Source organism: Vibrio chagasii (assembly GCF_002954585.1).
In the GTDB taxonomy this organism is placed as follows: domain Bacteria; phylum Pseudomonadota; class Gammaproteobacteria; order Enterobacterales; family Vibrionaceae; genus Vibrio; species Vibrio chagasii_A.
Genome location: NZ_MSCI01000002.1, coordinates 531,170 through 588,840, shown reverse-complemented (window position 1 = coordinate 588,840; position 57,671 = coordinate 531,170). Strand labels below are relative to the sequence as shown.

The 57,671-nt window shown below is 45.7% G+C and carries 57 protein-coding genes (1 of these 57 cut by a window edge); all 57 read right to left on the bottom strand.

Features of this window, described 5'->3' with window-relative positions; all coding sequences use genetic code 11:
- Window positions 1-297: the 5' portion of a c-type cytochrome biogenesis protein CcmI gene (gene ccmI, locus BTO10_RS10830; protein WP_105024525.1), read on the bottom strand. Its footprint begins 924 nt before the window's first position; only the first 297 of its 1,221 coding nucleotides appear in the window; it begins with the start codon at window positions 295-297; the stop codon falls past the left edge of the window.
- Window positions 297-788 (bottom strand): cytochrome c-type biogenesis protein, encoded by a 492-nt coding sequence (locus BTO10_RS10825; protein ID WP_105024524.1) that lies wholly within the window; start codon window positions 786-788, stop codon window positions 297-299. Before BTO10_RS10825 ends, ccmI begins: the two co-directional genes overlap by 1 nt.
- Window positions 785-1,336, bottom strand: coding sequence for a DsbE family thiol:disulfide interchange protein (locus tag BTO10_RS10820; RefSeq protein WP_063523599.1), 552 nt, complete (start codon window positions 1,334-1,336; stop codon window positions 785-787). Before BTO10_RS10820 ends, BTO10_RS10825 begins: the two co-directional genes overlap by 4 nt.
- A 5-nt stretch (window positions 1,337-1,341) precedes the next feature.
- Window positions 1,342-3,312, bottom strand: coding sequence for a heme lyase CcmF/NrfE family subunit (locus BTO10_RS10815; protein ID WP_105024523.1), 1,971 nt, complete (start codon window positions 3,310-3,312; stop codon window positions 1,342-1,344).
- The gene (gene ccmE, locus BTO10_RS10810) at window positions 3,309-3,791 is read right to left on the bottom strand and encodes a cytochrome c maturation protein CcmE (RefSeq protein ID WP_004739883.1); all 483 of its coding nucleotides are present in this window, start codon (window positions 3,789-3,791) and stop codon (window positions 3,309-3,311) included. Before ccmE ends, BTO10_RS10815 begins: the two co-directional genes overlap by 4 nt.
- Complete coding sequence (gene ccmD / locus BTO10_RS10805) at window positions 3,788-3,994, bottom strand: heme exporter protein CcmD (protein WP_105024522.1); 207 nt, start codon at window positions 3,992-3,994, stop codon at window positions 3,788-3,790. Before ccmD ends, ccmE begins: the two co-directional genes overlap by 4 nt.
- Before the next feature lie 14 nt (window positions 3,995-4,008).
- Window positions 4,009-4,749, bottom strand: coding sequence for a heme ABC transporter permease (locus tag BTO10_RS10800; protein ID WP_004739880.1), 741 nt, complete (start codon window positions 4,747-4,749; stop codon window positions 4,009-4,011).
- Between the two features lie 147 nt (window positions 4,750-4,896).
- Entirely contained in the window at window positions 4,897-5,565 is a 669-nt protein-coding gene (gene ccmB, locus BTO10_RS10795) for a heme exporter protein CcmB (protein ID WP_105024521.1), read from the bottom strand.
- Window position 5,566: 1 nt separating this feature from the next.
- Window positions 5,567-6,184, bottom strand: coding sequence for a cytochrome c biogenesis heme-transporting ATPase CcmA (gene ccmA, locus BTO10_RS10790; RefSeq protein WP_004739877.1), 618 nt, complete (start codon window positions 6,182-6,184; stop codon window positions 5,567-5,569).
- 276 nt (window positions 6,185-6,460) lie between these two features.
- Window positions 6,461-6,973: a DUF2802 domain-containing protein gene (locus BTO10_RS10785; RefSeq protein ID WP_105024520.1), complete on the bottom strand. Its 513-nt coding sequence runs from the start codon at window positions 6,971-6,973 to the stop codon at window positions 6,461-6,463.
- Window positions 6,973-7,467 carry a chemotaxis protein CheW gene (locus tag BTO10_RS10780; protein ID WP_004739873.1) on the bottom strand — a complete coding sequence of 165 codons (495 nt, stop codon included), beginning with the start codon at window positions 7,465-7,467 and terminating at the stop codon, window positions 6,973-6,975. Before BTO10_RS10780 ends, BTO10_RS10785 begins: the two co-directional genes overlap by 1 nt.
- Window positions 7,468-7,537: 70 nt before the next feature.
- Window positions 7,538-8,665, bottom strand: a complete 1,128-nt coding sequence (locus BTO10_RS10775; RefSeq protein WP_105024519.1) for a chemotaxis protein CheW — start codon at window positions 8,663-8,665, stop codon at window positions 7,538-7,540.
- Complete coding sequence (locus tag BTO10_RS10770) at window positions 8,652-9,434, bottom strand: ParA family protein (protein ID WP_004739870.1); 783 nt, start codon at window positions 9,432-9,434, stop codon at window positions 8,652-8,654. Before BTO10_RS10770 ends, BTO10_RS10775 begins: the two co-directional genes overlap by 14 nt.
- Window positions 9,435-9,444: 10 nt before the next feature.
- Window positions 9,445-10,563, bottom strand: a complete 1,119-nt coding sequence (locus BTO10_RS10765) for a protein-glutamate methylesterase/protein-glutamine glutaminase (RefSeq protein WP_105024518.1) — start codon at window positions 10,561-10,563, stop codon at window positions 9,445-9,447.
- 13 nt (window positions 10,564-10,576) lie between these two features.
- The gene (locus tag BTO10_RS10760) at window positions 10,577-12,757 is read right to left on the bottom strand and encodes a chemotaxis protein CheA (protein ID WP_105024517.1); all 2,181 of its coding nucleotides are present in this window, start codon (window positions 12,755-12,757) and stop codon (window positions 10,577-10,579) included.
- 9 nt (window positions 12,758-12,766) lie between these two features.
- Complete coding sequence (locus tag BTO10_RS10755; protein ID WP_004739865.1) at window positions 12,767-13,498, bottom strand: protein phosphatase CheZ; 732 nt, start codon at window positions 13,496-13,498, stop codon at window positions 12,767-12,769.
- 111 nt (window positions 13,499-13,609) lie between these two features.
- Window positions 13,610-13,978: a chemotaxis response regulator CheY gene (gene cheY, locus BTO10_RS10750; protein WP_008218307.1), complete on the bottom strand. Its 369-nt coding sequence runs from the start codon at window positions 13,976-13,978 to the stop codon at window positions 13,610-13,612.
- Window positions 13,979-14,021: 43 nt separating this feature from the next.
- Window positions 14,022-14,756 (bottom strand): RNA polymerase sigma factor FliA, encoded by a 735-nt coding sequence (locus BTO10_RS10745; protein WP_004739861.1) that lies wholly within the window; start codon window positions 14,754-14,756, stop codon window positions 14,022-14,024.
- On the bottom strand, window positions 14,749-15,636 hold the full coding sequence (locus BTO10_RS10740) for a MinD/ParA family protein (protein ID WP_008218303.1): 888 nt from the start codon (window positions 15,634-15,636) through the stop codon (window positions 14,749-14,751). Before BTO10_RS10740 ends, BTO10_RS10745 begins: the two co-directional genes overlap by 8 nt.
- A 13-nt stretch (window positions 15,637-15,649) precedes the next feature.
- On the bottom strand, window positions 15,650-17,161 hold the full coding sequence (gene flhF / locus BTO10_RS10735) for a flagellar biosynthesis protein FlhF (protein WP_105024516.1): 1,512 nt from the start codon (window positions 17,159-17,161) through the stop codon (window positions 15,650-15,652).
- Between the two features lie 27 nt (window positions 17,162-17,188).
- Window positions 17,189-19,288 carry a flagellar biosynthesis protein FlhA gene (flhA, locus tag BTO10_RS10730; RefSeq protein WP_004739857.1) on the bottom strand — a complete coding sequence of 700 codons (2,100 nt, stop codon included), beginning with the start codon at window positions 19,286-19,288 and terminating at the stop codon, window positions 17,189-17,191.
- 253 nt (window positions 19,289-19,541) lie between these two features.
- Window positions 19,542-20,672 carry a flagellar biosynthesis protein FlhB gene (flhB, locus tag BTO10_RS10725; protein WP_008218297.1) on the bottom strand — a complete coding sequence of 377 codons (1,131 nt, stop codon included), beginning with the start codon at window positions 20,670-20,672 and terminating at the stop codon, window positions 19,542-19,544.
- 9 nt (window positions 20,673-20,681) lie between these two features.
- The gene (gene fliR / locus BTO10_RS10720; protein WP_004739855.1) at window positions 20,682-21,464 is read right to left on the bottom strand and encodes a flagellar biosynthetic protein FliR; all 783 of its coding nucleotides are present in this window, start codon (window positions 21,462-21,464) and stop codon (window positions 20,682-20,684) included.
- Between the two features lie 6 nt (window positions 21,465-21,470).
- Window positions 21,471-21,740, bottom strand: coding sequence for a flagellar biosynthesis protein FliQ (gene fliQ / locus BTO10_RS10715; RefSeq protein ID WP_004739854.1), 270 nt, complete (start codon window positions 21,738-21,740; stop codon window positions 21,471-21,473).
- A gap of 12 nt (window positions 21,741-21,752) precedes the next feature.
- Window positions 21,753-22,682 carry a flagellar type III secretion system pore protein FliP gene (fliP, locus tag BTO10_RS10710; protein WP_181143976.1) on the bottom strand — a complete coding sequence of 310 codons (930 nt, stop codon included), beginning with the start codon at window positions 22,680-22,682 and terminating at the stop codon, window positions 21,753-21,755.
- Entirely contained in the window at window positions 22,669-23,109 is a 441-nt protein-coding gene (gene fliO / locus BTO10_RS10705; RefSeq protein WP_105024515.1) for a flagellar biosynthetic protein FliO, read from the bottom strand. The genes fliP and fliO overlap by 14 nt, the downstream gene beginning before the upstream one ends.
- Window positions 23,109-23,519: a flagellar motor switch protein FliN gene (gene fliN / locus BTO10_RS10700; RefSeq protein ID WP_004739851.1), complete on the bottom strand. Its 411-nt coding sequence runs from the start codon at window positions 23,517-23,519 to the stop codon at window positions 23,109-23,111. Before fliN ends, fliO begins: the two co-directional genes overlap by 1 nt.
- Before the next feature lie 29 nt (window positions 23,520-23,548).
- A complete protein-coding gene (gene fliM, locus BTO10_RS10695; RefSeq protein WP_105024514.1) occupies window positions 23,549-24,592 on the bottom strand; it encodes a flagellar motor switch protein FliM in 1,044 nt (347 codons plus the stop codon).
- A gap of 7 nt (window positions 24,593-24,599) precedes the next feature.
- The gene (gene fliL, locus BTO10_RS10690) at window positions 24,600-25,088 is read right to left on the bottom strand and encodes a flagellar basal body-associated protein FliL (RefSeq protein WP_102423456.1); all 489 of its coding nucleotides are present in this window, start codon (window positions 25,086-25,088) and stop codon (window positions 24,600-24,602) included.
- Window positions 25,089-25,178: 90 nt separating this feature from the next.
- On the bottom strand, window positions 25,179-27,326 hold the full coding sequence (locus BTO10_RS10685; protein ID WP_105024513.1) for a flagellar hook-length control protein FliK: 2,148 nt from the start codon (window positions 27,324-27,326) through the stop codon (window positions 25,179-25,181).
- Between the two features lie 180 nt (window positions 27,327-27,506).
- On the bottom strand, window positions 27,507-27,944 hold the full coding sequence (fliJ, locus tag BTO10_RS10680; protein ID WP_008218280.1) for a flagellar export protein FliJ: 438 nt from the start codon (window positions 27,942-27,944) through the stop codon (window positions 27,507-27,509).
- 19 nt (window positions 27,945-27,963) lie between these two features.
- The gene (fliI, locus tag BTO10_RS10675) at window positions 27,964-29,283 is read right to left on the bottom strand and encodes a flagellar protein export ATPase FliI (protein ID WP_105024512.1); all 1,320 of its coding nucleotides are present in this window, start codon (window positions 29,281-29,283) and stop codon (window positions 27,964-27,966) included.
- Window positions 29,283-30,083: a flagellar assembly protein FliH gene (gene fliH / locus BTO10_RS10670; protein ID WP_004739840.1), complete on the bottom strand. Its 801-nt coding sequence runs from the start codon at window positions 30,081-30,083 to the stop codon at window positions 29,283-29,285. Before fliH ends, fliI begins: the two co-directional genes overlap by 1 nt.
- Window positions 30,084-30,207: 124 nt before the next feature.
- Complete coding sequence (fliG, locus tag BTO10_RS10665; RefSeq protein WP_105024511.1) at window positions 30,208-31,269, bottom strand: flagellar motor switch protein FliG; 1,062 nt, start codon at window positions 31,267-31,269, stop codon at window positions 30,208-30,210.
- Window positions 31,262-33,004, bottom strand: coding sequence for a flagellar basal-body MS-ring/collar protein FliF (gene fliF / locus BTO10_RS10660; protein ID WP_004739837.1), 1,743 nt, complete (start codon window positions 33,002-33,004; stop codon window positions 31,262-31,264). Before fliF ends, fliG begins: the two co-directional genes overlap by 8 nt.
- 16 nt (window positions 33,005-33,020) lie before the next feature.
- Window positions 33,021-33,332 (bottom strand): flagellar hook-basal body complex protein FliE, encoded by a 312-nt coding sequence (fliE, locus tag BTO10_RS10655; RefSeq protein WP_004739835.1) that lies wholly within the window; start codon window positions 33,330-33,332, stop codon window positions 33,021-33,023.
- Between the two features lie 133 nt (window positions 33,333-33,465).
- Entirely contained in the window at window positions 33,466-34,875 is a 1,410-nt protein-coding gene (locus tag BTO10_RS10650; RefSeq protein ID WP_105024510.1) for a sigma-54-dependent transcriptional regulator, read from the bottom strand.
- A 33-nt stretch (window positions 34,876-34,908) separates the two neighbouring features.
- Window positions 34,909-35,949, bottom strand: coding sequence for a sensor histidine kinase (locus BTO10_RS10645; protein WP_004739832.1), 1,041 nt, complete (start codon window positions 35,947-35,949; stop codon window positions 34,909-34,911).
- A gap of 182 nt (window positions 35,950-36,131) precedes the next feature.
- Window positions 36,132-37,598 (bottom strand): sigma-54 dependent transcriptional regulator, encoded by a 1,467-nt coding sequence (locus BTO10_RS10640; protein WP_105024509.1) that lies wholly within the window; start codon window positions 37,596-37,598, stop codon window positions 36,132-36,134.
- 228 nt (window positions 37,599-37,826) lie between these two features.
- Entirely contained in the window at window positions 37,827-38,237 is a 411-nt protein-coding gene (fliS, locus tag BTO10_RS10635) for a flagellar export chaperone FliS (protein WP_004739829.1), read from the bottom strand.
- A gap of 12 nt (window positions 38,238-38,249) precedes the next feature.
- Entirely contained in the window at window positions 38,250-38,555 is a 306-nt protein-coding gene (locus tag BTO10_RS10630; RefSeq protein WP_004739828.1) for a flagellar protein FliT, read from the bottom strand.
- Window positions 38,556-38,558: 3 nt separating this feature from the next.
- Window positions 38,559-40,586 (bottom strand): flagellar filament capping protein FliD, encoded by a 2,028-nt coding sequence (gene fliD / locus BTO10_RS10625; protein WP_105024508.1) that lies wholly within the window; start codon window positions 40,584-40,586, stop codon window positions 38,559-38,561.
- A 22-nt stretch (window positions 40,587-40,608) separates the two neighbouring features.
- Window positions 40,609-41,034 carry a flagellar protein FlaG gene (gene flaG, locus BTO10_RS10620; protein ID WP_063523632.1) on the bottom strand — a complete coding sequence of 142 codons (426 nt, stop codon included), beginning with the start codon at window positions 41,032-41,034 and terminating at the stop codon, window positions 40,609-40,611.
- Window positions 41,035-41,114: 80 nt separating this feature from the next.
- Window positions 41,115-42,245, bottom strand: a complete 1,131-nt coding sequence (locus BTO10_RS10615) for a flagellin (RefSeq protein WP_105024507.1) — start codon at window positions 42,243-42,245, stop codon at window positions 41,115-41,117.
- A gap of 898 nt (window positions 42,246-43,143) precedes the next feature.
- Window positions 43,144-44,277 (bottom strand): flagellin, encoded by a 1,134-nt coding sequence (locus BTO10_RS10610; RefSeq protein ID WP_063523634.1) that lies wholly within the window; start codon window positions 44,275-44,277, stop codon window positions 43,144-43,146.
- Window positions 44,278-44,912: 635 nt separating this feature from the next.
- The gene (locus tag BTO10_RS10595) at window positions 44,913-46,049 is read right to left on the bottom strand and encodes a flagellin (protein WP_004739699.1); all 1,137 of its coding nucleotides are present in this window, start codon (window positions 46,047-46,049) and stop codon (window positions 44,913-44,915) included.
- Between the two features lie 419 nt (window positions 46,050-46,468).
- Complete coding sequence (gene flgL, locus BTO10_RS10590) at window positions 46,469-47,659, bottom strand: flagellar hook-associated protein FlgL (protein WP_004739701.1); 1,191 nt, start codon at window positions 47,657-47,659, stop codon at window positions 46,469-46,471.
- 8 nt (window positions 47,660-47,667) lie between these two features.
- Window positions 47,668-49,548, bottom strand: a complete 1,881-nt coding sequence (gene flgK / locus BTO10_RS10585) for a flagellar hook-associated protein FlgK (protein WP_004739702.1) — start codon at window positions 49,546-49,548, stop codon at window positions 47,668-47,670.
- Between the two features lie 211 nt (window positions 49,549-49,759).
- Window positions 49,760-50,677, bottom strand: a complete 918-nt coding sequence (gene flgJ / locus BTO10_RS10580) for a flagellar assembly peptidoglycan hydrolase FlgJ (RefSeq protein WP_105024505.1) — start codon at window positions 50,675-50,677, stop codon at window positions 49,760-49,762.
- Between the two features lie 10 nt (window positions 50,678-50,687).
- The gene (locus BTO10_RS10575; RefSeq protein ID WP_004739708.1) at window positions 50,688-51,779 is read right to left on the bottom strand and encodes a flagellar basal body P-ring protein FlgI; all 1,092 of its coding nucleotides are present in this window, start codon (window positions 51,777-51,779) and stop codon (window positions 50,688-50,690) included.
- 94 nt (window positions 51,780-51,873) lie between these two features.
- A complete protein-coding gene (flgH, locus tag BTO10_RS10570; protein WP_105024504.1) occupies window positions 51,874-52,650 on the bottom strand; it encodes a flagellar basal body L-ring protein FlgH in 777 nt (258 codons plus the stop codon).
- A gap of 89 nt (window positions 52,651-52,739) precedes the next feature.
- The gene (flgG, locus tag BTO10_RS10565; RefSeq protein ID WP_004739713.1) at window positions 52,740-53,528 is read right to left on the bottom strand and encodes a flagellar basal-body rod protein FlgG; all 789 of its coding nucleotides are present in this window, start codon (window positions 53,526-53,528) and stop codon (window positions 52,740-52,742) included.
- Window positions 53,529-53,549: 21 nt separating this feature from the next.
- Complete coding sequence (locus BTO10_RS10560; protein WP_004739714.1) at window positions 53,550-54,299, bottom strand: flagellar basal body rod protein FlgF; 750 nt, start codon at window positions 54,297-54,299, stop codon at window positions 53,550-53,552.
- 251 nt (window positions 54,300-54,550) lie between these two features.
- A complete protein-coding gene (gene flgE / locus BTO10_RS10555) occupies window positions 54,551-55,855 on the bottom strand; it encodes a flagellar hook protein FlgE (protein WP_105024503.1) in 1,305 nt (434 codons plus the stop codon).
- Window positions 55,856-55,904: 49 nt separating this feature from the next.
- Complete coding sequence (flgD, locus tag BTO10_RS10550; protein ID WP_004739717.1) at window positions 55,905-56,618, bottom strand: flagellar hook assembly protein FlgD; 714 nt, start codon at window positions 56,616-56,618, stop codon at window positions 55,905-55,907.
- 17 nt (window positions 56,619-56,635) lie between these two features.
- Window positions 56,636-57,049 carry a flagellar basal body rod protein FlgC gene (gene flgC, locus BTO10_RS10545; RefSeq protein ID WP_004739718.1) on the bottom strand — a complete coding sequence of 138 codons (414 nt, stop codon included), beginning with the start codon at window positions 57,047-57,049 and terminating at the stop codon, window positions 56,636-56,638.
- Between the two features lie 4 nt (window positions 57,050-57,053).
- Window positions 57,054-57,449, bottom strand: a complete 396-nt coding sequence (gene flgB / locus BTO10_RS10540) for a flagellar basal body rod protein FlgB (RefSeq protein ID WP_004739719.1) — start codon at window positions 57,447-57,449, stop codon at window positions 57,054-57,056.
- Window positions 57,450-57,671 lie beyond the last annotated feature (222 nt).

Genomic DNA, 57,671 nt, shown 5'->3' with positions numbered 1-57,671 from the left:
GATAATTGACGGAACAACCACGCCGAGTGTTGAGATATGAGTCTTTTTAATTTCTTGTTTAACAGGGACATCGTCAAGCAGAGATTGTTTCAAATCAGCGATCAGCTCCTGTTGGTTATCAACAAGACCTTCTTCTGCTTCGACTTCTAACTCATCAAGACGGTCTTTGTAGAATGCTTTGTTCAATTCATCGCGAAGCACATCATCGTTGTTTGCCTTTTTATTAATAAAAGGCAGAACAATCATCAAGATTGCTGCTAGCGAAAGAATAATGGTCGAAACCCAAAATAGAGTCATTACTGTTTATCTCCGTCGTTCTCTTCATCGAGTAACGCTTTTAAACGTGCTTCTTTGTCTGCATCCCAGTCTTTATCTGACTCTGTTGCCGCTTGTGATTTTGACTTTCTGCTTCGTACAATGATCAAGCCAAATCCAAACACAACCACTGCAAATGGACCGATCCATAGGATCGACGTCGCAAGTGTTAGTGGCGGATTGTAAGTCACGAAGTTACCGTAACGGGCAATCATGTAATCAATGATGTCTTGCTTCGACTTACCTTCTTTTGTCATCTCGTACACTTTTTGGCGCAAGTCGACCGCTAATTCAGCATTCGAGTCACCAATTGTGTTGTTCTGACATTTAGGACAACGCAGCGTGTTGCTCAGCTCTTTAAACTGCTGTTCTTGGTCAACGTTATCGAATTCATGAAATTCGATAGGCGCTGCAGACACAGTCGCTGAAATCGCCAACGTAGCAAATAAAGTAATCAGAGCCTTCTTAATCATTTCGCTTCCTCCAACAACTCGTTATACATCGGCTCAAGCGTCGATGCCCAGTTCGTTGGGTTCACATCCCCCACATGGCGATAACGAACAACGCCATTGGCGTCGATTAGGAAAGTCTCCGGAGCACCATAAACGCCAAGATCTAGGCCTAACATGCCGTTACCATCGAATAGGCTTATCAGATATGGGTTCCCCAACTCTTTTAACCACCCTACAGCCTTATTACGTTCGTCTTTATAGTTTAAACCAATAATCTTAACGCCCTTGTCAGCAAGCTGATTTAAGTAAGAATGCTCTGCATAACAAGTGGGACACCAAGTTGCCCAAACATTTAGTAACAGCGGTTCGCCTTTAAAGATAGCTTGGTCATGAAGCTTGCCTGGTTGCTCTAAGTCTTCTAAATCAAATTTGGGTACAGGCTTACCAATTAACACTGATTCAAGTTTAGTCGGGTCATCACCCGACTGGTTGCGCATCAATTGTGTTGCAAATATTCCAGCTAGAACCATGAATGCAATTAATGGAATGAATAAAATCTTTTTGCTCATTCGAGTTAAATCTCCTGCTCTTTAGCCGACTTTTTGGATGGTTTACGGAAGCGGTAACGACGATCACTGATAGCAACAATACCACCTATTGCCATGATCAAAGAGCCCGCCCAAATCCAGCGCACAAATGGTTTGTAGTAAATACGAACAGCCCAAGATTTGTTATCGTCTAAACGTTCACCCATTGCGATGTAAAGGTCACGAGTTACCCCGCGGTCAATTGCTGCCTCAGTCATCATAGACTTGGCAGTGCTATAAAAGCGTTTTTCTGCATGAAGTGTGTTGACGTACTTACCTTGTTTTGTGATTTCAAAGTCAGCAATGTAGCCATCGTAGTTTGGACCGTCTTTATCTCGAACACCCGTGAATAAGAAATCATATCCTTCAAGCTGATAACTCTGCCCGGGCGCTAGACGAACATCACGTTCGATACTGTAATTCTGTACCATCGCGATACCAATTACAGTGACCGCTAAACCAATGTGACCACACACCATCGCCCAATGGCTGCGTGGTAGCTTGGTCAGCCCCTTCATGAACGTGTGACGGTGAGTCGCACGCTCGTGCAGTTCGAAGCCATGCATGAAGATGATCCAGAATGCCATCACCCAGCCGGCAAACGCAGTACCACTGAAACGATCGGCCAGTACCATCACCAAAAGCGCACTCAAGCCCAACGAGAATACACCTGAAATAACCATCGGCTTAACGAGCTTAGATAGGTTGTCACGCTTCCAACGAATAAGAGGACCGATACCCAGTAGGAACGAGAACGGAATCATTAACCAGAAAAACAACATGTCGAAGAATGGCGCCCCGATAGATACCGAGCCCAAACCTAGCTGTTTGTGAACGAGTGGTAATAGAGTTCCTACTAACACCACCACTAAAGCAGCAATCAACAGGATGTTGTTACCTAGTAGTGCGTTTTCACGTGAGACTAGATCGAAGTTACCGCGAACACGTACTGACGCACCTTTCACTGCGAACAGCAATAGTGAACCACCGATAACGAAGACCAAGAAGCCTAGGATGAACATACCACGAGCCGGATCCGACGCGAACGCGTGAACCGATACCAAGATACCCGAACGCACTAAGAAAGTACCTAGTAAGCTCAACGAGAATGCAGAGATTGCAAGTAGTACTGTCCAAGCTTTAAAAGTACCGCGCTTTTCTGTAACCGCAAGCGAGTGCATTAGCGCTGTACCTGCCAACCAAGGCATGAAAGATGCGTTTTCTACTGGATCCCAAAACCACCAGCCACCCCAGCCAAGTTCGTAGTAAGCCCACCAAGAACCTAGAGCGATACCAATTGTTAGGAATAGCCAAGCCGCAATTGTCCAAGGACGAGACCAACGAGCCCAAGCCGTATCCAAACGACCACTCATTAGAGAAGCGATAGCAAAAGAGAACGCTACTGAGAACCCTACATACCCCATGTAAAGCATTGGTGGATGAATAATCAAACCCGGATCTTGCAGCAGTGGGTTCAAGTCTCGACCATCAACAGGGAAGAAAGGCAGTGTACGTAGGAATGGGTTAGACGTTACGATAATGAACAGCAAGAAGCCGACACTGATCAAGCCCATGATAGCCAATACGCGAGCCACAGACTCTTGAGGCATACCACGGCTGAATGTCGCTACTGCTACCGTCCAACCTGCTTGGATAAGTACCCAAAGCAACAATGAACCTTCGTGTGCACCCCAAACAGCCGTAATTCGATAGTACCAAGGTAGTTGGCTGTTTGAGTTACTTGCAACGTATTGAATCGTAAAATCATTTGTGTAAAACGCGTAACACAAGATAAAGAACGAAATCGCTAAGAATCCGAACATACCCCACGACAAAGGTCGTGCGCTGTTCATCAGTAATGTGTTATTTCGAGCGGCTCCATACAGTGGGAGCACGCTTAGCAGCAATGCAAGTCCCAAGGACAGGATCATCGCAAAATGGCCGATCTCGGCTATCATTGAGCTTTTCCTTCTTTTTGTTCAGTCGTGTATTGCAAAGGCTCATGTGTTTTCTTCATTGCTTCCGCAACTTCAGAAGGCATGTACTCTTCATCGTGCTTTGCCAACACCTCAAACGCTTCGATTGTCGTTGCGTCTTTTAAGACACCTTGAGCAACAATACCTTGACCTTCACGGAAAAGATCAGGAAGGATACCATCGTATAAGATTGTTACTTTAGGGCCGACATCAGCTAAATCGAAGCTAACTCGCAATGACTCGTTATCACGGCTCACAGAACCAACGACAACCATGCCACCAATGCGTAGGCGTTGACCAACTTCAGGTTTCTTACCATCTTTACCATTAACAAGTTCAGTTGGTGTGTAGAACAGATCCATGTTCTGGTTAAGTGCATAAACAATCAATCCAACAGTTGCACTGATACCAAAAAAGATCGCTAAGACAATGCCCAGCCTCTTTTTGCGTCTTGGGTTCATAGAGTGTTCTCCATATTTTTTGCTGCATCGATACGAGCTTGGCGATCAACCTTAGCTTGTACTTCAGTTAGTAATTGCTTACCACGACGAACGCTTACCACCAGTAAAATGATCATCAAGAGAAATGTGATTCCAAATGCACTCCATACGTATGACGCGTAACCGCCCATGGCAAAGAAATCACTCAAAGATTCAAAATACATAAATACCTACCCTACTACGCTTTATCAGCCGCAAGCTTGCGAACCCATGGACGATGACTTTCTTTGCTGATGATTTCGTTGCGGAAGCGAATCATGGTCAAAGCGCCAAAGAAAAAAGCGAAACCGAAGATGTTGAGAAGAAGCGGCCATAGCATGTCACTTGAAATCGAAGGTTTTGCGAACTTGGTGATCGTTGCGCCTTGATGAAGTGTGTTCCACCACTCTACCGAGAAGTGAATAATAGGGAGGTTAATCACGCCGACGATAGCCAAAATACCCGCCGCTTTTGCTGCTGTTTTTTGGTCATCAAACGCGTGGTGCAGTGCAATTACACCTAGATATAAGAATAGAAGAATCAGCTCTGAGGTTAGGCGTGCATCCCAAACCCACCAAGCGCCCCACATTGGCTTACCCCAAACGGCACCAGTCAGTAGTGCGATAAAGGTAAATACCGCTCCAATCGGTGCCATCGCCAACGCCGCCATGTCAGACAGTCTTACCTGCCATACCAATCCAATGAACGCTGCGATCGCCATCGACATGTATACGCCCATCGACCAAATGGCAGAAGGAACGTGAATGTAGATAATTCGGAAACTATCACCCTGTTGATAATCAGAAGGGGCAAACGCAAGGCCCCACACCGTACCGACGGATAGACACAATAGCGCTAGGATTGAGAACCACGGCAGAAGTTTACCAGCAAGCTGGTATGACGTTTCTGCTTTGGCATAGGGATGGAGCCATTTCCACATGTTGTAATCTCACTCTTACTTCATATTGCTTACAGCTACTAAAGCTATAATTATAATAATATCTTTGTTCTGCTATCTGTTTTGCTGACTCTATGAGTCTCATCGAACACTTTGGTTATCTATAGCTATACGATACTGGTACCGTTATCAGTTCACACTCACACGAAGTGCGGCACTAATCGCAAAAGGAGTTAGCGTCATCGCACCCATCAACATTGCGCCGAGAATCGCTAATTGACCATTGTATGCAACGCCCAACGCCGCAGCGTCAATCGCTGAGGTCGCGAAAATCAAAATAGGGATGTACAGCGGTAAAATTAGCAGGCTCAGTAACACCCCGCCCTTTTGCAACCCAACCGTCAATGCAACACCAATCGCCCCAATAAAGCTCAAGGCAGGTGTTCCAACAAGCAGAGTCATTACGACAGATAGCCAAGTGTCAAAATCTAATGACAACAAGACAGCCAACAATGGGCTAATTAAAATTAATGGTAACCCGGTCAATAACCAGTGTGCTATGACCTTGGACAATATTACTAACTGCAACGGGATGGGCATCAGCATCATTTGTTCAAGTGCGCCATCTTGAAAATCATCACGGAAAAGACGCTCAAGAGAAAGCAATGTAGAGAGCAACGCGGCAACCCAAACAATACCCGGAGCAATACGTGCAAGTAAATTTGGCTCTGGGCCAATACTCAAAGGAAAAAGTGTAATCACAATAATGAAGAACCATAGCGGGTTAAAGATATCCGCTTGGCGTCGAAAAGCGATAAGCAGCTCACGTCGGATAATCGTGGTCATTGAAGAGATCATATTACTCACCCAACTTTATTTTTCTTAGTTTCGGGCTATCAGCAAACATATCTTGGTGAGTAGTGAGTAACACAATCCCACCGTTATCCGCATGCTGAGAAAAAAGCGATTCTAGAACCTTAACGCCCTGCTTATCAATCGCAGTCAACGGCTCATCGAGAATCCACAACATCTGCTTACTTAACCAAAGGCGAGCTAAAGCAACGCGACGTTGTTGACCAGCAGACAATTGACCCGCAGGCACATCTTCTCGTCCGGCAAGCCCTACCTGAGCAAGCGCTTGGTAAAGCTCTTCCTTGTTCGTTTCGCCACAATGAATTGACTGGTAGAAACTGAGGTTCTCATAAGCGCTAAGCTCACGTTTTACGCCAGTTTGATGGCCAAGAAAAAGCAGATTTTGATGATACACATCTCGACTTGATTCGATTGGCTCGCCATCCCAAGAGATAGTGCCTTCGTCACGATCACCTAAACCAGTGATAATCCTAAGGAGTGTCGTTTTTCCTGTACCGTTTCGACCTTCAACTTGAACCAGTTCTCCTGGCTTCAATTGAAAAGACAACGATTCAAACAGAACCCTTTCGTCACGAATAGCAGTTAAATTTGAGACTTCTAGCATAGGTAAATTTAGTCGAGTAATGAGAGGGGTATAGTAGCACACCAATATGGTGACAAAACAGGACTAGGCGTTTTCAGTAGAACAAAGTCGGTAAGAAACTGTTACTACTGCATCACAATTTACACATTTTGACCAAAAATGAGATATTGCAATACTAACAAGCACTTATAAATATCGTTCTATAAACAGTTACTCAGGCATAAAAAAAGAAGCCGAAGCTTCTTTTTAGAGGAGTGTGTAACAAACAGAATTTGTTTATCACGAGTAGCGCTCAATTTAACGGCGTCGAGGTGGATCCCTGCGATCACGAGAGGCGGTGGGATGCCCATCAAACGAGGAAGGGTCGCTTCTTAATGAAGGAATTTTCTCTTTACCAGCAAGCTTATTCTGCAGAGACATCATAAGCTCAGCTTCAGCTTTAGGTAATTCACATTCTTCAATTAACTCGTTAATCCCAGCGCCAAGCTGAACCATTTTCGTTGCACGAGTGTACAAACGTCCATCGGTATCCGCATGTTCCAGTTCGACAATACGTTCATTCAGGTGTTTGATTAGATCTTGTTGTTCAGTCACTTTCTGGCCAAGGCCAACCACAACAGAGCGAACTTCTAGCAACTGCTTACTCGACTTTTGTAGCTCTTTGTCTAAGTTTCGGACTTGCAGACGTGACTGATCCAATTGCCTTTGAATCGCACTTTTTACTTTGCTAATCAAAATCACAATGAATAACGTAAAAACCCCAACTCCAGCAATCAGTGCAGCAGGGCTTAAAGGAAGCGCTTCAAACATTATAGGTGAGCCATCTCATCCCATTCGTCTTCGCTTAGTAGTTTGTTCAAATCTACTAAGATAAGCAGCTTGCCATCGCGGTTGCTTACGCCCTGGATGAACTTCGCGCTTTCATCAGTACCAACACTTGGTGTTGTATCGATTTCAGAAGAACGTAGGTAAACCACTTCAGCAACGCTATCAACCAGGATGCCAATAACTTGACGCTCAGATTCAATAACGATGATACGAGTGTTATCCGTGATTTCACCTTGCATCAAACCAAAGCGAGAGCGAGTGTCGATAACAGTAACAACGTTACCACGTAGGTTAATAATACCTAGCACGTAGTCAGGAGCACCTGGTACCGGAGCAATCTCACTGTAACGCAGTACTTCACGAACTTGCATTACATTGATGCCGTAAGTTTCTTCTTCTAGCTGGAATGTTACCCATTGAAGTACTTCGTCATTCGTTTGATCTTTTCTTACTTCAACTTCACTCATTTGAGACATAGATAATCCTCTTGCCGTCGTTACCGACCACTATTATTAACTTGATGCTTTTGTTGTACCAGTCTTGGTACTAGCTCAATGCCTTTACATCTAGCCCTGCATTTAGCATGGCGATTAATGCTTCGACATGGATCAAAGCACACATTTTTTCTTTTACCATACCAGCGAGCCATGGGCGTTTTCCTGCCATTTCTCGCCAACGTACTTTGTCAGTATTCAGCAGCTCGGTGCCTTTAAGCTCAGTGCTCGCAAGCCCCCACAAGCTTTCTCCAAGCATCACTATATATTGATAGTTTCCTTTGTATTCGTCACTGGCTAACTTTTCGGCCATCACCCATTTTGCGGTGTCGACCACATCTAACTGGCTATCTCGGCTGGTTTGTAACCCCAAGTACCAAGATGGTTTGCCAATAATGTGATTGACCTCTTCGAGGCGATGGATACCACCCAGTTCATCTAGCGGTACCGCGAAGGTCACGCCATTGACATCGAAATACAAAACTTGGAAGTCTTCTGTTCGAGCCGTACTTTCCCAAGAAGTAAACTGCCCTGCACCGCCCGCTTGTGTTTCAGGCTCAGTCGCGGACTCAATGTCAGGAGCATCGGCTTCGATTTCAGAGACTTGCTGCTCAACGACTAGAAGCTCAGCTTCTGTTGTTGGTTCTTCGATTGGCTGCAGTTCCACTTGAGGTTCTGCCGCTATCGATAAATCTGGTTCCGGAAGATTCCAGTCTTGAATCTCTGGCTCTAATGAGACTTGAACCGACTCGACCGCTGCATCAAACATTTGCATGTCTACTTGCTGAGCGATTTTTTGCGTGTTCTGGTCCATCAACTCGTCAAGATTCAGATCCTCAACAACATTGGTTGCCTCTAGCCGACTAAGTAGCTTCTGAACGTCCTCTAAATTAGGTACTTCAAACTCAGCTGCACGTATCTCGGCGTAGCTTGAGTGATGACTCGCTAATTGACGCTCTGGCTCTGGCTCTGGCTCTGGCTCTGGCTCTGGCTCTGGCTCTGGCTCTGGCTCTGGCTCTGGCTCTGGCTCTTCAGAGTGTGACTCATCATCAGACTCGTCAACTAAAAACTCTTCAGTTTCAAAGCTTTCATCACCTAATAGCGCAGTAAAATAATCATCCAGTGCTTGTTCACTCGATAGACCTGGTCGCGCTATTGTTGAATCTTTATTCTCGCTCATTTATCGCCAACCTTTCGAGATAAATAAGCAGCTGTTTATAAGCAAATACACCTCGGCTACCCGACGCAAAGTGAGAGGCAGGCAAGCGCTTTAAGCTCGCATCTCTAAACTTGGTATCAATCGGTACAGCTGATGTCCAAACTTGATTTGGATAATCATCTTTCAGCTGCGTAAGAGTTTGTAGTGATGCCTTGGTTCGTTTGTCGTACATAGTAGGTACAATCGTCACCTTAAACGGCGTTTTACGAGACTTCTGCATAATGGTTAGCGTGCGAATCATGCGCTCTAAACCTTTCATTGCCAGAAACTCGGTCTGTACCGGAATCAAAATACGATCACTCGCCGCTAAGGCATTCACCATCATCACACCAAGAATTGGCGGACAGTCGATCAACACATAGTCGTAATCGTCTTTCAACGCAGCTAAAGCACGCTTCAAGATTAACCCCATGCCACTTCGATTTCCCATCACACGATCAAGTGTTGCAAGTGACATGTGTGCTGGAATGATATCGATGCCTTCAACTTCGGTTTGTAACGTCAGTGGTCTAACCGTCTGCGCAGAAAACTCACTAAGCTGAAACAGATCGAACAAGCTAGACTCCACCGTATCTGAGTCGTAGCCCAGATAGGTGGTCAGTGATGCATGTGGGTCGGTATCAACCAGCAACACACGGTGCCCTTTTAGAGCAAGCAAGCCTGCCATGGTCACTGTCGTGGTTGTTTTACCAACACCACCTTTTTGGTTTGCAACACTCCAAACAATCATCGCGATTTACCTAAGCTAACCCAACTTCAACCAAGATCCGTTCCGCGATGCGGTCCAGAGGTAGGTCTTCAGTAGAAATGCCAGCTTTTGCTACAGCTTGAGGCATACCATATACAACACAGCTATCTTCATCTTGCGCCCAGACGGTCGAGCCCGCAGTTTTCAACATGCGTGAACCTTCACGACCATCTGCGCCCATGCCAGTCAGTATCATAGACAACACTTTGTCGCCGTAGATCTTAGCTGCAGAGCCGAAAGTCACATCGACACATGGTTTGTAGTTCATGCGATCGCCACCATCAATAATTCTTAGGCGAGCTGAGCCTGCACGACCATCAACCATCATCTGCTTACCACCTGGAGCAAGGTAAGCAACACCAGGCTTCAATACGTCTCCGTCTTGAGCTTCGCGAACTTCGATCTTACACAAGGTGTTCAAGCGACTAGCAAAAGCCGCAGTGAAAGTCGCAGGCATATGCTGAACTAGCACAATAGGATGCGGGTAGTTCGCAGGGATACGCGTTAAAATCTTCTGTAGCGCAACAGGACCGCCAGTCGATGTGCCAATGGCGGTTAGTTGATACTTTTTGCCCGAAGCTCTGAACTTCGCAGTGGTTGCTGCAGCAGGTTTAGCGGCTGGACCAGCATTAGAAACCGGTTGACGCAATGGCGTTGATGTTGACGCAATTGCTGCCACTCTCGGTGCAATTGGCGCACGGCGCATGAAAGCACGTTTAGCCGCAATCTGGATTACACGCTGTTGAAGTAACGCAACGGCATCATCGCGGTTACGTGCGATGTCTTCGAACTTCTTAGGTAGGAAGTCTAAAGCACCTGCATCTAGAGCATCTAATGTCGCTTTAGCACCATCATGCGTTAGCGATGAAAACATCAAAATAGGCGTTGGAGACGCCGCCATAATTTCACGAACGGCAGTGATACCGTCCATGACAGGCATTTCGATGTCCATGGTAATTACGTCAGGTCTTAGCTGTTTCGCTTTCTCTACCGCTTCCTTACCATTTACCGCAACATCGATGACTTCTAGGCGAGCCTCTGAATTGATGATCTCGCTTACTCGACGACGAAAAAAGCTCGAATCATCAACGACTAATACTTTAATCGCCATATTTATCCTTAAATTAAATTCTTGACGCAGCTGCGTACTGCTTCAACAAGTCCGGCACATCTAGAATCAATGCAATGTGACCATCACTTGTAATTGTTGCACCTGCCATGCCTGGCGTACCTTGCAACAGTTTATCAAGCGGCTTGATAACCACTTCTTCTTGACCGATAAGCGTATCAACAACAAAACCAACACGCTGGCTACCTAGTTGCACGATAACCACATGACCATGTCCTTTACGTAGCTCAACATCGCCGGCTTTAGGTGCAAGCCAGTTCTGCAAGTAGAACAGTGGAATCGATTTGTCGCGAACAATGATGGTCAACTGGCCATCAACCACGTTAGTGCGGCTTAAATCTAGATGGAAAATCTCGTTAACCGAAGCCAAAGGCAGCGCAAATGGGTGACCAGAAACACCAACCATCAAGGTAGGTAGAATCGCTAGTGTCAGTGGAACCTTGATCGTAATCTTGGTGCCTTGCCCCATTTCAGAATCGATATCAATTGAGCCATTCAGTGTGTTGATCGCTGTTTTCACAACGTCCATACCTACACCACGACCAGAGATATCAGAGATCTGCTCTTTACTAGAGAAGCCTGGTGCGAAGATTAGGTTGAAACACTCTTTATTTGATAAACGAGAAGCAGCATCTTCATCCATCAGACCACGCTTGACCGCGATAGCACGAAGCTTATCTGGGTCCATACCGCCACCGTCATCAACGATAGCCAGTTCAATGTGGTCACCCTCTTGAGAGGCAGACAGAATCACTTTACCGGTTCTTGATTTACCCGCCATCACTCGGTCTTCCGGCATTTCAATGCCGTGGTCAACTGAGTTTCTCACCAAGTGAATCAGTGGATCCGCTAGCGCTTCTACTAGGTTTTTGTCTAGGTCCGTTTCTTCACCGCGCATCTCAAGAACGATGTCTTTTTTCAGGCTACGAGCAAGGTCACGGACAACTCGAGGGAAACGACCAAATACTTTCTTGATCGGTTGCATACGAGTCTTCATTACCGCACCTTGTAGGTCTGCAGTAACAACATCTAGATTAGAAACAGCTTTCGACATTTCTTCGTCGTTGCTGTTTAAACCAAGGCTAACCAATCGGTTACGAACCAATACCAATTCGCCAACCATGTTCATAATGGTATCCAGCGTAGAAGTATCAACACGAACGGTCGCTTCGGCTTGTTGCTTTTTAGCAGGCGCTTTTACTTCCGCTTTCGCGGGTGCACTTGGTGTAGGTTCAGCTTTAACTGCTACTGGTGCGGCAGGTTGCGGCTTAGGTGCAGATTGTGGTGCCACTGGTTTCGCTTCTGCTGGCTTAGTTGCCGCATCAAGTTCTTCCGCCGATGGACCGTTACCTGAACCATGTAATTGGTCAAGTAACTTCTCAAACTCTTCGTCTGTCATCAGGTCATCGCCTTCAGACATCGCCGAAACTGGAGCAACAGGAGGAGCTGGCGGTGGAGGAGGCGTCGAACCCGCACTTGTCGGGCTGTTACCCGCACCATGCAGTTCGTCCAATAACTTTTCGAATTCGTCGTCAGTGATATCACCACTATCAACCACAGGTTGTGGTGCAGCTGGTGCTGGCGGTGGTGTTGGAGCCGCAGATGACGTTGGTGAACCACCTTTACCATGAAGTTCATCAAGCAGACGCTCAAATTCATCTTCAGAGATATCGTCTACTGAAGAGGCGCTGATGCTCGGACTTTCGACAACCGGTTCAGGCTCAACAGCGATAGGCTCAGGGATAACAGGTGCAGGCGCTTCTACTGGTGCAACTTCATCCGCTGACTCTGGCTTACAGAGACGGTGAAGCTCATCCAGTAATGCTTGATCTGCTGGCACTAAAGGTTCCTGATCTTGCACGGCTTGGAACTGTGTATTAACAGTATCTAGAGCCTGCAGCATAGTATCCATCAAACCTGATGTTACGCTGCGTTGGCCGTTGCGTAGAATGTCGAACACATTCTCGGCACCATGACAAGTATCCACCAGCTCAGTTAATGCTAGGAAACCAGCACCACCTTTTACTGTATGGAAACCACGGAAAATAGCATTTAATAGGTCTTTGTCGTCAGGGTTATTCTCAAGTTCTACCAGCTGCTCTGATAGAAGCTCAAGGATCTCTCCTGCTTCGACTAAAAAGTCCTGAAGAATATCTTCGTCTAAATCGTAGCTCATACGTTACCTTTAAAATCCAAGACTGGATAACAAATCGTCGACTTCATCTTGAGAAGCAACAGCGTCTTCGCGCTCTTCTGGATTCATGATTGGTCCTTCTGGAGCAATCGATGCTTTCTTCTCTGATTTCGGAGTTGGCTCAATCTGATTCGCACCAAATACGGTGAGAATCTCAACCAAGCGCCCTTCAACCTCATTCACCAAGGTAATAACTTTGCTAATAATCTGCCCAGTTAAATCTTGGAAATCCTGAGCCATCAAGATTTCAGTCAGTTGCCCACGTAGTTCGGTACTATCGCCCTCTACTTGGACAAGCAATCCATCAATGCAGTGACATAAAGCTTTAAATTGTGCCAGCTCAATGCGGCCATGCATCAGTTCATTCCATTGAGGCCTTACTTGAAGTAAACACTCGTGTAGGTTGTCTGCGATTGGCATACAGCGATCGACAGCGTCCATCGTTTTATTTGCCGCAACTTCCGTTTTATCAATGACATACTGAAGGCGATCCCTTGCATCAGGGATTTCATCATTTGCGATAACGCTAATGCGCTCGTCAAAGTTGAATTGTGTCAAAGAGTCATGGAGGTCGCGAGTCAGACTACCTATTTCTTGAAGCATTGGATTGTCTTGAAGATTAAAGTTGTCTTCATAAATGCTTCTAACAAGAGAATCAGCATCTTGCTGCTCATCGTTTTCAAGCAACTCTACTAATTTTTTTGCTTGCTCTAATGAAATCATCCTGAATTCGGCCTTACTCCGCATATTTGTGACGCTTCAACGTTTGAGAGAAACGGAAACTAAAAAGTTAATGTCTCTCTAGAAGCGCCTAAAACAGGTTATTTTTAATGCTTATAAGCGCTCAAAAATCTTATCTAGTTTCTCTTTAAGAGTTGCGGCAGTGAAAGGCTTCACAATGTAACCATTAACCCCCGCTTGCGCAGCTTCGATGATCTGCTCACGCTTCGCTTCTGCTGTGATCATTAGCACTGGAAGGTGCTTAAGTTCAGCGTCTGCACGAATGTGTTTTAGCAGGTCGATACCTTGCATGCCCGGCATGTTCCAGTCAGTTACCACGAAATCAAATTCGCCTTTTTTCAGCATAGGTAACGCGGTCAAGCCATCGTCTGCTTCTTGTGTGTTGTTGAAACCTAGGTCGCGAAGTAGGTTTTTAACAATTCGGCGCATCGTTGAAAAATCATCAACAATGAGAATTTTCATGTTTTTGTTCAAATTAGCCTCCACTGAATAAAAATCAGTGTTGTTAGTCGTTCTGTGTCCAAGCACTTAATTTAGTGCGTAAACGCTGCATAGATTGGCTCAATATTTGGCTGACACGAGACTCGCTGACACCTAATACTTCCCCAATCTCTTTTAAATTGAGTTCTTCGTCGTAATAAAGCGAAAGCACTAAGCCTTCTCTTTCCGGAAGCTGTTTTATCGAATCGATCAAAGCTTGGCGGAATGACTCATCAGCAACCCCTTGAAAAGGCGCGTTATCTTGAGAGTCTTCATTCGGAGATATTACATCATCTGAGACGCCTAAATCTTCGATCCCGACCAGTCTTGAGCAATTAATATCAGTTAAAGCACTATGATACTGCTCTAAACTGAGTCCCATGTGCTTTGCCACTTCGGCATCGCTTGGGTCGCGGTTGAGAGTGCTTTCTAATTCCGCAATTGCACTGCTGATTTCTCGATTGTTTTTATGAACCGATCTCGGCACCCAATCTCCTCGGCGAATGTCATCCAACATTGCACCACGGATTCGAATACCGGCATACGTCTCAAAGCTTGCGCCTTTGGTACCATCATAGTTTTGTTGCGCTTCAATCAAGCCAATCATGCCAGCTTGAATCAAGTCATCAACCAATACATTAGGCGGTAATCGCCCCAACAAGTGATGAGCGATACGTTTAACCAACACAGAGTACTTCTCAAAAAAAGCCTGTTGGCTATTGTGATTAGCGTGTTGGTCGTAGGTAAGCGCTTTATTCACCAAATGGTTCCTCTACAAATTCAGTACGGTTCAGCAGCCTTTCAACAAAGAACTCCAAGTGTCCACTTGGTGTTTTTGGTATTGGCCAGGTCAATGCTTTGTTTGCCAATGAGCTGATTGCCAATGCCGCTGGAGAGCGAGGAAACGCGTCGACTACGATTTTCTGTCTCTTGACTGATTGACGTACTTTATCATCTAAAGGAATACATGCTACGAGTTCGAGGCTCACATTCAAGAAGCGCTCTGTGACCAAAGTCAATTTTGCAAATAATTCTCGGCCTTCACGGTAGCTTCTGACCATATTTGCGACAACTTTAAATCGCTGAACTTGGTGCTCTCTGCTCAAAAGCTTAATCAACGCATATGCATCTGTGATTGAGGTAGGTTCATCACATACCACAACCACCACATCTTGCGCCGCTCTTGAGAAACTGATCACCATGTCCGAGATACCAGCTGCGGTATCTACTAGCAAGATGTCCATCTCGTCTTCGAGTGTACCAAATGCGCGAATCAAACCAGCGTGTTGTGCGTGCGATAGCTCTGTCATGCTCTGAGTGCCTGAAGTCGCTGGAATAATTTTAATTCCGTGCGGACCTTCCACAATCGCATCTTTGAGTTCACACTCACCCGCTAACACATGTCCAAGGTTTCGCTTAGAGCGAATACCCAGCATGATATCGACATTCGCAAGGCCTAAGTCGGCATCAAGCACCATGACTTTTTTACCTTGGCGCGCCATACAAATAGCCATACCTAACGTCACATTAGATTTACCAACGCCGCCTTTACCGCCCGTTACCGCAATAACTTTGGTGATTGAAGGCTTGGTTAAGCGACGGAGGCCGCTAGCTTGATCGTGTATCATATTTTCATTCATATTTATCCGCCGCCTAGAGCCCTTCAGAATCGCTATTCCAGTAATGAGGTTCATTCTCTGTAGATTTCTCTAATAGCTCATTTGCCTTAGCAATCATGTACTTTGGTTGAGCTATAACGATATCTTCAGGAACTCGTTGACCATTTGCTATGTAAGCAACTGGTAATGCATTTTGTATTACGACACTGATGAATTCACCAAGACTGAGGGATTCATCCAATTTAGTCATGATGCATCCCGACAACGGGATTCTTCTAAAGTGTTCAATTGTTTCTTGTAGTACTTTGCGTTGCGCTGTAGCCGGCAAAACAAGGTAGCTATTGATAACGGAACCACTCTCTTGCATCAATGTGTCTAACTGTTCAGATAGGCGAACATCTCGTTGTCCCATACCTGCAGTATCGACCAGAATCAGGCGACGATTACGTAACTGATATATTACATCGGCCAGTTCGCTAGAATCTTTAGCAACTCTTACAGGACACCCCATAATTCGACCATAAATCGATAACTGCTCATGTGCACCTATACGATATGTATCCGTTGTCACTAGTGCTACGTTGTCTGCTCCATATTCCATGGCAGCGCGAGCCGCAAGCTTTGCAACCGTCGTCGTTTTACCCACGCCGGTTGGGCCAAGTAGAGCAACAATTCCGCCGCGTTTTAAAATATCTTTCTGTGTCACGGAGATCTGGTCAGCAACCAAGGCTAACAACGCCTTCCATGCACGAGCTGGTTTGGTATCTTCTGGAATGTAACAAGCCATCTGATCAGCAAGCTCTGCTGACACGCCCATACGTTCAAGACGCTTGATAAGCATGGCTCTTAGCGGTTCGCGACGCTCAACTTCTTGCCACATCAGGCCTGACACTTGATGCTCTAACAGACGGCGAATTGAGGTCATCTCTTCGCGCATCGTTTCCATTTCAGTATCAGAGCCTTTGGATTGACCACTGCCACGACCGCGATCATAGCGAGTCGGATCCAAGCGAGGCGAAGGGCGCTCAACTCGGCGATCTTCAGCAATCAATTTAGAAAGACCGGTTTCGCGAGCAAATGCTGAATCTAAACTACCGCTCGATGGATGGCTGTTGTTCGACAAGTGGCTATTGCTAGATTGGCGATTGAGTAATGCAGACAGAGAGTCTTCGTTTTCAGCGCGGTGCTGAGGTTCATCGTCCGTACCATGACTGTATTGCTTAAGCATGTTTGCAAAGCGCTTCGTCATTGAGCGTCCACCTTCAGAACTTGACTGAAGGCTTACCTTGTCATCATCTAATTCGCGGCGTCCAGCCGGAGCTGAAGGAGCGGCCATTTGCGTGTATTGGCTATGCACAGGCTGCTGAGGTTTGTTGAGTCTTGGGCTCGCTGTTGACGGGCTAGATTCGCCATCAATAGCGGCAACAATTTCCACGCCACCTGCGACCTTTTTGTTAGACATGATCACAGCGTCTGAACCAAGTTCTTCTTTCACTTGGAGCAGAGCAGTCCGCATGTCTTTTGCAAAAAATCGTTTAATTTTCAATTCGATTGTCCGTTCTAATTAGGCGGCTTAATTACCAACAGCTTGTACTATACGTATCTGCTTTTCATCCGGTATTTCTTGGTAAGACAGCACTCTCAAGCTTGGGATCGTGTTCTTCACGAACTTAGCTAGAGTCGAACGTAATACGCCTGAAGTCAGTAGCACTGCAGGCTCCCCTTTCAGCTCTTGCTCTTGAGTCGCTTGGCTAAGAGAGGTCTGTAAACGTTCCGCTAAACCAGGTTCAATACCAGCAGATTCTCCGCCGGATGCCTGCATGGTTTGATGCAAGATTTGTTCCAGCTCAGGGATTAGGGTTATTACAGGTAACTCTGGCTCTATCCCATTGATTTCCTGAACAATTAGTCGTTTCAATGAGATACGAACTGCCGCCGTTAATATGTCAGGTTCTTGACTCTTGCTCGAGTACTCCGACAAAGTTTGGACTATGGTTCGGATATCACGGATTGGGATGGCTTCATTAAGCAGATTTTGTAGCACTTTCACTACCACACCAAGCTGCAGTTGATCCGGTACAAAACCTTCAACCAACTTAGGAGTTGAGCGGCTAAGCATCTCAAGTAGGTTCTGAACCTCTTCATGACCAATAAGCTGCGACGCATTGTTAGTAAGCAGCTGGCTGAGGTGGGTTGCTAACACGGTCGACGAATCAACTACGGTGTAACCGAGAGCCTGAGCATGTTCACGTTGCTCCTCACGAATCCACACCGCTTCAAGACCAAATGCTGGATCGATAGTCGGCTCACCGTCGATCATCCCGTACACTTGACCCGGGTTAATCGCGAGCTCCATATCCGGCTTTATCTCAGCCTCACCCACCGCAACGCCCATCAAGGTGATTCGGTAGCTGTTTGGTGTCAGTTCTAGGTTGTCACGAATGTGTACTGCAGGGATCAAGAAGCCGAAATCTTGAGACAACTTCTTACGTACACCTTTAACGCGCTCGAGTAATTCTCCGCCTTGGTCTCTGTCTACCAAAGGAATCAAGCGATAGCCTACTTCAAGGCCAATAATATCAACAGGTTGAACGTCATCCCAAGAGAGCTCTTTTTGTGAACCGGTCTCGCCACTGGCCTCAACAGCCGCAGGAAGGCTCGGCTCCAAAGCCTTCTTCTTCTGTTTCTTATCGATGTAATAAGCCGCACCACCAGCAACCGCAGCTAAGCTCAAAAACGCAAAGTGTGGCATGCCAGGGACAATACCCATCACTCCGAGAATCGCCGCAGTGATCATCAAGGCTTTTGGATTGTCGAACATCTGGAAGATGAGCTGCTGGCCCATGTCTTCATCGGTATTTTGACGCGTTACCATCATCGCAGCAGCGATCGACAGTAATAAAGATGGAATTTGTGCAACCAGACCATCACCGATAGTCAGTAGCGTGTAGATCTCAATAGCTTCACCGAAACCCAAACCAAATTGAGCCATACCGATGCTCAAGCCACCAATGATGTTGATGAACAGGATCAAAATACCCGCTATCGCATCACCTTTAACGAACTTCGAAGCACCATCCATCGAGCCGTAGAAATCGGCCTCTTTGGTTACTTCAAAACGTCGCAGACGAGCCTGATCTTGGTCGATCAAACCCGCATTCAAATCGGCATCGATTGCCATCTGTTTACCCGGTAACGCATCCAAGGTAAAACGCGCACTTACTTCCGAGATACGGCCTGCACCTTTGGTAACAACCATGAAGTTGATGATCATTAAGATCAAGAACACCACTAAACCAACCGCGTAGTTACCACCGATAACTACGTTACCGAAGGCTTCAATCACGTTACCCGCAGCATCGCCACCTTCGTGACCGTGCAGTAGAACCACACGAGTAGATGCAACGTTCAAAGCCAATCGAAGCAGAGTCGCAATAAGAAGAACGGTCGGGAAAGCGGCGAAATCTAAAGGTCTTCGAGTGTAAACCGATACCAGTAACACAACCATAGCGAGTGCGATGTTGAAGGTGAAGAACATATCCAGCAAGAACGCAGGAATCGGCAACACCACCATCGCCAGCGTGGCAAGTACCATAACAGGCGCACCAATTGCAGGCATGGCACGGTTAGGGATTTTTGGTAGCTTGTCCGCAAAAGGCAGGGAGAATTTCATAAATCTAGATAGTTTCGCTATGTTGTCGCCTCTCGCCAACAAGTCGGGCTCAGGGCTAAGCTATATTGCCAACGTTATTAGCAACAAGGTTTATAGTGATCAGGTTTACCATGACCGGCTTATAATGTTCGGGATTGATATAGCAAACACTGTACCAATATCGAACGTCAATTTATCAGCGCTTTGTTGGCAAACAGAAGCTAATTAATGCCTCTATTATCAAGCTTCATAAGGCTGAGCTCAAGTAATTGATCTAATGACGTAAATCAGGTGGGATCGGCATATTAGAATCTTGCAGTTTTGGCCTCTCACCACCACGTTTTCGATACTGTTTTAGCTGGAACACATATGCAAGCACTTGAGCGACAGCGGTAAACAGACCGTCAGGAATTTGTTGTTCGAGCTCTGTGGTGTGATACAGCGCCCTCGCCAACGGTGGTGCAGGAACAATATAGATATCATGCTCTCGAGCGATTTCACGGATCTTCATCGCCATGTGATCAACACCTTTCGCAACTACGATTGGCGCTTTATCTTGATTCTGCTTATAACGTAGCGCCACCGAGAAGTGCTCCGGGTTGGTGACAATCACGTCCGCTTGAGGTACATCAGCCATCATGCGACGCTGAGCCGCTTCCCTTTGCAACATACGAATTCGACCTTTCACTTCCGGCTTACCTTCAGTGTCTTTGAATTCGTCTTTCACTTCTTGCTTGGTCATCTTCAATTGATCAGCATGTTGCCAAATCTGGAATGGGATATCGATGGCCACCACAATCAGCAGAGAACAACTTATCAGGAGAATGAAGTTAAGTAAGATATCCAAGGCGTGAAAGATATTCTGTGGATAAACATCCATGCTGAGCTGCATTAAGTCATGTTGAGAGGCCTGAATCAGATAAACAGCCATCCCCGATACCAGCGCCACTTTCAAAATCGATTTAATCAGTTCAACCCAGCTTTGCAGGCCAAACATGCGTTTGATACCACTGAGTGGATTGAGCTTAGACGCCTTTGGCATCGCAGCTTGCATCGAGAAGTTAATCCCGCCAACCCCTGCTGCGCCAATAACAGCCGCAATAAACAAGGTAATCAGAATTAAGAACAGCGGAAACAGCAAGTTCACCAATGCACCGCCAGCAATTTCCAGTAGTTTGTTGGTATCAAAGATTTCATCGCGGCTTAAAGAAAACAGACGTTGCATGGCTTCGAACAATGCCTTCGCCATCGATTCACCAAACCACATGAGTGCAACGGCACCGACAATTAATACCGATGCTGACGCCAGCTCTTTTGACCTTGCAACCTGCCCTTTCTCTTTGGCCTGTTGCAAGCGTCTGGGCGTGGCGTCTTCTGTGCGTTCTTGACCGTCTGACTCTGCCATTTCAGTCTCCTAGCAATCTAACCGGATTAGACGACATATCTGTTGCTCGCCTTGCATCCAAAATAGCTCATAGTGACTATACAAGCCGCCAAGGATGTACCAACAAAGTAACAGACCCACGAGTAGCGCAAATGCAAAACCCAAAGAAAAGATATTTAGCTGAGGCGCGGCACGTGTCATTACACCGAATGACAGGTTTATAGTCAGCAACGCGATAATACCCGACAACGACATCGCCAATGCCGCTTTGAACATGATGCCGAGCCATAGTGCCAGCTCTCGAAAATCGACCGAGGTCAGAGAGCCACTGCCAATCGGCAGAGTTTTAAAACTGAATACCACCAGCTGCAACATCTTCAAGTGACCATCGGTCGCCAAGAAGAACATAGTGGCAAGTAGCATGAAGAGCTGACCCAATACTGGCGTGTTCTGTCCATTTGCTGGGTCGACCATAGAGGCGAAACCCAAACTCGATTGCATACCAAGGATTTGACCGAGCATAACAAAGGTTTGAATCATGAACTGAGTGACAAAGCCCATCGCCACACCAATCACAATTTGCTCGAAGACAGTCAGGAAGCCTTGGAAAGAGAGCAGTTCAATCTCTTTGGGAACTGCGGGAATCGCAGGCATTACTGCGAAGGTAATCGCCAAACCTAAATACAGACGAATACGCGGCGACACAAAGCGTGCGCCGGTGACCGTCATCACCATCAGCATGGCTGAGATGCGAGTGTAAGGCCAAAAATAATTGGCTAACCACTCTAGTACAAGGCTCGTTGGGTATTCCATATCGGTTTAATACAGAACTTGAGGTAAACGTTCGATGAGTTCAAAAAAGAACTCCATCATCATCTGAGTCATCCAGTGCGCAAACAGCATCAAGGCTAATAAGGTCACGATCAAACGCGGTAGGAAACTCAATGTTTGTTCGTTGATCGAGGTCGCTGCTTGGAAGATAGCAACGACCAAACCGATAAGCAGACTGGGAATAATGATGGCGCAAACCATGATTAGCACCATCCAAAGTGCGTCTCGGAACAACTCTACGAATATTTCAGGATTCATGATGTCCCCCAGCTACAAGGCAAAACTGCCGGCGAGTGTAGAGAGTATCAGGTTCCAACCATCAACAAGAACGAACAGCATCAGCTTAAACGGCAGCGATACGATCATTGGTGACAACATCATCATACCCATCGCCATCAATACCGACGCCACCACCAAGTCGATAATCAAAAACGGCAAGAACAGCATAAAGCCAATCTGGAACGCGGTTTTGAGTTCAGAGGTGATAAACGCAGGAATCAGCACCGCCATTGAAACGTCTTCAGGGTTGGTCACTTCCGCTCCAGAGATCTCAACAAAAGTCTCTAGATCCTTAATTCGAGTCTGCTTGAGCATGAATGATTTGATAGGCCCTTGGGCAACATCAAATGCTTGTCGTGCGGTTATCTGCTCATTCAAATAGGGTTGGACCGCCTGCTCATTCACCTGATTGATCACCGGTGACATGATGAAGAAGGTCAAGAATATTGCGATACCAATGATGACTTGGTTCGATGGCGTTTGTTGCAGACCCATTGCCTGACGCAGAATAGACATCACCACCACAATACGGGTGAACGAAGTCATCAAAATAACCATTGCCGGCAAGAAGCCAAGCATGGTCATCAACGCAAGAATTTGCAGGTTGATCGAGTAGTCTTCACCACCGTTAGCATTGGTCGTCATGGTGAAAGCAGGAATGCCGCCCCCGCTGCCCGTCAAGCTGCCGGTGGTCATAGTGGTTGATTTGTCTTGGTCTTGTTCCATCGTGCTGATGGTGACCGACTCTGAGCCCGCGGTGTTGGCGGGAATAACAGTGCCGTCTTCAGCCTGTGCAAATACCGACACACTAAACAAAAGGGTACAGAGAAGAGTAAGCTGAACCAGCAGCACCTTCACCGCTCGGAAAGCTCCGGCTTGGTAAAAGTAAGATGAGTTCAAAAGTCCGTTATTTGTTTGCATCTTTTTTCATGAGCTGGGAAAGCTGACTTGAGAATGTACTTTTTTCCAGCATCTCCTGAGTAAGAGGTTTATCAAGCTTAGAGATCAGCTGAATAGATTGAGTGGTAATGCCCACTAAGAACTGTTCATCGCCCGCTTGCACAATAGCGATACGCTCTTTTGTGCCGACAGGGATTTGCCTAACAATCGCCAAACCTTGTTGATTGGACATTGCTGGCACTTGCATGCGCTTAAGCAACCAAGCAATAAATAAAATGAAGGCTATAACGAAAATTAGCGACCCAAAAGTGGTCGCCAAATCAAGAGAAGGTGGCGTTGCTGCAAAGGCAACAGAAGGAGTAGCAAACAGCCCAACTCCAACTATTGCTCGAGATAAGCTCTTCAGCCCTTGAGATAAACTCGTCAACCTTAGAGACGATAAGCGCATTAACGTAACTTCTTAATACGTTCTGTTTGGCTAATTACGTCGGTCAAACGAATACCAAACTTGTCGTTCACCACAACCACTTCACCGTGAGCAATCAGAGTACCATTGACCATCACATCCAGTGACTCACCAGCAATACGGTCTAACTCTACAACCGAACCTTGGTTCAATTGCAGAAGGTTGCGGATACTGATCTGAGAGCGGCCAACTTCCATAGAAATGGTGACAGGGATATCCATGATGGTATCCAGCTTGCGGCGCTCGTCTTCAGAAATCGGAGACGATGAATCAGTTAGCTCATCAAGTGGTGCCGCAAGCACATCGTCAACATCAATTGACGGTGCAGAAGGGTCTTCACCAAGCGCTGCAGCCCATTCGTCTGCTAGCTTTTGATCTTCACTAGGTTCCATTACCAATTCCTATACTTTTATCTATTTTGCTATTCGTTATCATCGCTGTGTTCTAGTTCAGACATTAAATCTTTGCCTAGGAAAGCGAGATCAGTTTTGACCACATGAGGTCTTTGAATTTTTTCAGAAATCTGTACCGCGAGTTTTTCACCCGAGCGCCCCATTTTTACACGGTAGGTCGGTAACTCTTCTACGAACATGGTCGCGTGCTCAGGCATGTTCATCGGAATGACATCACCAGGGCGCAGCTCCATTAAGTCACGTAGTGAGATATCCTGCTCTAGAAGGTTAACGCGGAAGTTAACAGGCACGTCCATGATTTCATCACGCAGTGCTGTGCTCCAGCGAACATCGGTTTCCATTTTGTCGGATTGAACACCCGCATCGAGCAGTTCACGGATTGGCTCAACCATGGAGTAAGGCATGACTACGTGGAAATCACCACCGCCGCCATCCACTTCAATATGGAATGAGCTCACTACGATAACTTCTGTTGGACTCACAATGTTCGCCATACTCGGGTTCACTTCAGAATCCAAGTATTCAAACTCAACCCCCATTACTGGTGACCAAGCTTCTTTGTAATCTTCAAATACAATCTTCAGCAGCAGCTGAATAATACGTCTTTCCGTTGGCGTAAATTCACGGCCTTCAATCTTGGCGTGGAAGCGACCATCACCACCAAAGAAGTTTTCTACAAGGATGAAAACAAGACGTGCTTCCATGGTGATCAGCGCCGTACCTTTAAGCGGACGGAAACGCACCATGTTTAAACTGGTTGGTACGTACAGAGTGTTTTGGTATTCACCAAATTTCATCATCTGTACGCCGTTGATCGACACTTCAGCCGTTTTACGCAACATATTAAACAAGCTAATTCGCATATGACGTGCGAAACGCTCGTTAATAAGTTCAAGGGTCGGCATCCGACCACGGACGATTCGATCTTGAGAGGAGAAGTCAAAATTGACCGCACTGTCATTGTCGGTCTCTAAGACATCTTCAACTTCTTCAACATCATCAACGCCGTGTAACAGCGCATCAATTTCGTCTTGGCTTAATAAATCGGTCACAAATTACCTATTGAATTACGAAGTCAGTGAATAACACTTTTTCAATCACAGGCTGGCCAACTGCTTGAGCCAGACTTGCTTTAATATCTTCTGTCGCTTTGTCACGTAGTTCCACTCGCCCTGTTGGTGAGCGAAGTTGATCAACCGTTGCCGAAGCGAACGTTGCGAGCAATGTACTCTCTACTAGTGGAGAGTGGTAACGCGCCAGGTCTTCATTCTTGCTACCACGCACCATCAGCTGTGCTTTTATCTGAACTAGGCGATCTTTTTTATCACCTGTTACATTGAACAAGAATGGCTGAGGGATGTTCACATACATAACAGGCTCTGCTGCAACCACAGCTGTGGCTGGCTGAGACTGAGATTCTGAGGCACTATCATCGGAACCTAAGAAAAAGAACAACGCACCACCAATACTAAGCAGTAAAACAACGACCGCTATAATGATAATAAGGAGCTTACTCTTTCCTTTAGGTGCATCTTGTACTTCTGCCATACTTTACTCTAACTTCCTGTTCTTTCGATTAACTGACGGTTCTGTCTATCAGCTGGTTCTGTCTATTAACTAAATGCGCTCAGCCTGATATTAGGCATAATAACTAATTCCATCACGCTTTGATGCGACATTCAATTCAAGATTGCTGCCACTATCAAGGTTTTCATCACCTTGCGTATCATTTGTGCGGTTAGAGCCTGATTGTTGCTCACCACTGTTGTATCTGTCTTGCCCCTGACCTGAACCTTGCTGTTGAACGGATGAATCGGCAAGCTGCATACCCTGCTGAGCAAGCATCTCTCTCAATCGAGGTAAGGTTTGTTCAATCACATCCCTCGCCTGTTGGCTGTTCACCGTAAAATGCACGTTCGCCACGTCATTATTCATGGTCATGCGGATCTTCATCTGACCCAGCTCTGGTGGATCGAGTCGAATGTCTAAGTTCTTAAGGTTTTTAGACATCATCATTTGTACTTTTTCAGCGACCTGTTCGTTTGCTAGCTCTTTAGTCAGCTGCAACGGTGCCTGTTGAGCGGCTTGAATCTCGGCTCGTGTTGGTGCCGAACCTGCGTTCGCTGCACCTTGTACGCCAGCCGCAGAAGCGATCTGCTGAGCAAATGTGGTGTCTTTCGAATCTTCCTTAGTTCCGGCTTTGCCAAGACCGGAAAGGGCAGCTGCACCAGCACCGGCCTTAAGTAACATATCTGTTGAACCCGCTTTTGTCGCGGCAGGTGCTGCATTCAGCGCCACACCTTGCGCGTTTAACGCCGGATCCAACGCAGCTTGTGGCTGTTGTGTTGTGACATTAGCTTGTTGAGCAGCTGCCTGTTGGGCTACATGCGTATTAGCGTTCAACATTGCTGCTTTATCCGTCACTGCATGAGTGGTAGCGGCATTACTTGCCGATTGCGCTGCAGCTTGTGCCGTAGTTTGCTGCGCAGCTGTCGCAACCGCTGCTGTTGAAGCTGCCGCTGCTAAAGCTTTGGCTTCATTTGAATCTGTATTATCCCAATCAATCGCAACAGGCTCAGCAGAGGTATGGTTTGCGCCCGGAGCTTGGCTCAATAAAGCCGTTGCTTGTTGCTGAACGTTTACGAGTTGTTTATCCAAAACGTCTAACTCAGCGGTCGTTGTAGCCAGCATCGCTTGCTCATCAGTTGTCAACTTTGTGCCACTTTGCTGCTTCTGCAGTAGGCCATCAACAACGGACTGTTTTGACTCAATCTGAGCATTCAGTTGATTGAGCGCTTTGGTGTGCGCATCTACCTGTTTTGCTAACTCAATATCGGCTGGAGACAGTGTTTGGCTTTGCCCTGCAACTTCTGCTTGTGCCGCATTTTTCTGGCTGAGCTCTCGGCTCATGCTTGCTTCAATCTGCTCTGGAGTAACGCCTTTATCCATCAACTGGCGAATTTCATCATCCGTCAGTTGCGAAACGCCTTTTCCGCCAGTCAGCACAGCGATTTCAGAGTCCACTTCTAGCGCGTTACCTTGATTCGCTGAGTTGATTTGCTGTAGTTGATTACCCACTTCACCTGCTACTGCGAAGCCTGCAACAGAAGCTCCAGGAATACTACCTTGAGCTTGCTCAACCTGAGACTGTTCTAACTGAGAGTGCTGTGGCAAGGCTTTGCCGTTCGGCGTCTGATTCAGCGTTTTATTTGCCTCATCCAACTGACCTAATAACTTGTTTCCTTCATTCATCGCAGCCGCCGCTTGCGATGCTTGGGTCGATTCGTTTACCGCTGATGAAGCTTGACCTTGCAGTTGAGCTGTCTGCTCCTTAGAGCCTTTGTTGTTAGACAACTCATCTTTCTCACCCGCCTTGTTTGCGATAGCAGCATCATCGGTTGAATTAGCTTTGAGTTGTGACTCTGAGCTAGACACGGCCTCTACAGGAGTTTTATCTGTGGCTTTATCACCCTCAACTTCTGAAGCCACTTGATTACTTTGCGCTTGGCTTGACTCATCCGTAGTCTCAGCTGTTAAGTTCGTTTTCTTTGCTTCATCTGAAGCTTCACTTTCCGTAGAGGCTTGTTTAGCATCAGATTTTGTAGTGCTGTCTGCTTCTTTTTCCGTTGCTTTGCTACCACTTTCTTCAAAGCCGAGCGCTTCTTTAAAAGATTCAAAGAAACCTTTTGAGTCAACGGTTTCCTCCACCTTTGAAGCGGCAGAACCGGTATCCAACAACGAAGACGTTGTATTGGTCGCTGAATTTGAAGAAGGACTAACATTCATATATACAAGCTCTATCTACTAGCTTTGCTACCCTAAACAGGCAACAAAAAGAAAGTCGGATGCTTTTCATACCTTTATCAGGCACAAGGCGCAATTTTATATAAAACAGAGCAAGAAACATGCCTAGAAATCTCGGCAAATCACCGTGTGAACAGCGCCAGTTGGATTCGTGGCTCAGGATCACATCTTCTTTCGGCTATAGAGCAAAGTTGAAAACTCATCCATCTGCTTTTGTTCTCTTTGATCCTGCAGTTTGGCTTTCTCTTTCTGCTTCTTCTCCATCAACCACTCATAGGATTTACGTTTCTTACGCAGTTCCATCCAGTAGTTCTGACAGTTATCGACCTGGTTTTTAAAGTGATGCTCCGCTTCTCGCTGTTTAGAAAGCGTTTCATCCAATTGAGTTAAGAAGCGATTCAAATGCCCATATTGGCTGGCTGTTAGCCCAGCCTTGCCTCTATCGACAAGTTGCTGGCAATAATCCAGTCGATACTTTTCAATCTGTGCGACCTGTTCGTAATAACCTTGCAGCTCCGCATTCGCTTTGTTGAGCGCTAATACCGCTTGGTTTTCTTGGTCTTTTGCTTGGTCGAGAAGAAACTCTAATGCGTTATCCATGACTAACCTTAATCACCTGTTAGCCACCCAATACATGTTTCAACATGTTGACGCACATGTCGTATGGCACTGTTTCTTTCATCTTCTGCTGCAAGTACTCATCTAACTTCGGCTTCAAGGTGAAGGCGCTATCAATCGCAGGGTCAGTACCCGGCTTGTAAGCACCAATCGACACCAAGTCTTGGTTTTTGCGACAGATAGAAAGCACTTGTCTTACGGCTTTCGACATCAACACATGTTCTTCGGTGGTGATTTGAGGCATTACACGGCTGACGGACTTCTCAACGTCAATCGCAGGATAATGACCCGCATCTGCCATTTCACGCGACAACACAACGTGGCCATCGAGGATCGCTCGTGAAGCATCGGCGATTGGATCTTGTAGATCATCGCCTTCAGTTAGTACGGTAAAAAAGGCCGTGATTGAGCCTTGCTCATCATTGCCGTTACCCGCACGCTCAACCAGCGCTGGCAACTTAGCAAATACCGATGGCGGATAACCTTTGGTTGCAGGCGGTTCGCCAACAGATAGTGCGATTTCACGCTGAGCCTGTGCAAAACGGGTCAGTGAGTCCATCAGGAGTAGAACATCTAAGCCTTGGTCACGGAAATATTCCGCCACCGTTAGCGCCGTTTGACAGCCTTTCAATCGCATCAATGGTGATGAATCGGCAGGCGCAGCAACCACAACCGATCGCTTACGGCCGTTTTCACCAAGAATCTCTTCGATAAACTCTTTTACTTCGCGTCCACGCTCACCAATCAAGCCCACCACAACCACTTGCGCTGTGGTACCTCGAGTCATCATGCCTAGTGTTACGGATTTACCAACACCAGAACCTGCAAACAGACCGATACGTTGTCCTTTACCTACCGTCAGTAGGCCGTTAATTGCTTTCAAGCCAACATCAAGTGGTTCAGAAATTGGCTTACGAGCCAAAGGGTTAATCGGTTCGGCACTGAATGATGCGCGTTGCTCAGTATAGATAGGACCAAGCCCATCCAGAGGATTACCGACACCGTCGATAACACGGCCAAGCAGCTCCATACCCACCGGAATACCGCTTTCAGAAGTCATAGGGGTGACGCGAGCACCGGGTAAGATCCCTGTGATTTGTTCACTCGGCATCAGAAATAGGTTATCACCAGAGAAGCCAACCACTTCAGCTTCCATCTGACCAGACATGGTTTCAACTAAACACAGGCTACCAATCGGCGCTTTACAGCCAGTTGCTTCAAGGGTTAATCCGACTACCCTCACCAATTTACCAGAGGCAACGGGACGTGATTTTAGCCCTTCGACTTTGTATTGGCTGAGACGATTTGCTAACTCAAGCATTACGCATGACCTTGATGACGATTAGCACCACAGAAGCTCTGGATAACGTTCTTCACACGCTCTTCCATTCGATAATTCACACTCGATTCACCCGCTTCAATTTGTACATCGCCACGGTTAAGTGCAGGTTCTGAAACTAATGTCCAATTGCGGCAGTCCAGTTCAGTATCCCCATACGCAGATCGAATGATGGTGACGTCTTCTGGGTTAAGCTTCAAGGTAATAGCGTGACCAGAAATTGGCAGCGATTCGACTGACTCTTTCACGGTATCTAGGATGATTTGTGGATTGGTCTGAACTTCAACGTGAACCACCTCTTTAACCATGGTCAGCACCATGTCCACCAGCTGCTTTTCAACCTGAGCGTTCATCAGCTCCAAAGGTTGAGCAAACTGGTTTGCGAGCCCCATAAAGATAGCGACTTGTTGTTGAATGTACTCTTGACCAGCGGTAACGCCTTCGAGCTTACCAGCTTCATTGCCTTCTGCATGACCTGCGGCAAAGCCTTCTTCCTTGCCTTTTTCGTAACCTTGCTTGAAACCAGCTTCCTGGCCTTGATGCAGACCTTCTTGATACGCGCCTTGCTTGATCAGCTCGATTTGTTCTTCGGTCAGAATCAGCTCTTCTTCTTCGATCGCTTCTTCAACCGTTGGCATCCAACCCGGATCGTAGTTAAACGCCGTTTCTTTGGCTTGTTTACTCACATCAGAGGTGTAATCAGGTAGCCCCCATTTCTGAGGTTGGGCAACCGTATTATCTTCTTCAGGGCGAAGGAAGCCGCGTTTTCTATCACCTGACATATCAATACCTATTCCTGAGTGAGTCCAACTGCTTTAAATTCAGGCAGTTAAACTGTAATTAATCTGTGGTTCGAGGTTGGATAAAGAAAAGCCCCAACGGTGTGGGGCTTTTGAGGTTTCTGTATTAAAGGAACTCGTCGGCGCCACCAGACAGCATAATTTCGCCACTGTCTGCCATCTTCCTCGCAATACCCAAAATCTCTTTCTGAGCCGCTTCTACGTCAGAGACTTTCACTGGCGGCATCGCCTCAATATCGTCTCTCATCATATCGGCAGCACGTTTAGACATGTTCTTGAAGATCTTCTCACGCAGGCCTTCATCAGCACCTTTAAGTGCTTTCTGTAGAACGTCTTGTGGAACGTCACGTAGCAGTTTCTGAACGCCTTGGTCGTCCACTTCAATGAGGTTTTCAAAGACAAACATAAGATCTTGAATCTGCGTTGCCATGTCTTCGTCTTGATCACGGATTTGATCCATCAAGACACCTTCTACGTTGTTGTCCATGTAGTTCATGATCTCTGCCGCTGCCTTCAGGCCGCCAATTTTGGCAGCTTGAGCACCGGCTTGACCTGCGAACTGTTTCTCCATGATTTCATTCAGCTCAGCAAGCGCCGAAGGTTGAACTTCTTCAAGGTTAGCAATACGCATCATCAGATCTAAACGTACACGTTCAGGGAACTGAGACAGAATCTCAGCAGACTGATCGGCTTCTAAGTAAGACAAGACAATGGTTTGAATCTGCGGGTGCTCGTTAATGATGATACTTGCCACCTGACGAGGATCCATCCACTTAAGAGAATCCAAGCCTTTTGAGCCAGTTCCCAGAAGGATTTGGTCAACAAGGTTGTTGGCCTTGTCTTCACCCAGAGCAGCCACCAGTGCATTACGCATGAAGTCTTCACTGCCCATACCGATGTTAGTGTACTTCTGAATATCATCTAAGAAAGCACGGTGCACTGCGCCTACTTTCTCCTGAGATAGATCCGTAGCTCGCGCCATTGCACTACCCACTCGTTGAACCTGCTTAGGTTCTAGGTGGCGAATAATGCCTGCCGCGTCTTCTTCATTCAAACTTAGCAATAAGATCGCAGCGCGTTCATCGCCTGAGATAGAGCCGATATCCACACTTGAGACATCAAGCACTTCACCGCCTTCAGCTTGTTGTGGAGCAATTTCGTTAGCCATCTGCCATCCAATTCTTAACTACTTGAGCTGCTAGCTCTGGTTCATTCGCTACAAGTGCACGTACTGCTTTCAGCACGTCTTCATCTTTATGAAGGTTCGGCAAGTCGATGCTTGAACCAAATTCAAACAGCTCGCCACCTTCAATGTCACCACCAATTAGGCTGGTCTCGCCATCGGCACCAATTGGCATGCCGTCTGGACCGTACATCTGGTCATCGTTATCTGCGGCTGGGTTAAGCAGTTTCTTCATTGCAGGGCGAACAAGAACTAACACCACAACAATAATAACCAACGCGCTCGCAAACCAACGTACCCAATCATTAAAGTTAGGGTGCTCCCAGATTGGCACATCAGGAACCACATCTGTGATTTGTGGTGCGAACTGCATGCTTAATACATTCAATAAGTCACCGCGGCTTTCATCAAAGCCAACCGTACCAATCAGCACTTGGCGAATCGCGTTGATTTCGCTAGCAGGGATTGGCGTGTGCACCACTTCACCCGTATCTGGGTTGATGGATTGACGGTCTTTAATCGCTACCGATACCGTTTGACGGTTCACCGTTCCAGTCTGCTTACGTTCGTGGCTGATAGTGGTGTCTAATTCGAAGTTTCGCGTTGCTTCTTTATGAACCGAGCCCTGACCAGTCATCGCACCATCTTTCATCTGAGCGACATCTTGAGGGATAGACGCATCTGATGGAGGCTGGTTACTCAGCGCCCCCGGAATACCAGCGACAGTATTACCGTTATTATAATCTTCTAAGGTGTATTCGCTTCGCGTTGCCGGCGTGTTAGGATCGAAACGTTTTCTGGTTTGCTCAACTGCGCTGAAGTCGAGCTGAATATCAACCTGAGCCGTGTAGTTTCCAAAACCAAGGATAGGAATCAAGATAGAGTCAATTTTCTCACGCAGTGCTTGTTCTTGGTTGCGCTCTAACTCATGTTCTTTACGACGCGCTGCTGATGTTGGGTCTTCAGAACCAGAACTCAGCAGTCTACCATGCTGATCTGTCACGGTTATTCTTGAAGTATTCATTCCCGGAACCGCACTGGCGACCATATCAACAATAGATTCGACTTCTTGCTGCTTGAGGTTAGTACCCGTTTTAAGTGTTAGAAAAACTGAAGCAGAGGCTTCTTGATTATGACGGACAAAAACACTTTGCTTAGGCAAAGCCAATAGGACATGAGCCTTGCGTACTGGCTGCATCTCTTCAAAAACCGCTTCCAACTGCCGTTCACGGCTCAGCTTGAGGCGCTCTTGCTCTAAACGCTGTGAGACTCCAAAGCCCATATCTTGCATAAGAATGTCATCACCTTCTCTCGTCTCTTGGTTCAAGCCAGCTCGAACCATGTTAAGCTTCAGAGAATTATATTCACTCGCAGGTACAGAGATAGTATTGCCTTCAAGTGAATATTCGATCTTTTGCTGATCTAAGTAGTCAAGAACTGGGATCAATTCTTCTGTTTCGTAAGCCCCTAATGGACGCATTTCTGGCTCTTTTACCCAGAAAAACAGCATCACAATAAGCGCGACACAGATTGAGATAGACAGCACTAAGACAACCTGACGAAGTAAATCTAGGTCACCTACGGCCATATCAAATTTAGATGAACTACGTTCACCTAGATCGGGATTTTGTCCTTCTCCGTCCAGCTCAGCACCCGCAATGAGTGCGTGATCGTTACCATCGCTCACGGTTAAATCTGTTGTTTGACTATTATCTGCCACTACTTAACTACCCAACTTATACCGGCATATTCATAAGCTCTTTGTACGACTCAACCAACTTATTTCTAATTTGGATTGTCGCTTCAAAAGCCACACTAGATTTATTGCGAGCAATCATCACATCAGACAGCGACACACTTTGGTCGCCGCTATCAAAACGAGTTTGAAGATCCCCTGAGGTCTTTTGCAATGAGTTCACATTGTTGATGGCTTGCGTCAGCATGTTGCCGAAGTCTGCACCGACCGTTTGTCCTGTCGCAGCTGGGCGCGTGCTCGCAGCTTCAACCATCATTGCCTGCATTTCGCCTTGTAGACCATCTATTCTCATTTATTACCTCAAGGAGTCAAATTTATGACCGTCTATTTTGCTGTATTATTGACAGAGCAATTAGCGTGCCATACCTAAAGACGACTAGATATCGTACTACACTAGTCAGAAAGCTGACACTACTAATCTGTGCTTAGTTTGGGATATCTATTCCAGCATCGCGCATTTTTGCTAACTTATAGCGCAATGTACGAGGGCTAATACCTAGTTTCTCAGCCATGTCTTTACGTCGGCCATTACATGCGATCAAAGTTTCGAGGATGATCGCATACTCTTGATCTCTAAGCTCATTCCCCAGCCCTTCACTGCTTGAAGCAATTTGATTGATCGGGTTTGCTTCCGCAATAGGCTTGATATCTGGCGTTGCCACATCGCTACCTTCCACAATCTGCTGTAGGCCGCTGGCGTCTTGCCAATCCACCCCTTCAAGTAGGATATGCTCACCAGAAATTTTTTCTTCTTCGCTCAGAATCAACGCACGCTGCACGACATTATCAAGCTCACGGACATTGCCCGGCCACGGATAATTGACGAGTTTGCTGATCGCTTGAGCTGACATAACCGGAACAGGCATTCCCAGTTTGGTACAGTGTCGCTCAACCAAGTGCTTCGCCAAAGGCTCAATATCACCTTTACGCTCACACAGTGGAGGCCAAGAAATTGGGAAAACGTTCAGACGGTAGTATAAGTCTTCACGGAAATTACCTTCAGATACATACTGCTTGAGATCTCGGTTACTGGTCGCGAGTACACGAACATCCAGTTTAATGCTCTTACGGCTACCTAAACGTTCAACTTCACGCTCTTGCAGCACACGCAGTAGCTTAGCTTGTAGGCCAAGGTCCATTTCACTGATCTCATCCAGTAAAATAGTACCACCCTGAGCTTGTTCAAACTTGCCTGGACACGCCTGAATAGCGCCAGTAAATGCGCCTTTCTCATAACCAAACAAAGTCGCTTCCAACATATTGTCAGGAATTGCCGCACAGTTGATCGCGACAAACGGACCATCTTTACGGTTAGAGGCATTATGGATGTAACGCGACATCACCTCTTTACCTGAACCACTTGGGCCAAGGACCATAACATTGGCGTCCGCTTTGGCCACTTTATCAGCCAGCATCATCAGCTTGATACTTTTCTCATCGGCAACGATGGCATCACCATTGTCGTCCGACTTAACGGGAGCGTAACGGCTCACCATGTTTAGCAGTACTTCCGGCGCAAATGGCTTTGCCATATAATCGATAGCGCCTTCTTTCATTGCAGCAACGGCGTCTTCGATATTTGCGTAAGCTGTCATCAACAATACAGGGAGATTCGGCCAATGCTGCTTGATATTTCTTAACAGTGCTAAGCCGCCCATGCCTGCCATCTGAACATCAGAGACAACGATATCAACGGAGTTCGATTTTAGTTTGACTAGAGCATCTTCTGCGCAATCTGCTTCTAGCCATTCATAGCCAGCAAGCGCGAGTGTATCGACAAGGGCCTCGCGTAGACCTTCATCATCTTCGACGATTAACACTTTGCTTTGAGCCATAGGATTCTCCAGTGTAAATTCAGTTAAAACTTATTAATCTTCAGTAGAAGCGCTTCTTTCTAGCGGCAAACACATAGTAAAGCATGCGCCGTCGCCCTCTTCTGATATCAATTCCAGTCGGCCTTCATGTGCTCGACATACCATTTGCACAACCGCCAAGCCTAAACCTGTGCCTTGTGAGCGAGTGGTAAAGAATGGTTCCATAATTTTACCTTGAAGCTCTTTTGGTACGCCGGGACCACTGTCTTGTACTGATATCTTAAGCTCGCCGTTTACCGGCCTAAAAAACACATCTATCTGTGATTCTTTGCCAGCAATTTGAACCGCATTCAAAACCAAATTACTTAAAGCGGAGGCAATCGCGTTGGCATTACCGAACATTTGAGTCTGTTCGCCTTCCACTTCTTGGCAGTAATCAATTTGGTTCGATTTCAACGCCGCTTCTACCATTGGCTGAAATTCTGTTATCAATTCAGCCACTGTAAAAGGTTTCACCACCTTGTTATCGCCGCCCTTAGCAAACAACAGCATGTCATTAACTTGCTTCTCTAAGTCATGAAGTCTATCCATAAGCTTAGATTGAAAACGTGTCTTTGTTGCCGGCGGTAGATTCGGTGCGGCAAGGTTTGACGCATACAACATCGCACTAGAAAGCGGTGTCCGAACCTGATGAGCAAGTGACGCCACCATTCTGCCTAATGACGACAAACGCTGAAGATCACTAACCCGTGATTGCAGCAAACGCGTCTCGGTCAGATCGGTAATCAAAATCAGCTGACCTGTGGTGGAAGCAGAAATCGCCAAACGTACCTTTCGACCATTCTTTAATGAGATCTCATGACCATCATCGTCCTTTGGGTCAAAAGCACTTTGGATAACAGAAAACCACTTCTCTCCAACTAACTCGACGCCAAGAATGCGGTGCGCTTCAGGGTTTGCTTCTCTCACTTCACCATGGGTATCTAACAAGATAACACCAGCTGGCATAACGTCGAGCACTTGCTTGTAACGCTCGACCTGTTGTTCAACAGAATCTAGGTGTGATTGGTTTTCTGGTTCGTTAGATACGTGCATGTCAAAAATTTGCCTCAAATACTAAAACAGCCTGACACGCACAAAACGAGTCAGGCTATTTGCTATATTTATCACATAGTTAAGCAAGCAACAACTCGACTATGGTTTATCTTATCGCTTAGCTAAAGTGAACGATTAGCTAAAAATTTCGTGTTTGTTTTTCGTTTTCGAAAAGCAGAACACTAACGCTGCAGATTGTATTTACGCATTTTCTCAACCAGAGTGGTTCTGCGCATACCTAACATGTCTGCCGCTCGAGCAACAATACCGCCTTGAGCTTCCAAAGCTTGATTGATCATATTCACTTCCATATCAGCAAGCAGCTCTTTCAGGTTAACCCCTTCTGGTGGTAGTTCCTGAGGTGCATTCGCGTTGTCAGTCATATCATCTTGCTGATCGAAGCTGAAATCTTCAGAGAACAGGTCGGCTAACGCGTCACGCTCTTGCTCTTGCTCAGACACAAAGCTATTAAACTCTGGTTGGAATTCAGGGATATCACTGTATCGATACTTAGTTGGCAGGTGGTTTACGTCCACTAGGCTATTCGGATAAAGAATAACCATGCGTTCCACTAAGTTTGCCAATTCACGTACATTACCTGGCCAGTCATGTTCCATCAAAGAGTTAATCGCTCGAGGCGTAAAGCAGATAGGCAGACTACCTTCCGCTTCCATTCTAGTCATAAGCTCTTGAAGTAGAAGAGGAATATCTTCTTTACGCTCTTGTAAGGCCGGCATTTCAATCGGAAACACATTCAAGCGGTAGTAAAGATCTTCACGGAATGAATCATCGTCGATCATATCTTCAAGGTTACGGTGTGTTGCCGCAATCACTCGAACGTTAGCCTGAATAGTGCAATTACCACCTACACGCTCAAAACATCGCTCTTGCAGTACACGTAACAACTTAACTTGCATAGCCATTGGCATGTCGCCAATCTCATCAAGAAATAGCGTGCCACCTTCAGCTAACTCAAAACGCCCTTTACGTGCGGTAATTGCGCCAGTAAATGCGCCTTTCTCATGACCAAACAGTTCACTCTCCAACAAATCTGGAGGGATTGCGCCACAGTTCACTGGCACAAACGGGCCAGAGCGGCGTTTTGAATGGTAATGAATGTTACGTGCAACCACCTCTTTGCCGGTACCGGATTCACCAAGAATCAGTACATTCGCTTCCGTAGAGGAGACTTGTTCAATCAGGTGACGGACTTCTTGAATACCAGCACTTTGACCCACTAGGCTGCGAAACAGTGTGTTCTTACGTGCTGAAGAGACAACTTGAACCCCTTTGCGACCTAGGAAATCTTTACAGTGTCTTAATGCGTCACTTAACTGAGGGTAGTTTAGGGGCAGCTCGAGCTCACCAACAAAATTGGTGAGCTCATCAACAGGATGGTTGTTTTTGCCAATCACAAGCAGAGGGATATGATTCGCGTGAACAAGCTTATCATTCAGTAGTGCGTTGAAGCCTTTACCTTTTATTGAGCCGATAATGCAACCAGCCCACTGTAGTGACCAGTCGACTTTGCGCGCTTGTTCAGAGCTGATAACTTCGCAGCTCTCTCCTACAAACTCTAATATTGTGCTTAAATTGTGACGATCTTGAGCGTTATCGTCGACGACAAGCAGTTTTGCCAAACCTTGCATAAGTAGGAATTATTGCCTTTATTTTGGTGCGATGCGGAAAAACGGTGAGCAACGTAATCCATAAAATTTAGAATTCTATCTGTGATTATGGTTTACGAAGACAAATTTATGAAATCAGCAACGAAAAAAGCCATTAGGCTATCTAATGGCTTCTATTTTATTTGATTAAAAAAATAAGGCAACCAACCAATTAGCGGATCTAAGGTTGGCTAAAACAGCAATTTTTCTTTAAATACCGACTTCAGCAGACGTCAAGTTGTGATATTCACTCGGAATTTGGTCCCAAGCGCTCTTAATTTCGCGAATAATATCTATAACATCATCAATAGACTGAGGGTCATTTTTGTGATTTGCCGCAGAAATTTGCGTGATCATGAACTCATAAAGTTGATCTAGGTTTTTCGCAATATCACCACCATCGTCCATAGAAAGGCAGCTGCGTAGGCTAATAATGATATCTAGAGCCTTGCCAAGACGCTCACCTTTCACAGGGATATTGCCCGCTTGCATTGCCGCTTTACCTTGGATCAAACGCTCAATCGCGCCCGCCATCAGCATTTGCACAATCTTATGCGGTGAGGCAGCCGTTAGCTGACTATCCACTGATACCTTTTTATATGCCTGTAAAGAACCGCGCATAGTAAACCTCTTCTATAAAAACTTTTTGTATTGTTGAACTGACTTGGCACCGTGTCGGTACTTGTGCAGGGTTTTCCCTACCCGACCTGTTTCAGACTGCATCAATTCGACTAATTTTCGTGTTCTCGAAATGGCTTCAAACCACTCCGAACTTTGCTTAACGTCAGGGTGTGAATCGATGAATTGAAGCACGTTTTGCAATAACTGTTCTCTGTTATCGACAAGCGTCGCTATTTCTTCAGCATTAATTTCGCTAAATTCGAGTTTAGAGATAATTAATTGATCTAGTTCACAAAGCTCTTGAAGCTGACTGGTCATCTATTAACCCAACGCATTCATCATGCTGCCAAGCTGAGACTGCATCTTACTGGTTGCATCTTGCATGGCGGTGAACTTAGAGTGAGTACGACTTTCAAGACTGTCCATTCGGCGGTCTAAGGCGTTTTGGTCGTCCGCTAAACGGTAGTTTTGCTCAACCAGGCTCTTTTCTCGAGTACGGATTGAGCCCGTAATACCAGTGATACCCTGAATCGCATCTTCGACCTTTTTAGCAAAGCCATTATTGCCGCCAAAGAACTCGCCCAGCTTATCAAAGTTATTGTTTAGCTGTCGGTCCAACATGTCGTAGTTGATCTCTAATGAGCCTTGTCTGGTGGTCGTGATACCAAACTCAGTTAAAGACTTGAGGTTTTCAGGTGCCCCTTCGATGCTTGAAGAGAATACCCCTTTCAATCGTGAGTCGGCGTTGCGAACCGTACTATCACCAGAAAGCGGGCCTTTTTGTCCGGTCGCAGGATCAACACCCGCCAAGTTTTTAGACACTTGGTAAAACTGGTTGTAAGAATTCACAAAGGCTTCAATGTCTTGGCGAACACTATTACGGTCGTACTCAACACCAATTTCTGCCGGTGGCTTATCTTTTGGCGTCTTTCCTTTCACCGTAATATCAATGCCTTCAACAGCATCTTCAATCACGTTGTTATTGCTAGAGAGCTGAGCGACACCATCCAGAACGACCATTGAGTCTTGGCCAGCTTGAACTTCGGTCATGCCGCTGTAACTATCAAAAGATTGCTGAGCAAGCGCCAAATCAGCTTGTGCCTTATCGACTTTCTCTAAGCGCTCTCGCTCTTCAGGCTCTAATTTGGCACGCTCGATATTTTTCGCTTGCTCTGCGGTCAATTCACCGTTTTCTACTTTCTTGGCCAGATCCGCTTTTTCTTGAGCGATCTTTTCTTCGATACGTGCTTGTTCTGCCTCAAGCTTTTGCTGGGCTTCTTTCGGTGTCACATATGAATCAGTTAAGGTACCAGAGGCCGTGTTCGACCAACCAGGAACATCAGGCGCTTTCTCGATGGCTTTTTCGTCAAGCTCAAGTTCTGGTGTGTAATAAGAATCTAAAAGCGTGCCAGAAGCGGTTTCCGTCCAACCTGGGATATTGTCTTCAGGCATGACAGATTTTGCCGCTTGAGCGGCGTCTAAGGCAGCTTGACCATCTGCAGCGGCTTGTTCACCAAAACTAAGGCTTTGAGAGCCATCTTCTTCAGGAGACGTTGAGTCCGCTTGAGAACCTGGAATGATATTGCCGTCTTCGTCGACAGCTTCATCAGCTTTCGGGACATCGTCAAAGATAGCCTCATCGATAAGATCAGCGGCTTTTCCAGTAGGTGTGAGCCCAAGTACCTCTTGAGCGGCAAGGCGAGCTTTCTCTAGCGCTTCAACACGTTCTTCAAGGGTTTTGTATTCGAGTTTTTTTAGAGGATTTGACGCATCAGACTCTACATTAATGCTAATCTGTTGATCTGCGCCAGATTTGTTGGATGCGACAATAAGTCGAGGGCCTTCGGTATCATTAATAATGGATGCACGAACGCCTGGGTTTCTATCTGCACCGTTTATGCTGCGAACAACATCGATTAGCTTTGATCTATCTCCAACTTGTACATCAAAGCTATCATCACCAAGCGAAACCTGCAGCTTACCTGGGCCAAATTTCATGTCATCAGACAAGACATCTGACGCCACTTTATGGCTTTGGGCAAGCTGCAACACATCGATGGCATATTTGCCAGCGATCGCTTCAGTAGTCGCGGTTGCAGAAACAAGACCTTCATCGGTACTTTCAACTGTACGTACAGCGAAAGCTTTTTCCTGACGAAAGTTTGTCATCAGGTTTTTCATCGAATCGAGAGATTCTCTGAGTCTTCCATAGGCACTAATGCTGGTTTCGATTCGCGCTCTTTCATTGTCGATTCGTTGCTGTTTAGGTACACGCTCCGAATCCACAATTTTGCTGACCATGGAATTGATATCCATGCCAGACGAAATCCCCATTGGGCCAAAACTCATTAAACCACCTCAATAATACGACTTAGACCTTCACCTCAAATATTCTACTATTCGAGTTTTGGGCTGCTAGGCGTCTTAGAATTTCAAGCATTTCTTCATCAGGTATCTGACGAATAATATCGCCGGTTGTGGTTTCATAAATAGTCACCACATCCCTTCCTGATTCTTCATCGACCTTAAAGGCAACGCCCTTATTGAGAGAGGAGATAAACTCGTTTACCTTCTCCACCATTTTGACTCGCTCTTCATCATTTAACTCTTTTCTCTCTTGAGCTAATTGAATCGCAGCTTCGGTAGCTTCTTCTTTCGATTTCTCTACCTTGCCATGAGAGGTTGCTTCTTTCAGTCGTGAAATGCTCGACGCACTACTACCTTCATCGCTTGCAATTTTAATGCCATTAGGTGAGCCATAAGGCTGGATGTTCGATGCGTTAGATGGTATTTCCATAACACTCTCCCTCCCTCCTTCATGAGCCAACAGTAAAACTCCACGTAAAGCGGAGTTTACCGCTACTTACCGAGGTAAGTTTAGCCCAATAAGCTTAGAGCTGCTGATGGCGATTGTTTTGCTTGAGCTAGAATAGAAGTACTCGCCTGTTGTAGGATTTGAGACTTCGTCATTGCTGTTGTTTCTTTCGCGTAATCGGTATCTTTGATACGGCTCTTAGACGCATTAACGTTTTCGTTGATGTTGTCTAAGTTGCTGATTGCGTGGTCAAAACGGTTTTGGAATGCACCAAGAGATGCACGTTGGCTATCTACAGATTTTAGAGCGCCATCGATGATGGATACCGCTTCGTTTGCACCCGCAACTGATGTTACGTCGATGTCGTTTACAGTTACATCTTTACCTGCACCAATACCTAGCTCACTTGCAAGGCTGCCACCAAACTCAACATCACCTTCAACTTTTTGGCTAGAAGCGAAAAGTTGCAGTTTACCGCCTTCACCTACAGACGCTTTAACGTCTTGGCTTTGACCGTTGATGTAAGTTGCTAGCTCTTCGATATCGTTGCCTTCTTTAGCAGAGATAGATAGCTCTTGAGCTTCACCGAACTTATCGTTGTATTTGATAGTCAGGTCAGCACCAGCACCTACACGCCATGATGGATCTTTACCTTCAGTAACACCATAGCTCTTACCACCCATTTCTTGAGTGTCGGTACGCATGTTGCCCATAGATAGCATTACCGCTTCACCAGAGTCAGCACCGATTTGGAAAGATTGGCTACCGTAAGTACCGTTTAGAAGCTTGTTACCACCAAAAGAGGTTGTTTCAGCGATACGGTTAAGTTCTGTGTTAAGAGCAGATACTTCTTCTTGGATAGCGACACGCTCAGACTTGCTGTTTGAACCGTTTGCAGATTGAAGAGAAAGGTCACGCATACGTTGCAGAATGTTGGTTGACTCATTCATTGCACCTTCAGCTGTCTGTGCAATAGAGATACCGTCATTTGCGTTTTTCACAGCCATATCTAGGCCGCGACTTTGTGACGTTAAGCGGTTAGAGATTTGTAAGCCTGCAGCATCATCTTTTGCGCTATTGATTTTATAGCCAGAGGACAAACGCTCCATTGATTTTTGAGTACCTTCAGCCGCGTTGTTTAGGTAACGCTGAGCCGTCATTGCAGACACGTTAGTGCTTACATTAATCGCCATAGTTGATCTCCTTTAGGCATTTTTTAACGCACTCATGTGACTCTCACCTCACACAAATACATATCAATTTGTTTACGCACCACTGTCTCTCTCACCTTACATTGGTACATATCATTTCTCTCAATCCCTTTAACGGCGCCTTAATTAGAAGCTTTAATAAAAAATGTGTTTTTTTTCGCATTATTTTCAATAACAAAGAAAAGTGTGATCGCCGTTCAATTAATCGACCGATATGCGCTAAAGTTTCCTGTCTTCACTCATTTATAAGTGTTGCCTTGTACATAAAAAGAATAAAGCGGATCCCTGATATCTCGTTCTACTCGACTCTGGGATGGCGGTTAATTACCTCACCGACTTACAGATAGCTCTTCATTTCTGACAGCGGTAAACCAAAACTAAAAAATCACCTCCTCTAAAAGCTAGATTCCTGACACTTCGCTCTACTCGGTTCTGGAATGACGGTTAATTACCTCACCGACGTACAGATAGCTCTTCATTTCTGAAAGTGGGAGACAAAAACTAAAGAAATCACTTCCTCGAAAAGCTAGATTCCTGATACCTCGTTATACTCGGGTCTGGAATAACAATAAAATATTTGGTCTAACTGCGACATTGCTTACTCTAACCATTAGTGATGCTATTAAAAAAAATGGGATAACCTTCGTCCGGCTCCCGTCATTCCCTACAAGGACGGACGACCGTGACAGGGAGTCTCACTTATTACCCATTACCCAATTTAGGCATTCCCGCATGCACTTTAGCCACCCGCAGAAAAGCAAAAACCCAGCCGAAGCTGGGTTTGTTTAGCGCTCATCTCTCACCACGAGCTAATTTGTGGAGGCCTTTCGTTAACGCTTTGTCTCAACAACGCTTATAGTCAACGTGGCTTTTCAATCGATTAACCTAGTAGGCTAAGTGCCGAGTTTGGCGCTTGCTTCGCTTGAGCAAGAATCGAGCTTGAAGCTTGAGAAAGGATCTGAGACTTAGTCATCTGAGTCGTTTCTTTCGCGAAGTCGGTATCTTTAATGCGGCTCTTAGATGCATTAACGTTCTCGTTTATGTTGTCTAAGTTGCTGATTGCATGGTCGAAACGGTTTTGGAATGCACCCAGTTCTGCACGGTGGCTATCTACGTACTTAAGTGCCGCATCGATGATTGCTACAGACTCTTGAGCACCGCCAACAGACGTTACGTCGATAGTATCAACCGTCACTTCTTTAGAAGCTTGAATGCCTAGCTCACCAGCAAGACCACCAGAGAAAGACACATCGCCGCTTACCTTGTTGTTGCCCGCGAACATTTGTAGCTTGCCATCTTCAGTTACAGACGCTTTAACAGAGTCTTGTTGACCGTTGATGTATGTCGCTAGCTCTTCGATGTCGTCACCCGCTTTTGCGCTGATGTCGATTTCTTGCGCTTGACCAAAGTTATCTGTGAACGATAGTTTTAGGTCGTTTGAACCCGCTTGTACGTTCCAGTCTTTGTCTTTAGCGTTCTCAGTTTGGTAGCTCTTACCACCCATCTGAGCATTATCAGAGCGCATATCTTTCAGGTTCAGCATTACCGCTTCGCCGTTATCCGCACCGATTTGGAATGATTGTGTACCGTAAGTACCGTTAAGCAGCTTGTTACCACCAAAAGACGTCGTTTCCGCAATGCGGTTTAGCTCGTCGTTCAGAGCCGTTACTTCTTCTTGAATCGCTACACGCTCAGCTTTTGAGTTTGAGCCGTTTGAAGATTGTAGAGAAAGATCACGCATACGTTGCAGGATGTTAGTCGTCTCGTTCATTGCGCCTTCAGCGGTTTGTGCAATAGAGATACCATCGTTCGCGTTACGAACAGCAACATCTAAGCCGCGGCTTTGAACGTTCAAACGGTTAGAGATTTGTAGGCCCGCAGCGTCGTCTTTTGCGCTATTGATTTTAGAGCCAGAAGATAGACGCTCCATTGATGTTTGTTGTGCGCTGTTTGCGTTGTTTAGGTAACGTTGCGCAGTCATCGCTGAAACGTTGGTATTTACATTCACTGCCATGGTGATTTCTCCAATTGATTTTCCGGTATTGCGGTTTCCGACGTCTCGGAAAACCAAGTAGTTCTCTCAAAGTTACTTTTAATAACGGCTCGAAAATCAGAAGCTTTAGAAAAACTTTAAAAAAACCACAAGAAAATTATTAACCATAAAAATTTCAACAACTTAAAAATTAAACTTTCTAAAATAACTGTAGATTTTTGTTATTGAGAGCATGTAGGCTGTTTGAAAAACGTTCAAACTGGCTTTTTAGTTAGCCTACGTACAGAAATGATCAATCAGCAAAATTCATGGCTGTAGGCAAAAAGGTGGGCTGTTTTTCACAAAGTCCTCAGAGAAAATTGAAACTAGCAGAGCGAGAAAACGAAGAAAGATCGTTAGAAGGGAAAATAAAACACAATCTGCAGAAAGGAAAAAGCCCCTTTTCCTTTGAGAGAACCGGGGCTAGTTGGCGCGTCAGAGCCTGTGTGGAGATCATCGAGAAATGAACACATTTCCGACTCGCCGTTGCATTCTTACCGTAAAAATGGATAGCAGGTGAGAGATGAGAGAGCTAAACACTCACTAGTAAGTATGCTTGCCAGTTTCCCTTGCTGCATGGCTCACGTCTGAACACGAGCAGCAAGTTCAACCAATAACTATTGCAATAGTGACATTGCAGAGTTAGGCAATTGTTTTGCTTGAGCAAGTATTGAAGTACCTGCTTGTTGCAGAATTTGTGATTTGGTCATTTGCGTCGTCTCTTTCGCAAAGTCCGTATCTTTGATTCGGCTGTTTGAAGCGTCTACGTTCTCTTGAACGTTTGCCAAGTTATTAATACTGTGGCTTAGACGGTTCTGTTTCGCACCCAAATCAGCACGCTGTGAATCTACGTACTTCAATGCAGAATCAATAACGCTGATAGCGTTCTGTGAACCAGCAACACTTGTTAGACTGATATCTTGAACTGATGTTGCACGGCCTTCGCTCTTAATTCCAAGCTCAGATGCCAAGCCACCAGAGATAGACATCGCACCATCTAGGTCTGGTTCTGCTACGAATAACTGTAAACGACCGTCATCAGTAACCGATGCATTTAGTAAGTCAGATTGACCATTAATGTAAGTCGCTAACTCTTCAATATCGTCTCCAGCTTTAGTTTTGATATCTAGAACGATGTCTTCACCCGCTTTAGTTTTGAATTCAAACTTAAGGTCGCTCGCCGTTGGCGGCACTTCCCAGTTCTTATCTTTCGCGTTTTCTGAATCGAACGTAGTACCACCCATACGGTAGTCATCTGCACGGATACTTGTCAGAGCCATGATCATTGCTTCACCAGAGTTAGAACCGATCTGGAATGAAGCTTCACCGAATGACCCGTTCAGTAGACGACGACCACCAAACGATGTGGTTTCCGCGATACGGTTAAGCTCATCTTGAAGTGCCATTGACTCTTCATTCAGTGCAGTACGCTCTGCCGGCGAGTTAGTACCGTTTGATGATTGAATCGCTAGATCACGCATACGTTGTAGTACGTTAGTCGATTCGTTCATCGCACCTTCTGCCGTTTGAGCAATCGAAATACCGTCGTTGGCATTACGCATTGCCACATCAAGACCACGAGATTGAGCCGTTAGACGGTTCGAGATTTGCAGACCTGCCGCATCGTCTTTCGCGCTGTTGATCTTGTGACCAGATGACAGACGCTCCATAGAAGTCGCTAAGTCATTAGACGCTTTATTCAGGTAACGCTGCGCTGTCATTGCGGAAACGTTAGTACTTACATTAACTGCCATTTTGCTCTCCTTATGAGTTCGCAAGCTCTCTGCGAAGCGGCCAGCTTTACTCTCATATGGATAAGCACTGACCGTATGTTATTCAATAAACCTTATACAAGGTTTAAGATCTGTATTAATCATTTATAACCAACACAGATACAAGTTGTATGCCAAGTTTAATTTTGTATAAATAATTTTTTTATTGACTAATAATCAAAAACTTACAGAAAATTAAACGCGATTATGATTGTTTACTTTTAGAAGATGAAACTGCCCTCATCCTCTTGTTGCCGTTTTTTGCCGCTATATCAAGAAACATTATGCTTCGTACGAAAAAGCGGCAATTTTTGAAGTCATTCGCACGTATGGCATAGCACATAAGGCAAAGAATCGACTCCTTTGTATTTAGCAGTTCACCACTAAATACCGATAAATCATTAAATATAGTTAAACAAGGTTAGGTCTTTTGTTTTACCAAACGCTTGTTGTGAAGCTTGCAATGCTCGAGAGTTTTCATTGAATTCAATGATGGCTTTCGAGTAATCCAAATCTTCAAAGTTGCTTTTCGCTTTCGCCAAAGACAACTTAAAATCTTCATGTTGTTGCTCTTGAATATCCAATGTACTCAAACGGGCACCAACGTCTGTTCTTGCTTTCGTTAAGTGAATAAACGCAGCATGAAACTCTTCCGTCATTTGGTGCAGTTTTGCCGTTGCCGATGCATCGGACACTGGGTTTTCTACCTGTTCTGCCGCTTCTTTGAACGTGTCAAAGATCGAGAATGTCTCTCTCGGCTCTAAGGTGATCGAATCACCCTTGGTGACTTGTCCTTTAAACTGAATATTTAACCCTTCGTAGACAATGCCAGTCGCAGGGTCAAAATCTTCAGCAGCAACCACTGCGCCATCTTTTTCAAGTTGGTACGCAAACTTACCGGTCTGCATATCAACAAAGGTTACTTTATAAGTAGAACCATCTTCAGCGCTGTTGGTTGCGCGGCCTAGCAGTAACTCAGATGCGGGCTCAAGTTCATATTGAGGCTCGTAATCACCGAATGGGTTATCTATTTCCATAAATAACTTACTGCCAGGATCATTCATCGCCATCTCAAAGCTACTCGCGACTCGCATCTTGCGCTGATAGTCGTCGCCTTGATACGTCACTGTTCCTTCGTTATCGCGAAAGAAAGGCTGGCTTTTCGGCTTAGTACCGGCGAATGTGTAGTTGCCAGACTCGTCTTGAGAGTTCGCTAAGTACAAAAAGTTATTCGCTAACTCTTGGATTTCACGCTTCTTCGCTAAACGGTCTTCAGGAGAAAGTGCACCGTTGATCATTTCCATTACGGTTCGCTTTGCCTCATCAGCAAAACCTTCCGAGTTGGCGATTAGTACCTCATGGTGCTCAAGACGGTTCCTGACTAGGGTAATAGCATCAACGTATTGCTCTAGCTGCTCTGATTGCTGGCCGATATTTTGTAAATAATGCGTCGCTAACGGGTCATCACTTGGCGACTGTAACTTTTTACCGGAGGCGAGCTGCGCTTGGTTGTGATGTACCTTATTCTCTTGGCGGCGCAAGTCATTTTGTACTGCCTGATAATTATGGAAGCTGGAAATACGATTCAACATTTACAATTCTACCTCAGAGCCAAAATAGTATTAAACGTGTCGTTAGCAGCTTGCATGATGCGTGAAGAAGCCATATAAGCTTGTTGAAACTTCATCATGTTTGCCGCTTCTTCATCGAGGTTGACCCCCGAGATTGAAGCAATACGCTCTTGGGCAGACTGCTTTTCCAACGTCGCAATTTCACTTAAACGATTAGCCGTTGAAGACTTCAGACCCGTATTAGTATTCAGGTTGTGGTAAAGGTCTAAAATCGTAGACTCACCATCGTTCAAAACTTTTTCGGTTTGAAGATCTTGAAAATTACGTAAGTTGCCATTGTCACCCTCTGATGGGACAAGGTTTGCCGTAAACTTATCGTTCGGCACAGCTCCCGCTGTTAGTTCAAAGGTCGTACCGTTAATCGTCACAGGCCCTTGTGGTGGATATGGCTGAGGCTGCATTAAGATGTTGCCCTTGGGATCCGTCACTGCAAATTGCTCACCTTTTGGGGACACAATCACTTCAAATTCACGTAGCTGACCCGCCTCAAGGATTTTAAACCCAGCTGTGCCCTTGGCAAACGTCGTGGACGCTTCATAGCTTTGTGCAGCAATATCTTTTGGATCTGTGGTTGTCACATGGACCTGCGCAGCAAAATTACGCGTTGGACGCAGTAACAGCTTTTCACCAAGTTCGGGGGGATTACGAATTTCAACGCGCATACCATCAAGGTAAAATGCGTTGCCGCTCGAATCGGTACTCACTTTGACCGTTTCGCCACTTGGCTTGGTCACCACGTAATCACTACCATCGTATTTAAGACCGTACTCCCCACCTTTTAAGTCAGAAGTATCATCAATAAACACAGCAACATCCGCTTTGGATTGCCCGCTTGTCGTCACACGAGATTTTGCCATCAGCTCAGAGTTCACATCAGTAAATAAATTCTTACCCACGTTACCATTGAGATCTAAACCTTGTTGTTGAAAGGAGTTAACCTTATATGAAAAAGCTGTTGCCAAGCGACCAAGCTCATCCATGATCGCTGGGATATGTTCATCTCGCATATCTAACATGGCACCAATTTTTCCATCAATATCACTACTAGTGATCGGCTTTAAAGACTTACCTTCAACAATCGCTAATCTACGCTGGTGTGCGTCAGGTAAACCATCCACCATTTTTAGCTGGCTTGCCTCACTACCTGATACTAAGGTGTGACCGTTGCCGATATGGACATTGAAGCCTTCGGCATTTGAGCGCGGCGTCACTGTTACTTTGGTATAACCAGAAAGCTCATTGATTAGCTTTTCGTGCTTATCTCGCAAGTCATTGTGCGGCCCAGGGGTTCGCATCATCAGGCGTTGAACATCACGAATCTCGATCGCGAGTTGGTTGACTCGTTCGATACCCATATCTAATTTTTTATTAGTAGAATCAGACTGTTGTCGAACCGTCTCATGAAATTCATTCAGCGTTTTACTGAGTAGCTCGGCTTTTTCTAGTACGACCTCTCGTGCACCAACGTCATTCGGTGTATCGGCTAAGGTTTTAACCGAATCAAACCATTCATTTAGGTTTTCTGGAATCTTCTTCGAAGCCACCGAAGACAACATATTCGACAGCATATCCAAGTTGCCTTGAGTGTCGCCTTTGTTGGCGGCATTGGTTGTCGATAGGTTAAGTTCATTGACGGCAAATTGGTCCCAAGAGCGGCGAACATTTTCCACATGCACACCCATGCCGTAGGTTTGACCACCGTACTGGCGCGGATCATTAACACCTTGAATCACAGATTGGCGGCTATAGCCCTCTGTATTGGCGTTAGAAATGTTATGACCTGTGGTGTTTAGCTGTCTCTGAGCAGTAAGAACACTTTGTGCCCCTACATTCAGAAGATCCGACGCCATAATGCCCCCAAAAAACTTAACAAAATCAGGATAAACTGATTAACTACCAGTTTAAAAAGCAATATGTATGCCAACAGATAAAAAAGAGAATCAAAAGGCGTTAATTCATTGAAGTATAAAGAGATAACTATATGTGGTGCTATTGAATCTTATACGGCAGATAAGAAAAGAGCCTGCCAGTGGCAAGCTCTAGATGTTCAATCGATGTGACTTAGTTCATCTCATCAATCTTAGCTTTAACTCGCAATACCTTATCAGCGTAGTTAGGGTCAGTTGCGTAGCCTGCTTGGTGAATCCCTTTAATGAAATTCTCTGAGTTGCCTTGGTGTTGCAGCGCCGTTTCGTACCTTGGGTTTTCATTCAAGAACTTCACATAATCGTTGAAGCTGTCTTCAAAACTTGAGTACGAACGGAAAGAGGCCGATTCTTTAACGGCCGTTTTACCATGGAACTCGAGTGTTTGAGTCGCCACTTTATCACCTTTCCAGCTTCTGTCTGCTTTGATGTTGAATAGGTTATTACTGTTGCCCAGAGAGTTCTTGACCATCTTAGAGCCCCAGCCTGTTTCCAGTGCCGCTTGAGCCAATAGTAGAGATGAATCCACACCAAGGGCGCTTGCCGCTTTTTCTGCGTAAGGCTTCATTGAAGCGACAAATGATTCTGGTGAGTCGAAAGAGACCGGCTGTTTGGCTGCTGACGCAGATTGGATTTCTGACGTTCTCTCATCTGAACGACCTGAGAATTGTGGTCTTTGCAATGAAGTATCAAAGCCTTCGCTACGAACCTTATCTTCTGTCGCGTCGCTAGATTGGCCGGCACTTAACTGAGCAACAATCATATCCGCAAGGCCTAGTGAGCCATTCGCACTGAGCTCACTCGCCATTTGATCATCTTGCATTTGGCGGTAGAACTGTTCGTTCTGGCTGTTCAACATATCCGATTTAAAGCTAGAGTTCGCATCGCGCATCGACTTAAACAACATTGAGGTGAAAATCGCTTCAAACTGTTTTGCCGCTGCGGTCAGTGCTTCTTTCTCACTGCCCTCTTCACCGTTTACTGCTTGTTGACGAAGACGGTCTAGGCTACCGATGTCGTGAATAAAGCCGATGTCGTTGTTATTCTTAATCATGCTCTATTCCTTAGATAATGATCAGCTGGCCTTCAATCGCACCCGCTTGTTTCAGTGCTTGAAGGATTGCCATTAAATCAGAAGGCGCTGCGCCGACTTCGTTAACCGCTCTAACCAAATCGTCCAGTGTTAGACCAGGTTCGAACTTGAACATCTTGCCATCGGCTTCAGTGACTTCGATATCAGAATCCGGAACCACGACCGTTTGACCACCAGAAAATGCATTCGGCTGGCTCACGTTTAAGTTTTCTTTAATCGCGACAGTCATACCACCGTGTGTTACCGCCGCCGCTTTTAAGCGCACGTGCTTACCAACGACAATGGTACCAGTACGAGAGTTAACGATGATTTTCGCTGAGCCTTCAGCTGGGTCAAATTCAATGTTTTCGATTGCCGATAAGAAAGCCACACGTTGGCTGATTTCTCGAGGTGCACGCACTTTTACAGACGTCGCATCAACCGCAGAAGCCATTTGTGGACCTAAGAAATTATTAACCGCGTCAGCCATGCGCTGCGCTGTTGTGAAATCGGATTGGATTAGGTTGAATGTGATGTAGTCACCACGGCCGAATGGCGTTGGGATCTCTTGCTCTACTGTTGCACCACTAGAGATGATACCTACGTTAGGGTTATTACCGACAATCTTAGAACCATCGTTACCCTGAGCACTAAAGCCACTTACCACTAAGTTACCTTGCGCCACAGCATACACCTGACCATCAAGACCTTTTAGGAAGGTTTGTAGCAAGGTACCACCACGCAGGCTTTTTGCTGAGCCGATTGAAGATACGGTTACGTCAACTTCCTGACCTTGCTTAGAGAAAGCCGGCAGTTCAGCGGTAACAATTACTGCCGCGACGTTTTTGGTTTTTGGCTTAGTGCCAGGCGGCAATTGGATGCCAAAATTTTGTAGCATCGCGTTAAATGTTTGATCGGTAAAGGGAGTTGTCTCACCGGTACCCGGCAAACCCGTGACCAAACCATAGCCAACAAGTTGGTTACTACGAACACCCGCCACTTTTGCCACGTCTTTAATACGCGCAGCATAGGCACTGGTGGCAAGAAATAGCATGCCGAATAGTACGAGTGTCAGTTTTTTCATTGAGTAACCTGTCTGTATTGCTTTAATTAATAATAACTTAGCGAAAAGTTGTTGAGTAACGCGGACTGTCAGTATGTCGACGCCCTCTCAAGCTCTACAGAGATACATTAAAGAATCGTGCCAAGAATCCAGGCTCTTGCATATCTTGTTGCACTCCGGTGCCTGAATACTGGATTCGTGCATTAGAAACACGGTTTGAAGCGATGGTATTATCGAAATCAATATCGTCCGGACGGATGGTGCCACTTAAGCGGATGTACTCATCACCGGTGTTCAATGTCATCCATTTTTCACCACGCACCACTAGGTTACCGTTAGCGAGTACTTCAATCACTTCCACAGTAATGTAACCACTGATGCTGTTGCTCTGATTAGCAGATGCATCACCTGCGAAAGTATTGGTGTTACTTAGGTCGTACGAGAAGTTGTACTTGTCTATTGTTAACTCTTGACCACCAACAGCTAAAGGCTCCATTGATGAGTCATTCGACTTGGACATATCTGCATTGGCTTTTTTCGTCGCACGAGTATTTTCATCCAATGCCACAGTAATAATATCACCAATACCGCGAGGCTTTGAGTCATCGTACATACTGCCAATATGGTTTACGTTAAATAGTGAACCGGTTGCCGCTGCGTAATGTGCTGGCTTCTGTTTTGGGTTGATTGGCGCCCATGCAGGATCACCGGCAATAGGATCCGTTCGACCGCGAAGCGTATCAACAATGCCTGAACTTTCTTGAGCCGATTTATCACCTTCTACCGCATCAACCAGTGTGGTCGCGTTTTCTTGTGCCGGTGTCTCAATTGGATCCAATACAGAACAACCGCTCATAGATAAAAACAGGGCTAAACAAAAAATACGTTTCATGGCGATATACTCTCAGCAAGTCGTGGTAAATAGTAAGCCGTGACGAACACGTCGATTAATACGAAACAAGTAAGCGGTGAATTAACCGATTACAGCTGTTGGTTAACGAAGCTCATCATCTTGTCTACCGACGAGATAACTTTCGAGTTCATTTCGTAAACACGTTGAGCTTCGATCATATTCACAAGCTCTTCGGTTACGTTTACGTTCGATGTTTCTAACATCGACTGGCGGATATTACCTAGGCCATCGAAGCCAGGTACACCTTCTTGTGGATCACCACTTGCACCTGTCGGCAAGTAAAGGTTTTGACCTACTGGTTCTAAACCACCTGGGTTTACAAAATCAGTAATGGTGATTTGGCCTACAACAACGTTGTTTTGCTCACCACGGAGACGAACCGACACTTCACCATCATTACCGACTGTCACTGAGATTGCATCCTCAGGGATAACGATTTCTGGCTGTAGCGGGTAACCTTGACCCGATGTCACGATTGCGCCGTCACCGTTCAGTGTGAATTGACCATTGCGGCTGTAACCTGTTTCACCATCTGGCATTTCAACTTGGAAGAAACCGTCACCTTCGATCATCATATCGAGGCTGTTAGACGTAGTCTGCGCGTTACCGTGTGTGTGAACCTTCTGAGTCGCAACCACTTTAGAACCCGCACCTAGCATCAAACCACTTGGTAACTCAGTGTTCTGAGACGACTGACCGCCAGGCTGGTTTATGTTCTGGTAGAACAGATCTTCAAATACTGCGCGGCTCTTTTTAAAACCAATGGTCGAGGCGTTGGCAAGGTTGTTTGAAATCGTTGAAATGTTGGTTTGTTGGGCGTCTAAACCTGTTTTACTTACCCATAATGCTGGATGCATAGCAATTTCCTTTAAATTCTATTAGCTCATACGAAGCAGTGAATCAGACGACTTGTCCATTTCCTCTGCTGTGCTCATCATCTTGACCTGCATTTCAAACTGACGTTGTAAGTCAATTAGGCTAGTCATTTCACCTACGGCATTTACGTTACTGCCTTCGACCGCACCTTTTAGCAACGTTACCGCTGCATCTGCTTCGTATGCCTGATCTGGGTTTTTCGAACGGAATAGACCATTCGTATCTTTAAACAAACTTTGATTATCTGGACGTACAAGTTTAATACGATCAACGACCTCCAATTCCTCAGCAGGAGCGCCTTGAGGAATGACTGAGATCGTACCGTCTGTACCAATTTCGACTTTACTGATTGGGATTGGCAGTGTGATTGGAGCATCGTTTTCGCCCAATACCAAATGGCCACTTGCATTGGTCAGTAAACCGTTTTGGTCAACCTTAAGATTACCGTTACGTGTTAAGCCTTCGCGACCAGTGTTGTCCATTACCGAAATCCAACCATCACCTTGGATAGTGACATCAAGATCACGGCCTGTGGTAACCACACTTCCCTGTGCAAAATTATGTCCCGGACGCTCTGTCATACTGAAAACACGAGTAGGCATACCTTCGCCATACGCTTGCATTGAACGCGCTTGTGCTAAATCAGCACGGAAACCCGTTGTACTTACGTTGGCAAGGTTGTTTGCACGTAGCTGCAAAGCTTGCATATTTTGCTTAGCGCCACTCATGGCAAGAAACAGTGCGCGATCCATAATTTTGCTCCAAAAATCATCTTCTGGGGCTAATAAAGCAAACACTGTGCCAATTTTTATAACTGTTATTTATCAACAATTTAAATAGAAAACAAACAAGAAAGGTGATCACAAAAGGATCATTGAGGAAGAATTGTTGCCAGTGGCATTACCGGGCGGCAATAAGGGCGGCAAATAAAAAAGCAAACGACAATACCCAATTCAATAACATTGAATTGGGTATTCGCAGATGATTCAAACGTTTGAAACGATTAACGAATCTGAAGAATATTCTGTTGTAGTTGGTTGTGTACTTCTAGAGAACGAGAGTTCGCTTGGAAGTTACGTTGCGCAGAAATCAAATCAACCAATTCTTGAGTCATATCGATGTTCGACTGCTCCAAAGAGCCATTGTTGATGCTACCAAATGAACCTTTGTTAGATTCACCCCAGATTTTGTCACCCGAGTCGCTAGTAGAATCCCACTGAGTACCGCCTTTCTTATCCAGACCTTGCTCGTTTGGTACGCGAACTAGGCCTACACGACCCAGCATTACGTTTTCACCATTTGAGTAAGTACCTAGAACACTGCCGTACTCATCGAAATCGATTTTGGTTAAGAAGCCTGTTGTCGCACCATCTTCATCAAACTTAGTCAGCTCAAACGGAGCCGCAAACTGGGTTGAAGAATCTAGACCAAACTTAAGCACTTGTGTTGGATCGGCACCATTCAGATCGACAGGGTTCGCGCCTGCACCTAGAGGTTCCGAGTTAATCGGCTGACCACTGTTTAGGCTTGCTAACGTACCGTCATTGTTGAACTTCATTGTGTGACCAACATGACCTTGAGCATTCGTTGCATCGCCACCAGTAATGTTGAGTGGCTTCTCGCCAGTCTCATCAGTCATGGTGTAGTACGTCTGCCAAGTATTTGGTTGCGTCTGATCCTTGAGGTAGTAAGTCGTTAACTTGTAAGACTGGCCCATAGAATCGTATACCGTCGAAGACGTTGCACGGTTATAGGTATCAGCATCTTTGAAGTTAAATGCAGCCGGATCTTTAAGGTCACCGTTTGCAGGAAGGTTAACCCCTACTTCAATGTTTTCTGTCTGTTTTGGCTTACCAAATTCAGCTGGAATGTCGAGAGGCTTTGGCGCATAAGAAAGAACTTCACCCGAGTTTGGATCAACATCGTAACCTAAAAGAAACTCATCGTTAGCCGTAACCATGTAGTTGTCTTTGTTTAGGTGAAATGCACCATTACGAGTTAGTTCGTTAATCTCCGGCACCATACGGTCTTTCGCTACCGCAAAGAAACCTGTACCACTTACGCGTAGATCCATTGGGTTGTTTGTATAAATACTTGAACCTTCGTGGAACTGTTGCGCCACTTGGCTAGCTTGCGCACCGCCACCTGACGTCGTTTTTGCGTTTGTGAACAATGAGTTTGAGTAAACATCGCCAAACTCTGCACGAGACTCTTTAAAGCCAAATGTGTTTGCGTTCGCAATGTTGTTACTGGTTGTATTCAGGTCTAATTGTGCAGCGGATAGGCCGCTTAAAGCTACATATGACATTCCAATATTCTCCTAATCTATCTAGCTAGCATGTTCACTCACTTAAGAGCTACGCTTTACCAACTTCTAGTACTTCAGCAAGTCGTACTGGCGATGTAAAACCAGCCAGATTGAGTAGTACGTTGCCATCACCCTTACCAAGAAGCACACTGTTCACGTTCGCATAGCTGGAAACTTGGAACTCTGTGTTCTCGCCATCCAGTAAACCCGACGCTTTCACGTTGTATTTACCAGCCGGCAATGGGTTACCGTCTTCGTCTTTTCCGTCCCATTCAACACGTGTATCGCCTGCAGGTTTAGAGCCGATATCAAAAGTGCGAACTAACTGGCCCACTTCGTTCTCAACACGGACCATAACGTTGTCCATCGCTTGAGGAAGTTTAACCATTGCCGCCATACCGCCATCACCTTGCTTTACACCTGCCGCACCAGGAACCAATACATCACGACCAACCAGAGAGGAGGCCTGCAGCGCTTGATTAGAGGTCATCGATGAGTTCAAGCTTTCAAACTGTGAATTCATTTTGCCGATGCCATCTACGGTCGCAAATGAAGCCATTTGCGCAATCATCTGGTCATTGCTAACCGGCTTAAAAGGGTCTTGCTGTGCTAGTTGCTTAGTCAACAAAGATAAGAAATCTTCTTGCTTAAGATCCTGCTTACCTGTTGTTTCGTCGGGCTTCTTAGCACCATCTTGAAGACTCTTCAGCTGGTCAACATAGGACAAGCCGCTTTGACCAACATTGTTGTTGATTCCAGCCATGTGCTACCTCCTTATCCTTATTGACCCATCTGCAGCGTACGCAGCAGCATTTGTTTACTCGAGTCAGCAACCTGTACGTTCGTTTGGTACGCACGTGATGCCGAAATCATGTTTGCCATCTCTTCCATAACGTTAACGTTTGACTTATAAATGTAGCCTTCGTTGTTCGCTAATGGGTGGTCTGGGTTGTACTCCGCGCTCAGCGGCTTATCGCTTTCTACGATACCTAATACTTTCACAGGCACAGTGTGGTCACTGTTGCGTGCGCGATTTAACTCAGCGCCGAACACTGCGTGGCGAGCTTTGTAAGTTTCTTTAGCAGAACTACTTACACTGTCCGCGTTCGCAAGGTTGCTCGAGGTCGTGTTTAGACGAACAGATTCAGCACTCATCGCAGAACCAGTCACATTGAATACATTAAATAAGCTCATCTAATTATTCCCCTTTAATCGCTTTAGTTAAATTCTTGAACTTACTTCCTAGGAAGTCGAGAGAGGCTTGATGCCTAATTTGGTTTTGCATGAAAAGGTTTCTTTCCAAATCCAAATCAACCGTGTTGCCATCTCCTGTATCAGGTTGGGTAGGAATTCGATACTTCGTTTCCCCATTCACCGTCGTTTCGGCAGAAATGTGCCGACCGTCTGTGCGGCTAAGACCAATGCTTGCCCCAGAACTTGCCGCCTGCAGTGATTTCTTGAAGTCTAATCCCTTTGCTTTATACCCAGGCGTGTTTGCTTGCGCGATATTGGTGGAAAGCACCTCAGCGTTACGCTCACGTACACCAACTGTGTGCTGGTGAATGCCCAAAGCATTGTCAAAAGAAATAGCCATCTAAACCTCAACTCAAGAACTGACTGTTATGAAATAACTAAAGCAATATATATACCAACTTTTAAAACAAAGTGGTCTATTTATGCTTTTACAGGTTACTCGTGGGTAAACTTGCAATATACAAGCCAAAAAATAGAGTAAATTGGAATGTCACTCTGACTTAAAGATATAGGCTAAGCAGGAAAAAGAAAACCCAGCACTTGGCTGGGTTTTGAAATTGTT

Bases quoted from the DNA above. Each gene is read 5' to 3' on its own strand.
- BTO10_RS10825 (WP_105024524.1), bottom strand. From the start codon at position 788: ATGATTAAGAAGGCTCTGATTACTTTATTTGCTACGTTGGCGATTTCA.
- BTO10_RS10820 (WP_063523599.1), bottom strand. From the start codon at position 1,336: ATGAGCAAAAAGATTTTATTCATTCCATTAATTGCATTCATGGTTCTA.
- BTO10_RS10815 (WP_105024523.1), bottom strand. From the start codon at position 3,312: ATGATAGCCGAGATCGGCCATTTTGCGATGATCCTGTCCTTGGGACTT.
- ccmE (WP_004739883.1), bottom strand. From the start codon at position 3,791: ATGAACCCAAGACGCAAAAAGAGGCTGGGCATTGTCTTAGCGATCTTT.
- ccmD (WP_105024522.1), bottom strand. From the start codon at position 3,994: ATGTATTTTGAATCTTTGAGTGATTTCTTTGCCATGGGCGGTTACGCG.
- BTO10_RS10800 (WP_004739880.1), bottom strand. From the start codon at position 4,749: ATGTGGAAATGGCTCCATCCCTATGCCAAAGCAGAAACGTCATACCAG.
- ccmB (WP_105024521.1), bottom strand. From the start codon at position 5,565: ATGATCTCTTCAATGACCACGATTATCCGACGTGAGCTGCTTATCGCT.
- ccmA (WP_004739877.1), bottom strand. From the start codon at position 6,184: ATGCTAGAAGTCTCAAATTTAACTGCTATTCGTGACGAAAGGGTTCTG.
- BTO10_RS10785 (WP_105024520.1), bottom strand. From the start codon at position 6,973: ATGTTTGAAGCGCTTCCTTTAAGCCCTGCTGCACTGATTGCTGGAGTT.
- BTO10_RS10780 (WP_004739873.1), bottom strand. From the start codon at position 7,467: ATGTCTCAAATGAGTGAAGTTGAAGTAAGAAAAGATCAAACGAATGAC.
- BTO10_RS10775 (WP_105024519.1), bottom strand. From the start codon at position 8,665: ATGAGCGAGAATAAAGATTCAACAATAGCGCGACCAGGTCTATCGAGT.
- BTO10_RS10770 (WP_004739870.1), bottom strand. From the start codon at position 9,434: ATGATTGTTTGGAGTGTTGCAAACCAAAAAGGTGGTGTTGGTAAAACA.
- BTO10_RS10765 (WP_105024518.1), bottom strand. From the start codon at position 10,563: ATGGCGATTAAAGTATTAGTCGTTGATGATTCGAGCTTTTTTCGTCGT.
- BTO10_RS10760 (WP_105024517.1), bottom strand. From the start codon at position 12,757: ATGAGCTACGATTTAGACGAAGATATTCTTCAGGACTTTTTAGTCGAA.
- BTO10_RS10755 (WP_004739865.1), bottom strand. From the start codon at position 13,498: ATGATTTCATTAGAGCAAGCAAAAAAATTAGTAGAGTTGCTTGAAAAC.
- cheY (WP_008218307.1), bottom strand. From the start codon at position 13,978: ATGAAAATTCTCATTGTTGATGATTTTTCAACGATGCGCCGAATTGTT.
- BTO10_RS10740 (WP_008218303.1), bottom strand. From the start codon at position 15,636: ATGAATGAAAATATGATACACGATCAAGCTAGCGGCCTCCGTCGCTTA.
- flhA (WP_004739857.1), bottom strand. From the start codon at position 19,288: ATGAAATTCTCCCTGCCTTTTGCGGACAAGCTACCAAAAATCCCTAAC.
- flhB (WP_008218297.1), bottom strand. From the start codon at position 20,672: ATGGCAGAGTCAGACGGTCAAGAACGCACAGAAGACGCCACGCCCAGA.
- fliR (WP_004739855.1), bottom strand. From the start codon at position 21,464: ATGGAATACCCAACGAGCCTTGTACTAGAGTGGTTAGCCAATTATTTT.
- fliQ (WP_004739854.1), bottom strand. From the start codon at position 21,740: ATGAATCCTGAAATATTCGTAGAGTTGTTCCGAGACGCACTTTGGATG.
- fliP (WP_181143976.1), bottom strand. From the start codon at position 22,682: ATGCAAACAAATAACGGACTTTTGAACTCATCTTACTTTTACCAAGCC.
- fliO (WP_105024515.1), bottom strand. From the start codon at position 23,109: ATGCGCTTATCGTCTCTAAGGTTGACGAGTTTATCTCAAGGGCTGAAG.
- fliN (WP_004739851.1), bottom strand. From the start codon at position 23,519: ATGGAACCTAGTGAAGATCAAAAGCTAGCAGACGAATGGGCTGCAGCG.
- fliL (WP_102423456.1), bottom strand. From the start codon at position 25,088: ATGGCAGAAGTACAAGATGCACCTAAAGGAAAGAGTAAGCTCCTTATT.
- BTO10_RS10685 (WP_105024513.1), bottom strand. From the start codon at position 27,326: ATGAATGTTAGTCCTTCTTCAAATTCAGCGACCAATACAACGTCTTCG.
- fliJ (WP_008218280.1), bottom strand. From the start codon at position 27,944: ATGGATAACGCATTAGAGTTTCTTCTCGACCAAGCAAAAGACCAAGAA.
- fliI (WP_105024512.1), bottom strand. From the start codon at position 29,283: ATGCTTGAGTTAGCAAATCGTCTCAGCCAATACAAAGTCGAAGGGCTA.
- fliH (WP_004739840.1), bottom strand. From the start codon at position 30,083: ATGTCAGGTGATAGAAAACGCGGCTTCCTTCGCCCTGAAGAAGATAAT.
- fliG (WP_105024511.1), bottom strand. From the start codon at position 31,269: ATGGCTAACGAAATTGCTCCACAACAAGCTGAAGGCGGTGAAGTGCTT.
- fliE (WP_004739835.1), bottom strand. From the start codon at position 33,332: ATGAGAATAGATGGTCTACAAGGCGAAATGCAGGCAATGATGGTTGAA.
- BTO10_RS10650 (WP_105024510.1), bottom strand. From the start codon at position 34,875: ATGGCTCAAAGCAAAGTGTTAATCGTCGAAGATGATGAAGGTCTACGC.
- BTO10_RS10645 (WP_004739832.1), bottom strand. From the start codon at position 35,949: ATGCACGTATCTAACGAACCAGAAAACCAATCACACCTAGATTCTGTT.
- BTO10_RS10640 (WP_105024509.1), bottom strand. From the start codon at position 37,598: ATGCAAGGTTTGGCAAAACTGCTTGTCGTCGACGATAACGCTCAAGAT.
- fliS (WP_004739829.1), bottom strand. From the start codon at position 38,237: ATGCGCGGTTCTTTACAGGCATATAAAAAGGTATCAGTGGATAGTCAG.
- BTO10_RS10630 (WP_004739828.1), bottom strand. From the start codon at position 38,555: ATGACCAGTCAGCTTCAAGAGCTTTGTGAACTAGATCAATTAATTATC.
- fliD (WP_105024508.1), bottom strand. From the start codon at position 40,586: ATGAGTTTTGGCCCAATGGGGATTTCGTCTGGCATGGATATCAATTCC.
- flaG (WP_063523632.1), bottom strand. From the start codon at position 41,034: ATGGAAATACCATCTAACGCATCGAACATCCAGCCTTATGGCTCACCT.
- BTO10_RS10615 (WP_105024507.1), bottom strand. From the start codon at position 42,245: ATGGCGATTAATGTAAGCACTAACGTGTCTGCAATGACGGCTCAGCGT.
- BTO10_RS10610 (WP_063523634.1), bottom strand. From the start codon at position 44,277: ATGGCAGTGAATGTAAATACCAACGTTTCAGCGATGACTGCGCAACGT.
- BTO10_RS10595 (WP_004739699.1), bottom strand. From the start codon at position 46,049: ATGGCAGTTAATGTAAGTACTAACGTTTCCGCAATGACAGCGCAGCGT.
- flgL (WP_004739701.1), bottom strand. From the start codon at position 47,659: ATGTTGAATCGTATTTCCAGCTTCCATAATTATCAGGCAGTACAAAAT.
- flgK (WP_004739702.1), bottom strand. From the start codon at position 49,548: ATGGCGTCGGATCTTCTGAATGTAGGGGCACAAAGTGTTCTTACTGCT.
- flgJ (WP_105024505.1), bottom strand. From the start codon at position 50,677: ATGATTAAGAATAACAACGACATCGGCTTTATTCACGACATCGGTAGC.
- BTO10_RS10575 (WP_004739708.1), bottom strand. From the start codon at position 51,779: ATGAAAAAACTGACACTCGTACTATTCGGCATGCTATTTCTTGCCACC.
- flgH (WP_105024504.1), bottom strand. From the start codon at position 52,650: ATGAAACGTATTTTTTGTTTAGCCCTGTTTTTATCTATGAGCGGTTGT.
- flgG (WP_004739713.1), bottom strand. From the start codon at position 53,528: ATGCATCCAGCATTATGGGTAAGTAAAACAGGTTTAGACGCCCAACAA.
- BTO10_RS10560 (WP_004739714.1), bottom strand. From the start codon at position 54,299: ATGGATCGCGCACTGTTTCTTGCCATGAGTGGCGCTAAGCAAAATATG.
- flgE (WP_105024503.1), bottom strand. From the start codon at position 55,855: ATGTCATATGTAGCTTTAAGCGGCCTATCCGCTGCACAATTAGACCTG.
- flgD (WP_004739717.1), bottom strand. From the start codon at position 56,618: ATGGCTGGAATCAACAACAATGTTGGTCAAAGCGGCTTGTCCTATGTT.
- flgC (WP_004739718.1), bottom strand. From the start codon at position 57,049: ATGAGCTTATTTAATGTATTCAATGTGACTGGTTCTGCGATGAGTGCT.
- flgB (WP_004739719.1), bottom strand. From the start codon at position 57,449: ATGGCTATTTCTTTTGACAATGCTTTGGGCATTCACCAGCACACAGTT.